At 59.5% G+C, this 56,303-nt stretch carries 55 protein-coding genes (1 of these 55 running past the window's edge); 20 read left to right on the top strand and 35 right to left on the bottom strand.

From position 1 onward, the window contains the following. Positions 1-225 precede the first annotated feature (225 nt). Genes VNV36_RS04875 through VNV36_RS04850 form a run of 6 tightly spaced genes read left to right on the top strand, consistent with a single transcriptional unit; the run spans position 226 to position 6,178 of the window. Complete coding sequence (locus VNV36_RS04875; RefSeq protein WP_325716752.1) at positions 226-1,320, top strand: ABC transporter ATP-binding protein; 1,095 nt, start codon at positions 226-228, stop codon at positions 1,318-1,320. Beyond that, a complete protein-coding gene (locus VNV36_RS04870) occupies positions 1,320-2,432 on the top strand; it encodes an ABC transporter ATP-binding protein (RefSeq protein WP_325716751.1) in 1,113 nt (370 codons plus the stop codon). Before VNV36_RS04875 ends, VNV36_RS04870 begins: the two co-directional genes overlap by 1 nt. Beyond that, complete coding sequence (locus tag VNV36_RS04865) at positions 2,429-3,295, top strand: carbohydrate ABC transporter permease (protein ID WP_325716750.1); 867 nt, start codon at positions 2,429-2,431, stop codon at positions 3,293-3,295. The genes VNV36_RS04870 and VNV36_RS04865 overlap by 4 nt, the downstream gene beginning before the upstream one ends. 9 nt (positions 3,296-3,304) lie before the next feature. Continuing rightward, positions 3,305-4,105, top strand: coding sequence for a carbohydrate ABC transporter permease (locus VNV36_RS04860; protein WP_024013421.1), 801 nt, complete (start codon positions 3,305-3,307; stop codon positions 4,103-4,105). Positions 4,106-4,115: 10 nt separating this feature from the next. Then, complete coding sequence (locus tag VNV36_RS04855) at positions 4,116-4,388, top strand: DUF2160 domain-containing protein (RefSeq protein ID WP_325716749.1); 273 nt, start codon at positions 4,116-4,118, stop codon at positions 4,386-4,388. A gap of 47 nt (positions 4,389-4,435) precedes the next feature. Next, positions 4,436-6,178 (top strand): ABC transporter substrate-binding protein, encoded by a 1,743-nt coding sequence (locus VNV36_RS04850; RefSeq protein WP_325716748.1) that lies wholly within the window; start codon positions 4,436-4,438, stop codon positions 6,176-6,178. A 366-nt stretch (positions 6,179-6,544) separates the two neighbouring features. Here the strand turns inward: VNV36_RS04850 and nuoN are convergent, their stop codons facing one another. The 22 genes from nuoN to VNV36_RS04740 all read right to left on the bottom strand — a co-directional run bounded on the left by nuoN (position 6,545) and on the right by VNV36_RS04740 (position 32,759). Further along, positions 6,545-8,008, bottom strand: a complete 1,464-nt coding sequence (gene nuoN, locus VNV36_RS04845) for an NADH-quinone oxidoreductase subunit NuoN (RefSeq protein WP_024013420.1) — start codon at positions 8,006-8,008, stop codon at positions 6,545-6,547. Between the two features lie 7 nt (positions 8,009-8,015). Next, the gene (nuoM, locus tag VNV36_RS04840) at positions 8,016-9,548 is read right to left on the bottom strand and encodes an NADH-quinone oxidoreductase subunit M (protein ID WP_325716747.1); all 1,533 of its coding nucleotides are present in this window, start codon (positions 9,546-9,548) and stop codon (positions 8,016-8,018) included. A 39-nt stretch (positions 9,549-9,587) separates the two neighbouring features. Next, entirely contained in the window at positions 9,588-11,441 is a 1,854-nt protein-coding gene (gene nuoL / locus VNV36_RS04835; RefSeq protein ID WP_024013419.1) for an NADH-quinone oxidoreductase subunit L, read from the bottom strand. Beyond that, the gene (gene nuoK, locus VNV36_RS04830; RefSeq protein ID WP_003180046.1) at positions 11,438-11,746 is read right to left on the bottom strand and encodes an NADH-quinone oxidoreductase subunit NuoK; all 309 of its coding nucleotides are present in this window, start codon (positions 11,744-11,746) and stop codon (positions 11,438-11,440) included. Before nuoK ends, nuoL begins: the two co-directional genes overlap by 4 nt. A gap of 3 nt (positions 11,747-11,749) precedes the next feature. Further along, positions 11,750-12,250 carry an NADH-quinone oxidoreductase subunit J gene (nuoJ, locus tag VNV36_RS04825; RefSeq protein ID WP_007951462.1) on the bottom strand — a complete coding sequence of 167 codons (501 nt, stop codon included), beginning with the start codon at positions 12,248-12,250 and terminating at the stop codon, positions 11,750-11,752. A gap of 9 nt (positions 12,251-12,259) precedes the next feature. Further along, positions 12,260-12,808 (bottom strand): NADH-quinone oxidoreductase subunit NuoI, encoded by a 549-nt coding sequence (gene nuoI, locus VNV36_RS04820; RefSeq protein WP_016775283.1) that lies wholly within the window; start codon positions 12,806-12,808, stop codon positions 12,260-12,262. 11 nt (positions 12,809-12,819) lie between these two features. Further along, the gene (gene nuoH / locus VNV36_RS04815; RefSeq protein ID WP_039763316.1) at positions 12,820-13,827 is read right to left on the bottom strand and encodes an NADH-quinone oxidoreductase subunit NuoH; all 1,008 of its coding nucleotides are present in this window, start codon (positions 13,825-13,827) and stop codon (positions 12,820-12,822) included. After that, entirely contained in the window at positions 13,824-16,538 is a 2,715-nt protein-coding gene (gene nuoG, locus VNV36_RS04810) for an NADH-quinone oxidoreductase subunit NuoG (protein WP_325716746.1), read from the bottom strand. Before nuoG ends, nuoH begins: the two co-directional genes overlap by 4 nt. A 135-nt stretch (positions 16,539-16,673) precedes the next feature. Next, positions 16,674-18,029, bottom strand: a complete 1,356-nt coding sequence (nuoF, locus tag VNV36_RS04805) for an NADH-quinone oxidoreductase subunit NuoF (protein ID WP_064363636.1) — start codon at positions 18,027-18,029, stop codon at positions 16,674-16,676. Beyond that, positions 18,026-18,523 (bottom strand): NADH-quinone oxidoreductase subunit NuoE, encoded by a 498-nt coding sequence (nuoE, locus tag VNV36_RS04800; protein WP_003223804.1) that lies wholly within the window; start codon positions 18,521-18,523, stop codon positions 18,026-18,028. The genes nuoF and nuoE overlap by 4 nt, the downstream gene beginning before the upstream one ends. A 2-nt stretch (positions 18,524-18,525) precedes the next feature. Continuing rightward, the gene (nuoC, locus tag VNV36_RS04795; protein WP_325716745.1) at positions 18,526-20,310 is read right to left on the bottom strand and encodes an NADH-quinone oxidoreductase subunit C/D; all 1,785 of its coding nucleotides are present in this window, start codon (positions 20,308-20,310) and stop codon (positions 18,526-18,528) included. A gap of 69 nt (positions 20,311-20,379) precedes the next feature. Further along, a complete protein-coding gene (locus VNV36_RS04790) occupies positions 20,380-21,054 on the bottom strand; it encodes a NuoB/complex I 20 kDa subunit family protein (RefSeq protein ID WP_325716744.1) in 675 nt (224 codons plus the stop codon). Positions 21,055-21,064: 10 nt separating this feature from the next. Further along, a complete protein-coding gene (locus VNV36_RS04785) occupies positions 21,065-21,478 on the bottom strand; it encodes an NADH-quinone oxidoreductase subunit A (RefSeq protein WP_325716743.1) in 414 nt (137 codons plus the stop codon). 627 nt (positions 21,479-22,105) lie between these two features. Beyond that, complete coding sequence (gene aceA / locus VNV36_RS04780; RefSeq protein ID WP_325716742.1) at positions 22,106-23,431, bottom strand: isocitrate lyase; 1,326 nt, start codon at positions 23,429-23,431, stop codon at positions 22,106-22,108. A 474-nt stretch (positions 23,432-23,905) separates the two neighbouring features. Next, positions 23,906-24,667, bottom strand: coding sequence for a secretin N-terminal domain-containing protein (locus tag VNV36_RS04775; protein ID WP_325716741.1), 762 nt, complete (start codon positions 24,665-24,667; stop codon positions 23,906-23,908). Between the two features lie 243 nt (positions 24,668-24,910). Next, complete coding sequence (locus VNV36_RS04770) at positions 24,911-25,336, bottom strand: GNAT family N-acetyltransferase (RefSeq protein ID WP_325716740.1); 426 nt, start codon at positions 25,334-25,336, stop codon at positions 24,911-24,913. Beyond that, positions 25,329-26,498 carry a ribosomal protein uL16 3-hydroxylase gene (locus VNV36_RS04765; RefSeq protein ID WP_325716739.1) on the bottom strand — a complete coding sequence of 390 codons (1,170 nt, stop codon included), beginning with the start codon at positions 26,496-26,498 and terminating at the stop codon, positions 25,329-25,331. The genes VNV36_RS04770 and VNV36_RS04765 overlap by 8 nt, the downstream gene beginning before the upstream one ends. 86 nt (positions 26,499-26,584) lie before the next feature. Beyond that, positions 26,585-27,955 carry an adenylosuccinate lyase gene (gene purB, locus VNV36_RS04760; RefSeq protein ID WP_325716738.1) on the bottom strand — a complete coding sequence of 457 codons (1,371 nt, stop codon included), beginning with the start codon at positions 27,953-27,955 and terminating at the stop codon, positions 26,585-26,587. Between the two features lie 126 nt (positions 27,956-28,081). Then, positions 28,082-28,705 (bottom strand): high frequency lysogenization protein HflD, encoded by a 624-nt coding sequence (gene hflD / locus VNV36_RS04755; protein ID WP_325716737.1) that lies wholly within the window; start codon positions 28,703-28,705, stop codon positions 28,082-28,084. Further along, on the bottom strand, positions 28,702-29,826 hold the full coding sequence (gene mnmA, locus VNV36_RS04750; protein ID WP_325716736.1) for a tRNA 2-thiouridine(34) synthase MnmA: 1,125 nt from the start codon (positions 29,824-29,826) through the stop codon (positions 28,702-28,704). Before mnmA ends, hflD begins: the two co-directional genes overlap by 4 nt. A 59-nt stretch (positions 29,827-29,885) precedes the next feature. Continuing rightward, entirely contained in the window at positions 29,886-30,332 is a 447-nt protein-coding gene (locus VNV36_RS04745; protein ID WP_325716735.1) for an NUDIX hydrolase, read from the bottom strand. Between the two features lie 201 nt (positions 30,333-30,533). Beyond that, positions 30,534-32,759, bottom strand: a complete 2,226-nt coding sequence (locus VNV36_RS04740) for an NADP-dependent isocitrate dehydrogenase (protein WP_325716734.1) — start codon at positions 32,757-32,759, stop codon at positions 30,534-30,536. A gap of 481 nt (positions 32,760-33,240) precedes the next feature. Between VNV36_RS04740 and icd the strand changes: the two genes are divergently transcribed. After that, positions 33,241-34,497: an NADP-dependent isocitrate dehydrogenase gene (gene icd, locus VNV36_RS04735; protein WP_024013414.1), complete on the top strand. Its 1,257-nt coding sequence runs from the start codon at positions 33,241-33,243 to the stop codon at positions 34,495-34,497. An 84-nt stretch (positions 34,498-34,581) separates the two neighbouring features. On the opposite strand, the gene VNV36_RS04730 is transcribed toward icd, so the two are convergent. Continuing rightward, a complete protein-coding gene (locus tag VNV36_RS04730; protein ID WP_325716733.1) occupies positions 34,582-34,908 on the bottom strand; it encodes a cold shock domain-containing protein in 327 nt (108 codons plus the stop codon). Between the two features lie 224 nt (positions 34,909-35,132). Between VNV36_RS04730 and clpS the strand changes: the two genes are divergently transcribed. Continuing rightward, positions 35,133-35,516, top strand: coding sequence for an ATP-dependent Clp protease adapter ClpS (gene clpS / locus VNV36_RS04725; protein ID WP_011334948.1), 384 nt, complete (start codon positions 35,133-35,135; stop codon positions 35,514-35,516). Positions 35,517-35,546: 30 nt separating this feature from the next. Next, positions 35,547-37,817 (top strand): ATP-dependent Clp protease ATP-binding subunit ClpA, encoded by a 2,271-nt coding sequence (gene clpA, locus VNV36_RS04720; protein WP_325716731.1) that lies wholly within the window; start codon positions 35,547-35,549, stop codon positions 37,815-37,817. Positions 37,818-38,407: 590 nt separating this feature from the next. Here the strand turns inward: clpA and infA are convergent. The 3 genes from infA to aat form a co-directional block, all read right to left on the bottom strand. Further along, positions 38,408-38,626, bottom strand: coding sequence for a translation initiation factor IF-1 (gene infA / locus VNV36_RS04715; protein ID WP_002553999.1), 219 nt, complete (start codon positions 38,624-38,626; stop codon positions 38,408-38,410). 112 nt (positions 38,627-38,738) lie between these two features. Beyond that, positions 38,739-39,446 carry an arginyltransferase gene (locus tag VNV36_RS04710; RefSeq protein ID WP_325716729.1) on the bottom strand — a complete coding sequence of 236 codons (708 nt, stop codon included), beginning with the start codon at positions 39,444-39,446 and terminating at the stop codon, positions 38,739-38,741. 58 nt (positions 39,447-39,504) lie between these two features. Continuing rightward, complete coding sequence (aat, locus tag VNV36_RS04705; RefSeq protein ID WP_325716727.1) at positions 39,505-40,185, bottom strand: leucyl/phenylalanyl-tRNA--protein transferase; 681 nt, start codon at positions 40,183-40,185, stop codon at positions 39,505-39,507. Positions 40,186-40,644: 459 nt separating this feature from the next. Here aat and VNV36_RS04700 point away from each other — a divergent pair, with 459 nt between their 5' ends. The 6 genes from VNV36_RS04700 to cysG all read left to right on the top strand — a co-directional run bounded on the left by VNV36_RS04700 (position 40,645) and on the right by cysG (position 48,329). After that, on the top strand, positions 40,645-43,116 hold the full coding sequence (locus VNV36_RS04700) for a DNA translocase FtsK (protein WP_414705494.1): 2,472 nt from the start codon (positions 40,645-40,647) through the stop codon (positions 43,114-43,116). 68 nt (positions 43,117-43,184) lie between these two features. Beyond that, positions 43,185-43,805 (top strand): outer membrane lipoprotein periplasmic chaperone LolA, encoded by a 621-nt coding sequence (lolA, locus tag VNV36_RS04695; RefSeq protein ID WP_056788905.1) that lies wholly within the window; start codon positions 43,185-43,187, stop codon positions 43,803-43,805. 136 nt (positions 43,806-43,941) lie between these two features. Beyond that, positions 43,942-45,264 carry a replication-associated recombination protein A gene (locus VNV36_RS04690; RefSeq protein WP_325716722.1) on the top strand — a complete coding sequence of 441 codons (1,323 nt, stop codon included), beginning with the start codon at positions 43,942-43,944 and terminating at the stop codon, positions 45,262-45,264. Next, on the top strand, positions 45,264-45,638 hold the full coding sequence (crcB, locus tag VNV36_RS04685; protein ID WP_016775261.1) for a fluoride efflux transporter CrcB: 375 nt from the start codon (positions 45,264-45,266) through the stop codon (positions 45,636-45,638). Before VNV36_RS04690 ends, crcB begins: the two co-directional genes overlap by 1 nt. Before the next feature lie 15 nt (positions 45,639-45,653). Further along, positions 45,654-46,934 (top strand): serine--tRNA ligase, encoded by a 1,281-nt coding sequence (gene serS, locus VNV36_RS04680; protein WP_325716719.1) that lies wholly within the window; start codon positions 45,654-45,656, stop codon positions 46,932-46,934. After that, positions 46,935-48,329 (top strand): siroheme synthase CysG, encoded by a 1,395-nt coding sequence (gene cysG / locus VNV36_RS04675; RefSeq protein ID WP_325716717.1) that lies wholly within the window; start codon positions 46,935-46,937, stop codon positions 48,327-48,329. It begins immediately after the preceding gene. A 95-nt stretch (positions 48,330-48,424) separates the two neighbouring features. On the opposite strand, the gene VNV36_RS04670 is transcribed toward cysG, so the two are convergent. The 7 genes from VNV36_RS04670 to VNV36_RS04640 all read right to left on the bottom strand — a co-directional run bounded on the left by VNV36_RS04670 (position 48,425) and on the right by VNV36_RS04640 (position 52,398). Further along, positions 48,425-49,426: a glutathione S-transferase family protein gene (locus VNV36_RS04670; protein ID WP_325716715.1), complete on the bottom strand. Its 1,002-nt coding sequence runs from the start codon at positions 49,424-49,426 to the stop codon at positions 48,425-48,427. A gap of 91 nt (positions 49,427-49,517) precedes the next feature. Beyond that, a complete protein-coding gene (locus tag VNV36_RS04665) occupies positions 49,518-50,519 on the bottom strand; it encodes a glycosyl transferase family protein (RefSeq protein WP_325716713.1) in 1,002 nt (333 codons plus the stop codon). Next, positions 50,516-50,851, bottom strand: coding sequence for a TusE/DsrC/DsvC family sulfur relay protein (locus VNV36_RS04660; protein ID WP_325716711.1), 336 nt, complete (start codon positions 50,849-50,851; stop codon positions 50,516-50,518). The genes VNV36_RS04665 and VNV36_RS04660 overlap by 4 nt, the downstream gene beginning before the upstream one ends. Continuing rightward, positions 50,848-51,141: a sulfurtransferase complex subunit TusB gene (tusB, locus tag VNV36_RS04655; protein WP_325716709.1), complete on the bottom strand. Its 294-nt coding sequence runs from the start codon at positions 51,139-51,141 to the stop codon at positions 50,848-50,850. The genes VNV36_RS04660 and tusB overlap by 4 nt, the downstream gene beginning before the upstream one ends. Further along, complete coding sequence (gene tusC / locus VNV36_RS04650) at positions 51,141-51,497, bottom strand: sulfurtransferase complex subunit TusC (RefSeq protein WP_325716707.1); 357 nt, start codon at positions 51,495-51,497, stop codon at positions 51,141-51,143. The genes tusB and tusC overlap by 1 nt, the downstream gene beginning before the upstream one ends. 1 nt (position 51,498) lies before the next feature. Continuing rightward, on the bottom strand, positions 51,499-51,891 hold the full coding sequence (tusD, locus tag VNV36_RS04645) for a sulfurtransferase complex subunit TusD (protein ID WP_325716705.1): 393 nt from the start codon (positions 51,889-51,891) through the stop codon (positions 51,499-51,501). A 177-nt stretch (positions 51,892-52,068) separates the two neighbouring features. Then, a complete protein-coding gene (locus VNV36_RS04640) occupies positions 52,069-52,398 on the bottom strand; it encodes a DUF6388 family protein (RefSeq protein WP_325716703.1) in 330 nt (109 codons plus the stop codon). A 134-nt stretch (positions 52,399-52,532) separates the two neighbouring features. On the opposite strand from VNV36_RS04640, the gene VNV36_RS04635 reads away from it, so the two are divergent. After that, positions 52,533-52,883 (top strand): hypothetical protein, encoded by a 351-nt coding sequence (locus VNV36_RS04635; RefSeq protein WP_325716701.1) that lies wholly within the window; start codon positions 52,533-52,535, stop codon positions 52,881-52,883. Positions 52,884-52,985: 102 nt separating this feature from the next. On the opposite strand, the gene VNV36_RS04630 is transcribed toward VNV36_RS04635, so the two are convergent. Continuing rightward, on the bottom strand, positions 52,986-53,411 hold the full coding sequence (locus VNV36_RS04630; RefSeq protein WP_325716699.1) for a GNAT family N-acetyltransferase: 426 nt from the start codon (positions 53,409-53,411) through the stop codon (positions 52,986-52,988). A gap of 153 nt (positions 53,412-53,564) precedes the next feature. Between VNV36_RS04630 and VNV36_RS04625 the strand changes: the two genes are divergently transcribed. From VNV36_RS04625 to VNV36_RS04615, 3 genes are all read left to right on the top strand, one after another. Next, a complete protein-coding gene (locus VNV36_RS04625; RefSeq protein ID WP_325716697.1) occupies positions 53,565-54,002 on the top strand; it encodes a hemerythrin domain-containing protein in 438 nt (145 codons plus the stop codon). 221 nt (positions 54,003-54,223) lie between these two features. Continuing rightward, on the top strand, positions 54,224-54,859 hold the full coding sequence (locus VNV36_RS04620) for a lytic polysaccharide monooxygenase auxiliary activity family 9 protein (RefSeq protein ID WP_325716696.1): 636 nt from the start codon (positions 54,224-54,226) through the stop codon (positions 54,857-54,859). A gap of 100 nt (positions 54,860-54,959) precedes the next feature. Beyond that, positions 54,960-55,550 (top strand): NUDIX domain-containing protein, encoded by a 591-nt coding sequence (locus VNV36_RS04615; protein WP_325716694.1) that lies wholly within the window; start codon positions 54,960-54,962, stop codon positions 55,548-55,550. 77 nt (positions 55,551-55,627) lie between these two features. Here the strand turns inward: VNV36_RS04615 and VNV36_RS04610 are convergent, their stop codons facing one another. Next, positions 55,628-56,143, bottom strand: coding sequence for a methylated-DNA--[protein]-cysteine S-methyltransferase (locus VNV36_RS04610; protein ID WP_325716693.1), 516 nt, complete (start codon positions 56,141-56,143; stop codon positions 55,628-55,630). A 150-nt stretch (positions 56,144-56,293) separates the two neighbouring features. On the opposite strand from VNV36_RS04610, the gene ggt reads away from it, so the two are divergent. Next, positions 56,294-56,303 carry the beginning of a gamma-glutamyltransferase gene (gene ggt / locus VNV36_RS04605; protein WP_325716691.1) on the top strand. It continues 1,718 nt past the right edge of the window, so the window shows 10 of its 1,728 coding nt (coding positions 1-10); the start codon lies at positions 56,294-56,296; its stop codon lies beyond the right edge, outside the window.

Raw genomic sequence — 56,303 nt, 5'->3', positions numbered from 1 at the left:
GATCGCAGCCTTCGGCAGCTCCTACACGGGTGTGAACAGTGCATAGAGTGTTGTTCACTATTGTTCATTGTCAATCACCCCGGCTGTTCAAAAGTGTTCAGCTGTGAACGCCGTTTTCCCTCGGTTTCAGCGATTTTCATGTCGAATCAAGCACTTGCCATTTCTGGCACGAATGTCGCTCTGTTGTTCCGGTCGCTTGACTCCAAAAATAAAAAAGGCCGAGCCATGTCACTCACCCTGGAGCACGTCAGCCGTACCGTCGAAGGCCAGATCTGGATCGACGATGCGTGCCTGAAATTCGAACCCGGATCCTTCAACGTTTTGCTCGGGCGCACCCTGTCCGGCAAGACCAGCCTCATGCGTCTGATGGCCGGCCTCGACAAGCCCGACAGCGGCCGCGTGCTGATGAACGGCGTCGATGTCACCCAACGCCCGGTGCGCCTGCGCAACGTGTCGATGGTCTATCAGCAATTCATCAATTATCCGACCATGACCGTGTTCGAGAACATCGCCTCGCCGCTGCGTCAGGCCGGTATCGCCAAAGAGATCATCCACAGCAAAGTGCAGGAAACCGCCCGCATGCTGCGCATCGAGAAGTTCCTGCAGCGCTATCCGCTGGAACTCTCCGGCGGTCAGCAGCAACGCACGGCCATGGCCCGTGCGCTGGTCAAGGATGCCGAACTGATCCTGTTCGACGAACCGCTGGTCAACCTCGACTACAAGCTGCGTGAAGAACTGCGTCAGGAAATGCGCGAGCTGTTCAAGCTGCGCCACACCATCGCCATCTACGCCACCACCGAACCCAACGAAGCGCTGGCCCTCGGCGGCACCACCACCATCCTGCATGAAGGCCGGGTGATTCAGAGCGGGCCGTCGACCGAGGTTTACCACCAGCCCCAATCGGTGCTCGCCGCTGAATTGTTCTCCGAACCACCGATCAACCTGATGCCTGGCCGTATCGCCGGCAACGAAGTCAGCTTCGCCAACTTCGTGCATTTCCCGTTGAACGTCGATCTGCGCCCGGTGGGCGAGGGCGAGTTTCGTTTTGGTGTGCGTCCCAGCCATATCTCGCTGGTGCCGAGCAACGACGACGATCTCGAATTGGCAGTGACTGTGGAGGTCGCCGAGATCAGCGGTTCGGAGACCTTCCTGCACGTGCGCAACGAGCATTTTCTGCTGGTGCTGCACTTGCCGGGTGTTCATGAATACGACGTCGATGCGCCGATCCGCATTTATATCCCGACCCACAAACTGTTCGTTTTCGATGCGCAGGGCCGTCTGGTGCAAGCACCGGGCCGGCGTGTCGCGAGGGTTGCCTGATGGCCGAAATCCGTTTGCAGCACCTCGCCCACAGCTACAGCAAAACCCCGAGCGGCGCGGAGGATTATGCGATCCGCGAGATGGATCACGTCTGGGAGCAGGGCGGTGCGTACGCCTTGCTCGGCCCGTCCGGTTGCGGCAAGTCGACCTTGCTCAACATCATTTCCGGCCTGCTCAGCCCTTCCCAGGGCCATGTGTTGTTCGACGGCAAAGCGGTGAATGACCTGACCCCGGAGAAGCGCAACATTGCCCAGGTTTTCCAGTTCCCGGTGGTCTACGACACCATGAGCGTGTTCGACAACCTGGCTTTCCCGCTGCGCAATCAGGGCATGGCCGAGGCGAAAGTGCACAGCAAGGTGCAGGAAATTGCCGAAGTGCTCGACTTGCAGAATCTGCTGAACAAGAAAGCGCGCAATCTCACCGCCGACGAAAAACAGAAAGTCTCCATGGGCCGAGGCCTGGTACGCGATGACGTATCGGCGATCCTCTTCGACGAACCGTTGACGGTGATCGACCCGCACCTGAAGTGGAAGCTGCGGCGCAAGCTCAAGCAGATCCACGAGCAGTTCAACATCACCATGGTCTACGTCACCCACGACCAACTGGAAGCCTCGACCTTTGCCGACAAGATCGCGGTGATGTACGGCGGCCAGATCGTCCAGTTCGGTACGCCACGGGAATTGTTCGAGCGGCCGAGCCACACCTTTGTCGGTTATTTCATCGGCAGCCCGGGGATGAATCTGATCGAGGTACAGCCGCAGCCTGGCGGTGTCGGGTTCGCCTCGACGCACCTGCCGTTGTCCGACGCCTTGCAGCGGCATATCGAGCACGGCCAGTGGAAAAATCTCAAGGTCGGTATCCGTCCCGAGTTCATTCATGTCTGGGACGAGCCGTTTGACGACGCCATGCAGGCCAAAGTCGTACATGTCGAAGACCTCGGCACCTACAAGATCATGACTCTCAGCCTCGACGGCGCGCCGTTGAAGGTGCGGCTGGCCGAAGACAAACCGGTGCCCCAGGGCACGGCGTACATCAGTTTCCCGGCGCAGTGGCTGATGGTCTATGCCGATGAATTTCTTCTGGAAGTCAGCGACGAGGAAGCGCAGCTATGAACAAGGTGCAGAACAACAAGGCCTGGTGGCTGGTGTTGCCAGTGTTTTTGCTGGTGGCCTTCAGTGCGGTGATCCCGATGATGACTGTGGTCAACTATTCGGTGCAGGACATCTTCGACCAGTCCAGCCGCTACTTCGTCGGCGCCGACTGGTACAGGCAAGTGCTGCTCGACCCACGGCTGCACGACTCGCTGCTGCGCCAGTTCATCTATTCGGCCTGCGTGTTGCTGATCGAAATCCCGCTGGGCATCGCCGTCGCGCTGACCATGCCGACCAAGGGCCGCTGGTCGTCGGTGGTGCTGATTATTCTGGCGATTCCGCTACTGATCCCGTGGAACGTGGTCGGCACGATCTGGCAAATCTTCGGCCGCGCCGACATCGGTCTGCTTGGTTCCAGCCTCAACGCCATGGGCATCAGCTACAACTACGCGGCCAACACCATGGACGCCTGGGTGACGGTGCTGGTGATGGACGTCTGGCACTGGACTTCGCTGGTGGCGCTGCTGTGTTTCTCCGGTTTGCGCGCAATTCCCGATGTGTATTACCAGGCCGCGCGGATCGATCGGGCTTCGGGCTGGGCGGTGTTCCGTCACATTCAGTTACCGAAGCTGAAAAGCGTGTTGTTGATCGCGGTGATGCTGCGCTTCATGGACAGTTTCATGATCTACACCGAGCCGTTCGTGCTCACCGGCGGCGGCCCGGGTAATGCGACGACCTTCCTCAGTCAGACGTTGACGCAGATGGCCGTAGGGCAATTCGACCTCGGTCCGGCAGCGGCGTTTTCGCTGGTGTACTTCCTGATCATCCTGTTGGTGTCCTGGCTGTTCTATACCGCCATGACGCACTCCGACGCCAACCGCTGAGGCCCGGCCATGAGCAAAAAGAAGCTGATCCCGTTGCTGGTGTACATCCTGTTCCTGCTGGTGCCGATCTACTGGCTGCTGAACATGTCGTTCAAGAGCAACACCGAAATCCTCGGCGGCCTGACGCTTTTCCCACAGGACTTCACGCTGGCGAACTACAAGGTGATTTTCACTGATCCGAGCTGGTACACCGGCTATCTCAACTCGCTGTATTACGTCAGCCTCAACACCGTTATTTCCCTGAGCGTCGCGTTACCGGCGGCTTACGCGTTTTCACGCTATCGTTTCCTCGGCGACAAGCACCTGTTCTTCTGGCTGCTGACCAATCGTATGGCACCGCCGGCGGTGTTTCTGCTGCCGTTCTTCCAGTTGTATTCGTCGATCGGCCTGTTCGACACGCACATCGCCGTGGCTCTGGCGCACTGCCTGTTCAACGTGCCGCTGGCGGTGTGGATTCTCGAGGGCTTCATGTCCGGCGTACCCAAGGAGATCGACGAAACGGCCTACATTGACGGCTACAGTTTCCCCAAGTTCTTCGTGAAGATTTTCATCCCGCTGATCGGCTCCGGCATCGGTGTCACGGCGTTTTTCTGCTTCATGTTTTCCTGGGTCGAACTGCTGCTGGCGCGCACGCTGACTTCGGTAAACGCCAAGCCGATTGCGGCGGTGATGACCCGCACCGTGTCGGCATCGGGGATCGATTGGGGCGTGCTGGCGGCGGCGGGGGTGTTGACCATTCTGCCGGGCATGCTGGTGATCTGGTTTGTGCGCAACCATGTGGCCAAGGGCTTTGCCCTCGGTCGGGTCTGAGGAGCAGATGATGGAATGGATGAGCTGGACGACACCGACCGCCGCGTTCTTCATCGGCATCGGTCTGATTCTGGTGGCTATGACCACTTGGGAATTGCGCTCGCCGAGCATTCTGCGACGCGGGTTTCTGCCGATTGCCACCACCCGTGGCGATCGCTTGTTTATCGGTCTTCTCGGCAGCGCCTACCTGCACTTGCTGGTAATCGGCGTCACCGACTGGAGCATCTGGGTCGCGTCCGCGTTGTCCTTGGTGTGGCTGTTGGCTGTGATGCGTTGGGGCTAGTCGAATCGTTCGGCAACGCGGCTCCACAACTTAAACAGGAGGTCTCTATGTTCGATAAAAACAATAAGCTGCGACATAGCATTTCATTGGCAGCCATGCTGGCACTCAGCGGTTTGAGCGCATCTGCCTGGGCTGACGCCTATGAAGATGCGGCGAAAAAATGGATCGGCAGCGAGTTCAAGCCCTCGACCCTGACGGCCGAACAGCAGCTCGAGGAATTGAAGTGGTTCATCAAGGCCGCCGAGCCTTTTCGCGGCATGGACATCAAGGTGGTTTCGGAAACCCTGACCACCCACGAATACGAGTCCAAGGTGCTGGCCAAGGCCTTCAGTGAAATCACCGGGATCAAGCTCACCCACGACTTGCTGCAGGAAGGCGACGTGGTCGAGAAAATGCAGACGGTGATGCAGTCGGACAAGAACATCTATGACGGCTGGGTCAACGACTCCGATCTGATCGGCACGCACTTTCGCTACGGCAAGACCGAGTCGATCACCGACCTGATGGCCAACGAAGGAAAGAACTTCACCTCGCCGACCCTCGACATCAAGGACTTCATCGGCATCTCCTTCACCACAGCGCCGGACGGCAAGATCTATCAGCTGCCCGACCAGCAATTCGCCAACCTGTACTGGTTCCGCGCCGACTGGTTCGAACGCGCCGACCTGAAAGCCAAATTCAAGGAAAAGTACGGCTACGAGCTGGGCGTGCCGGTGAACTGGTCGGCCTATGAAGACATCGCCAAATTCTTCAGCGAAGACGTCAAGGAAATCGACGGCAAGCGCGTCTACGGTCACATGGACTACGGCAAGAAAGACCCGTCGCTGGGCTGGCGCTTCACCGACGCCTGGTTCTCCATGGCCGGCGGCGGCGACAAGGGCATTCCCAACGGATTGCCGGTGGACGAGTGGGGTATCCGCGTCGAGGACTGCCACCCGGTCGGCTCCAGCGTGACCCGCGGCGGCGACACCAACGGCCCGGCGGCGGTGTTCGCCACCACCAAATACGTCGACTGGCTGAAAAAGTACGCGCCACCGGAAGCGGCCGGCATGACCTTCTCCGAGTCCGGGCCGGTGCCGTCGCAAGGCAACATCGCCCAGCAGATCTTCTGGTACACCGCGTTCACCGCCGACATGACCAAGCCGGGCCTGCCAGTGGTCAACGCCGACGGCACACCGAAATGGCGCATGGCGCCATCGCCGCGCGGGCCGTATTGGGAAGAAGGCATGAAGCTCGGTTATCAAGACGTGGGGTCGTGGACGTTCATGAAATCCACGCCCGAGAAACAGAAACTCGCGGCGTGGCTGTACGCGCAGTTCGTCACTTCGAAAACCGTGTCGCTGAAGAAAACCATCGTCGGCCTGACGCCGATTCGCGAGTCGGACATCAACTCGCAGGCGATGACCGATCTGGCACCGAAACTCGGTGGTCTGGTCGAGTTCTACCGTAGCCCGGCCCGCGTGCAATGGACCCCGACGGGGACCAACGTGCCGGACTATCCGCGTCTGGCGCAATTGTGGTGGAGCCACATCGCCGAAGCGGCCAGCGGCGAGAAGACCCCGCAGCAGGCGCTCGACGGCCTGGCCAAGGATCAGGACCGCATCATGGAACGCCTCGAACGATCCAAGGCCCAAGCCACTTGCGCACCGAAAATGAACCCGGAACGCGACGCGCAATACTGGTTTGACCAGCCAGGTGCACCGAAACCGAAACTGGCCAACGAGAAGCCGAAGGGCGAAACCGTGAGCTATAGCGAACTGCTGAAATCGTGGGCGGATGCGCGTAAGTGATGTTGGAAATGTGAGAAGCGAACGGCACCGGAAGGTGCCGTTTTTTTTCTGCCTGATTAGCCGCTTTCGCGAGCAGGCTCGCTCCCACAGGGATCTTGGGTGCCACCGACCCAATGTGGGAGCGAGCCTGCTCGCGATATCGGTGGGCCAGCCGACGCATTTTCAACTGACATGACGCCATCGCGAGCAGGCTCACTCCTGCAAGGGTTTGCGATGCACCCGGGTTCTATGAGAGACATACAAACCTGTAGGAGCGCGCTGCCCGCGATGAGGGCAGCACAAACGCCCGCGATTTCGACTTCTGCTACAAACAAAAAACGGCACCCGAAGGTGCCGTTTTCATTTCCAGCCAGATCAGCCGAGCAATCAGCCCGCCAGACCCGCCTGCTGTACCAGCACCAGCAACGGCTGCGGGTACACGCCGAGGAAAAACGCGACTAGGGCGATGGCCAGCAGCATCACGCCGCCTGCCTTCTGTTCCCAGTGCAATTGCGCATCGTGGCGACGCAGGTTTGGCTCGATCAGGTACAGAGTGACCATCACGCGCAGGTAGTAGAACACGCCGATGGCGCTGCCCAGTACCAGCGCACCCACCAACCACCACTGACGCGTTTCGACGCCGCTGGCGATGATGTAGAACTTGCCGATGAAGCCGGCGGTCAGCGGGATGCCGGCCAGAGACAGCATCATCACGGTGAGCACGGCGGTCAGGTACGGACGGCGCCAGAACAGGCCGCGGTACTCGTACAGGGCGTCGGCGTCGCGGCCGTTGTACGGCGACGACATCAGGGTGATTACACCGAACGCGCCCAGGCTGGTGATCACGTAGGTAACCAGATAGACGCCGATGGCCTCCACCGCCAGACCCTTGCTCGCCACCAGCGCGATCAGCAGATAGCCGAAGTGCGCGATGGACGAGTAACCGAGCAGACGCTTGAGGTTGCTCTGGGTCAGGGCCAGCAGGTTACCGAACAGGATAGAGGCGACCGCGATAACGCTGAGCACATCGCTCAGCACACCACTGCTGGCAGCAGGGGAGAGCTGGAACAGGCGCACCATCACCGCAAACACTGCGACCTTCGAAGCGGTAGCGAGGAACGCCGCCACCGGTGCCGGAGCACCTTCGTAGACGTCCGGCGTCCACAGGTGGAACGGTACCAGCGACAGCTTGAACGCCAGACCGATCAGCATCATGCCCAGACCCAATTGCGCCAGCGGGCTTGGCAGACCGGTCGCAGCCAGGGCCTGACCAATGCCGACGAAGCTCAGCGAACCGGCGTCTGCGTACAGCAGCGCCATACCGAACAGCAGGAACGCGGAACCGGCGGCCGACAGCACCATGTACTTGATACCGGCTTCCAGCGAACGCTTGTTGAAGAAGGCGTAAGCCACCAGACCGTAGACCGGTACCGAAAGCAGTTCCAGGCCGATGAACAAACCGGCCAGGTGCTGCGCGCTGACCAGCACCAGACCACCGGCGGCGGCCATCAGGATCAGCAGGTACAGTTCTTCGCGGTTGCCCGGGTAGCCGGAACCGCCATCACCCAGGTACGCGTGGGCGAGGGTGACGCAGGCGAGGGTGGCGACCAGGATCATTGCCATGTACAGGCAGGCGAAGGCGTCGATCTGCAGCAATGGTGTCACGGCCAGAGGCGCGACTTTCAATGCCGGCAGGATCGACAGCAGGGCCAGGTTCAGACCCGCCACCGAAATCAGGAAGGTCTGCGAGTGGTTGCGGCGCCAGGCGATTGCCAGCATCACCACGATAATGGTGAGGCTGGTGATCAACAGTGGCGCAAGCGCAATAAAGTGTTGAATCGTGAATTCCATAGCGCTCTTACCGGGCCGAAGCGAGTTGAGTGAAGGCGGTGCCGAGCCACTGCTGCACGCCATGCATGGTGGCGGCAGAGGTGTCGAGGAACGGTTGCGGGTAGACGCCGAGGTAAATCAGCAACACCGCCAGACCGAGCACCATGATCAGTTCGCGCGCGTCCATGCCATGCAGCACCGCGTCGGATTTCGACGGGCCGAAGTAGGCACGGTGGATCATGATCAGCGAGTACACCGAACCGAACACCAGACCGGAAGTGGCAATCGCTGTGACCCATGGAGCGCTGGCGAAGGAACCGATCAGGATCAGGAACTCGCCGACAAAGTTACCGGTGCCCGGCAAGCCCAGCGACGCCGCCGCGAAGAACAGGCTGATCGCCGGCAGGTAAGCGATACGCGACCACAGACCGCCCATCTCACGCATGTCGCGAGTGTGCAGACGTTCGTACAACTGACCGCTGAGGATAAACAGTGCCGCTGCCGACAGACCGTGCGCCAGCATCTGGATCACTGCGCCTTGCAGCGCCAGTTGGCTGCCGGAGTAGATGCCGATCAACACGAAGCCCATGTGGGAAACGGAAGAGAAGGCAATCAGACGCTTGATGTCGGTCTGGGCGAACGCCAAAAACGCACCGTAGAAGATCCCGATCAGACCGAGAGTCATGGCGATCGGCGCAAACTCCGCCGAAGCGTTCGGGAACAGCGGCAGGGCGAAACGCAGCAGACCGTAGGCCGCGGTTTTCAGCAGGATACCGGCGAGGTCGACGGAACCGGCAGTCGGTGCCTGGGCGTGCGCGTCAGGCAGCCAGGAGTGAAACGGTACGACGGGCAGCTTGACCGCGAAGGCGATGAAGAAGCCGAGCATCAGAATGTACTCGGTGGTCATCGACATCTTGGTCTTCAACAGGTCGGCGTAGTTGAAGGTAATCACGCCGGTGTTGTTGAAGTTGACCAGCACCAGACCGAGGATCGCCACCAGCATGATCAGGCCGGAAGCCTGGGTGAAGATGAAGAACTTGGTCGCTGCGTAGATCCGGGTTTTCTTGCCGTCCGAAGAACTGTGACCCCAGAGCGCGATGAGGAAGTACATCGGCACCAGCATCATTTCCCAGAAGAAGAAGAACATGAACAGGTCGAGGGCGAGGAACACGCCGACCACACCGCCCAGGATCCACATCAGGTTGAGGTGGAAGAAGCCAACGTGACGCTGGATTTCTTTCCACGAGCAGAGCACCGAGAGGATACCCAGCAGACCGGTCAGCAGGATCATCAACAGCGACAGACCGTCGAGGGCCAGGTGCACGTTGATGCCGAAACGCTGGATCCAGACGTGCTTGAATTCAAGCGCCCAGGTCGGATCGGCGCCCGGCGCCGGTGCGAATGAATAGTCACCGTGGGCCCACAGCCAGAGGCCGAGCGCGAGTTCCAGGGTCATGGTCAACAGCGCAATCCAGCGCGGGAGGGTGGCGCCGAAGCGCTCAGCCATCCAGCACAGCAGGCCGCCGATGAAGGGGATCAGGATTAGCCAGGGCAGAATCATGACGGGCTCGTTTCCTTTCGCAAATTCGCAAGGTTCATATCAGACCGCTACCAGCACGATGGCGCCAATAACCAGCACGGCACCAGCAGCCATCGAAGCAGCGTACCAACGCAGTTGACCGGTCTCGGTGCGGCTCAGGGCGGTGTGACCACCCTTGGCCATACGCGGGATCAGACCGATGGTCTGATCGAGCGGGTCTTTGCGCAGTACATGGCTGATCGCAAGGTACGGCTTGACGAACAGTTTGTCGTAGATCCAGTCGAAGCCCCAGGCAGCGAACCACCAGGCCGAAAGGAAACGGCCGATGCCGCTGTTGGCGATCGCCGTGACGAAGCGACGCTTGCCGAGGAACAGCAGAGCCGCCAGCAGGATACCGGCCAGGGCGATGGCGCCCGAAGCGATTTCCAGGCTGTGCTTGGCTTCGCCACCGGCATGGCCAACGCTTTGCGGCAGGACGCCGTGCAGCGGCGGCACGATCATGGCGCCGACGAAGGTCGACAGCACGATCAGCACCGACAGTGGCAGCCAGTGCGCGATGCCGTGACCGGCGTGGGCTTCGGTCTTGGCTTCACCGTGGAACGCGATGAAGATCAGGCGGAAGGTGTACAGCGACGTCATGAACGCACCGACCAGACCTGCGTAGAGCAGACCCTGGTTGCCGCTGGCGAACGCTTCCCAGAGAATTTCGTCCTTGGAGTAGAAGCCTGCGGTGACCAGTGGCAGAGCGGCCAGCGCAGCACCGCCGACGATGAAGCTGGCATAGGCCAGCGGCAGTTTCTTCCACAGACCGCCCATCTTGAAGATGTTCTGCTCGTGGTGGCAGGCAACAATCACCGCACCGGAAGCAAGGAACAGCAGGGCCTTGAAGAAGGCGTGGGTCATCAGGTGGAAGATCGCGCCTTCCCAGGCGCCAACGCCCAGCGCCAGGAACATGTAGCCGATCTGGCTCATGGTCGAATAGGCGAGGATACGCTTGATGTCGGTCTGCACCAGCGCGGCAAAACCGGCCAGTACCAGGGTCACACCACCGACGATGCCGACCAGATGCAGAATGTCCGGCGCGAGGGCGAACAGACCGTGGGTACGGGCGATCAGATAGACACCGGCGGTCACCATGGTGGCGGCGTGGATCAGTGCCGACACCGGGGTAGGGCCGGCCATCGCGTCCGCAAGCCAGGTTTGCAGCGGCAGCTGTGCCGACTTACCGACAGCACCACCCAGCAGCATCAGGGTCGCCAGAACGATCCAGAAGTCGCCGACCTTGAAGTGTTCAGGCGCACGCACCAGCAGTTCCTGGACGTTCAGCGTGCCCAGTTGCTGGAAGAGGATGAACAGGCCGATCGCCATGAACACGTCGCCGATGCGGGTGACGATAAAGGCTTTGAGTGCGGCGTTACCGTTGTTGCGGTTGCTGTAGTAGAAACCGATCAACAGGTACGAGCACAGGCCCACGCCTTCCCAACCGAAGTAGATGAACAGCAGGTTATCGCCGAGGATCAGGAACAGCATGCTGGCGATAAACAGGTTGGTGTAGGAGAAGAAGCGCGAGTAACCGTCTTCGCCACGCATGTACCAGGACGCGAACAGGTGGATCAGGAAACCGACGCCGACGACCACACCGAGCATGGTCACCGACAGGCCATCCAGATACAGCGCGAAGTTCGGCTGGAAGCCTTCCACCGACATCCAGCGCCACAGCACCTGGGTGTAGACGCCACCCTCCGGTGGTGCAACGTTGAATTGCCAGATCACGTAAGCGGTGACGATGGCCGACAGGCCGATCGAACCGACACCGATCAGCGCCGAGAGGTTTTCCGAGAAGCGCCCGCGCGAGAACGACAGCAACAGGAACCCGATCAGAGGGAATACGAAAGTCAGAAAGAGTAGGTTCATCCGCGCATCTCACTGGCAGCGTCGATATCGAGCGTGTGGAAGCGGCGATACAGTTGCAGCAGGATCGCCAGGCCAATACTGGCCTCGGCCGCTGCAAGGCTGATCACCAGGATGAACATGATCTGTCCATCCGGCTGCGCCCAGCGGGCGCCCGCAACGATGAAGGCCAGGGCAGAGGCGTTCATCATCACTTCCAGACTCATCAACACGAACAAAATGTTGCGGCGGACCATCAGGCCGACCAGACCAAGGCAGAACAGGATGCCGGCAACGGCCAGTCCATGCTCGAGAGGGATAGCAGGCATGTCTTACTCCTTCGCCTCGTTACGGCCCAAATGGAACGCCGTGACGGCTGCGGCGAGCAGCAGCATCGAGGCGAGTTCGACCACCAGCAGGTACGGGCCGAACAGGCTGATGCCCACGGCTTTCGCGTCTACGGTGGTGTGGCCGATGGCCTGACCGCTCTGGTGAGCGAACAGCACATACAGCAGTTCGGCCAGCAGCAGCGCGGCGAGAATCACCGGCCCTGCCCAGATGCCGGGCTTGAGCCAGGTGCGTTCCTGCTGCACCGAGGCAGGGCCCAGGTTCAGCATCATCACCACGAATACGAACAGCACCATGATGGCGCCAGCGTAGGCGATCACTTCCAGCACACCGGCAAACGGCGCGCCGAGGGCGAAGAAGGTCATGGCCACGGCGATCAACGAGATGATCAGGTAGAGCAGGGCGTGCACAGGGTTGGTGTTGGTGACCACACGCAGCGTGGACACCACAGCAATACCCGATGCGAAATAGAAAGCGAATTCCATCGTTCTTCCTTAAGGCAGCAAGCTCTTCACGTTGATCGGTTCGGCTTCGTTCTGTGCAGCGCCTTTCGGCTTGCCAGCGATTGCCATACCTGCAACACGATAGAAGTTGTAATCAGGGTTTTTGCCGGGGCCGGAGATCAAAAGATCTTCTTTCTCGTACACCAGGTCCTGACGTTTGAACTCGGCCATCTCGAAATCCGGGGTCAGCTGGATCGCGGTGGTCGGACAGGCTTCCTCGCAGAGACCGCAGAAAATGCAGCGCGAGAAGTTGATCCGGAAGAAGTCCGGGTACCAGCGACCGTCTTCGGTTTCAGCTTTCTGCAGCGAGATGCAACCCACCGGGCAGGCCACGGCGCACAGGTTGCAGGCTACGCAGCGTTCTTCGCCATCGGGGTCGCGGGTCAGGACGATGCGGCCACGGTAACGCGGCGGCAGATAGACCTGCTCCTCGGGGTATTGCAGGGTGTCGCGCTTGCGAAAGCCATGGCCGAAGACCATGACCAGGCTGCGCAACTGGGTACCGGTACCCTTAACGATGTCGCCAATATATTTGAACATGGGTCAAATCCTCACTGAACCGCAACCGCAGGCGTGTTCAACAACACAACCGCAGCGGTCACCAGCAAATTGATCAGGGTCAGTGGCAGGCAGAATTTCCAGCTGAAATCCATCACCTGGTCATAACGCGGACGCGGGATGGAGGCGCGCAGCAGGATGAACAGCATGATGAAGAACGCGGTCTTCAGTGCGAACCAGACGAAGGACAGTTGCGGCAGGATGCCGAACGGACCGTGCCAGCCACCGAAGAACAGGGTGACCAGCAGCGCCGAGATCAGGATGATGCCGATGTATTCACCGACGAAGAACATGCCCCATTTCATACCGGCGTATTCAATGTGGTAACCGTCGGCCAGTTCCTGTTCCGCTTCCGGCTGGTCGAACGGGTGACGGTGAGTCACGGCCACGCCAGCGATAAAGAAGGTACAGAAGCCGAAGAACTGCGGAATGATGAACCACAGGTTCTGCGCCTGGTACTCGACGATGTCGCGCATGTTGAACGAGCCGACCTGCACCACGATGCCCATCAGGGCCAGGCCCATGAACACTTCGTAGGACACGGTCTGCGCCGAGGCACGCAAGCTGCCGAGCAGGGCGAACTTGTTGTTGCTCGACCAGCCGGCGAACAGCACCGCGTAGACCGAAAGACCAGCCATGGCGAAGAAGAACAGCAGGCCGATGTTCAGATCCGCCACGCCCCAGGTCGGGGTGATCGGGATGATCGCAAACGCGATCAGCAGGGCCGACATCGCCACCACCGGTGCCAGGGTGAAAATCACCTTGTCGGCAAACGGCGGGGTCCAGTCTTCCTTGAAGAACATCTTCAGCATGTCGGCGGCGATCTGGAACATGCCGAACGGGCCGACGCGGTTCGGACCGTAACGATCCTGCCACCAGCCCAGCAGGCGACGTTCGACAAAGCTGAGCAAGGCGCCTGCGACCACCACGGCCAGCAGAATCACGATGGCTTTGATGACCGTCAGGATCACATCGATCACTTCAGGGGTGAACCAGGTCATTGCGCTGCCTCCTGCAGACCGTCGACGGACAGACCGGCGAATGCCGGTGGAATGCCGGCGATGCCCGCAGGCAATGCCACCAGACCGGCGCCCAGTTCTTCATTGATGCGCAGCGGCAGACGCAGGGTCTGGCCGGCGACGTTCAGGCTCAGCAGGGCACCGTCATTGACACCCAGGCGATCGGCTTCGGATTTCGCCAGTGCGACGTAAGGGGCTGGAATGCGCTCTTGCACCGGAGCGGCTTTCGAAGAGTTTTCTTCGCTGCCGAACAGGTGGAAGAACGGCACGGCTTGCCAGGTACCCGGAGCCGGGTTGAACGCACGCGGCGCAGCAGCGAACCAGTTCAGCGAATCGCCAGTGCTTTCGATCAGGCGGGTGCCCGGATCGCCAGCGCGCAGGTGACCACCGACTTCGTCCTGGAACTTGTTCCACGCTTGTGGCGAGTTCCAGCCCGGCGACCATGCAAAAGGCACCTGCTGACGCGGTTCGGCAGAGCCCGAGTAACCTTCCATGGAGAAGGCGAACGCGGTGTCTTTGTCCTGCGGAGTGCGCGGTTCGTGAACGCTGATATCGGCGCGCATCGCGGTACGACCGGAATAACGCAGCGGCTCACGCGCCAGTTTCAGACCCTTGATGCGGAACGCAGCGGAAGGTGCAGCATCGACGATACGGGCCAGTTGCGCGGTGCTCGAGGCAACGGCAGCGGTGACGTGGTCGAGTTGCGTCCAGTCGATCGGCTGGTTCAGCAGGGTCGCGCGTAGGGCGTGCAGCCAGCGCCAGCCTTCGTGCACCAGAATGCTCGCGTCGAGGTATTGCGGATCGAACACCTGGAAGAAGCGCTGGGCGCGGCCTTCCTGGCTGACCAGCGTACCGTCGCCTTCGGCGAAGCTTGCCGCTGGCAGAACCAGATGCGCGCGATCGGTGGTGGCGGTTTTCTGATGGTCGGCGACGATCAGCACTTTAGCGGCGTTCAGTGCGGCATCGACCTTGGCTTTGGCGGTGCGGGTGTACAGATCGTTTTCCAGCACGACGATGGCGTCGGCCTTGCCATCAATGACGGCTTGCAGCGCGTCGTCGACCGATTCGCCACCGAGCATGGCCAGGCCGAGGCTGTTGGCCTCCGGCACGATCAGGCTGATCGAACCGTTCTTCTCGCGCAGCTTCAGGGCCTTGGCGATGTTCGCGGCGGCTTCGATCAGGGCTTTGGAGCCCAGCGAAGTGCCGGCGATGATCAGCGGACGCTTGGCGGCGAGCAGGGCGTCGGCAATGCGCCGCGCCAGTTCCAGGGCTTCAGCGTCCAGACCTTCAACTGCTGGGGCGCTGGCATCCAGCGCGTGAGCCACGGCGAAACCGAGGCGTGCCAGATCGTCGGGAGCAGCGTGTACGCATTCTTCAGCGACGTCGTCGAGTTTGGTTTCCGCCAGGCTGGCGATGAACAGCGGGTTCAGCGCGTGCTGACCGATGTTCTTCACAGCGGCGTCGAGCCAAGGCTGCACGCGCATGGCTTCGGCCATGTCTTCAGCCTTGCCCTTGACCGATTGACGCAGGGCCAGCGCCATGCGCGCGGCGGTCTGGGTCAGGTCTTCGCCGAGGACGAAGATTGCGTCATGGTCTTCGATGTCGCGCATGTTCGGCACTGGCAGCGGGCTGTCGTTCAGCACCTGCAGTACCAGACGGATGCGCTCCAGTTCGGAGGCTTCGATACCCGAGTAGAAGTGCTCGGCGCCGACCAGCTCGCGCAATGCGTAGTTGCCTTCAAGGCTGGCACGGGGCGAGCCGATACCGACGATGTTGCGCCCGCGCAGCAGATCAGCGGCTTTATCCAGCGCAGCGTCGAGGCTCAGCTTGCTGCCGTCGGCCAGCAGCGGCTGACGTGGGCGGTCGGTGCGGTTGACGTAGCCGTAACCGAAACGGCCACGGTCGCAGAGGAAGTACTGGTTCACCGAACCGTTGAAACGGTTTTCGATGCGACGCAGTTCACCGTAACGCTCGCCCGGCGAGATGTTGCAACCGCTCGAGCAGCCATGGCAGATGCTTGGCGCGAACTGCATGTCCCATTTGCGGTTGTAGCGCTCGGAGTGAGTCTTGTCGGTGAACACCCCGGTCGGGCAGACCTCGGTGAGGTTGCCGGAGAACTCGCTTTCGAGGGTGCCGTCCTCAACGCGACCGAAGTACACGTTGTCGTGGGCGCCGAATACACCGAGGTCGGTGCCGCCAGCGTAATCCTTGTAGAAACGCACGCAGCGGTAGCAAGCGATGCAGCGGTTCATTTCGTGGGAAATGAACGGGCCGAGTTGCTGGTTCTGGTGGGTGCGTTTGCTGAAGCGATAACGGCGCTCGTTGTGGCCGGTCATTACCGTCATGTCTTGCAGGTGGCAGTGACCGCCTTCCTCGCACACCGGGCAGTCGTGCGGGTGGTTGGTCATCAGCCATTCGACAACACTGGCGCGGAACGCCTTGGATTCTTCATCGTCGATGGAGATCCAGGTGTTGTCGGTGGCCGGGGTCATGCAGGACATGACGATGCGACCACGGGTGTCGTTCTCGTCGGTGTACTGCTTGACCGCGCACTGGCGGCAGGCCCCGACGCTACCAAGCGCGGGGTGCCAGCAGAAATATGGAATGTCGAGGCCCAGCGACAGACATGCCTGTAACAGGTTGTCTGCCCCGTCGACTTCGAGCGCTTTGCCGTCTACGTGGATAGTGGCCATGGTTCAAAGGTCTTCGTTGGCCCGGTGTCGGCGGGCGTGGCTAATGGAATCTTGTTATGCGTCCGAATCCAAACAGCCCCTAAAGGCGTCATCGGACGAAAGGCGAAGGGCACGGACCCTTCGCCTTTTAAGCGTTTACGCGCCGACTACGATCGGCCTTGCCAGAGGCGGGACGGCGGCGCTGACAGGCGCGATACCGGCTTCGAACTCTGGGCGGAAGTATTTGATCGCGCTGCCCAACGGCTCCACGGCACCCGGTGCGTGAGCACAGAAGGTCTTGCCCGGGCCGAGGAAACCGACCAGACCCAGCAGGGTCTCGATGTCGCCTGGCTGGCCCTTGCCCTGTTCGATGGCCATCAGGAGCTTGACGCTCCATGGCAGACCATCACGGCACGGGGTGCAGAAACCGCAGGATTCACGGGCGAAGAACTGCTCCATGTTGCGCAGCAGCGAGACCATGTTGACGCTGTCGTCCACCGCCATGGCCAGACCGGTACCCATACGGGTGCCCACCTTGGCGATGCCGCCGGCGTACATTTGCGCATCGAGGTGTTCCGGCAGGAGGAAACCGGTACCGGCGCCCCCTGGCTGCCAGGCCTTGAGCTTGAAGCCGTCGCGCATGCCGCCGGCATAGTCTTCGAACAGCTCGCGACCAGTGACGCCGAATGGCAGTTCCCACAGGCCCGGATTCTTGACCTTGCCGGAGAAGCCCATGAGCTTGGTGCCCATGTCTTCGGAACCTTCGCGTGCCAGTGATTTGTACCAGTCAACGCCGTCGGCAATGATTGCCGGCACGTTGCACAGGGTTTCGACGTTGTTCACGCAGGTCGGCTTGCCCCACACACCGACGGCGGCAGGGAAGGGCGGCTTGGAGCGCGGGTTGGCGCGGCGGCCTTCGAGGGAGTTGATCAGTGCGGTTTCTTCACCGCAGATGTAACGCCCGGCGCCGGTGTGGACGAACAGCTCGAAATCAAAACCCGAACCGAGGATGTTCTTGCCCAGCAGGCCGGCAGCCTTGGCTTCTTCCACGGCACGGTTGAGGTGCTTGGCGGCGGTGGTGTATTCGCCACGCAGGAAGATGTAGCCACGGTAGGTTTTCAGCGCGCGGGCACTGATCAGCATGCCTTCGATCAGCAGGTGGGGCAGTTGCTCCATCAGCATGCGGTCTTTCCAGGTGTTCGGCTCCATTTCATCCGCGTTGCACAGCAGGTAGCGGATGTTGATGGACTCGTCCTTGGGCATCAGGCCCCACTTCACACCAGTGGGGAAGCCGGCACCGCCGCGACCCTTGAGGCCGGCGTCTTTCACGGTCTGGACGATAGCGTCCTGATCCATGTCGGCGAAGGCTTTGCGCGCAGCGGCGTAGCCGTTCTTGGCCTGATACTCGTCGAGCCACACGGCCTCGCCGTCATCGCGCAGACGCCAGGTCAGCGGGTGAGTCTCGGCCGAACGCTGAATGCGGTTGGCAGGACCGAAAGATGTCAGGGTCATACGTAGCCCTCGAGCAGTTTGGCCACGCCAGCAGGCTGGACGTCGCCAAAGGTGTCGTCGTCGATCATCAGCGCCGGTGCCTTGTCGCAGTTGCCGAGGCAGCAGACAGGCAGCAGGGTGAAACGACCGTCGGCGGTGGTCTGACCCAGGCCGATGCCCAGATTGTTCTGGATTTCGCTGACCACTGACTCATGGCCGCCGATGTAGCAGACCATGCTGTCGCAGACGCGAATGATGTGGCGGCCGACCGGCTGACGGAAAATCTGGCTATAGAACGTCGCCACGCCTTCAACGTCGCTGGCCGGGATGCCGAGGATCTCGCCGATCGCGTACAGGGCGCCATCCGGCACCCAGCCGCGTTCTTTCTGAACGATCTTCAGGGCTTCGATCGACGCCGCGCGCGGGTCTTCGTAGTGATGCAGCTCGTGCTCGATGGCCGAGCGCTCGGTTTCACTCAAGGTGAAACGGTCTGTCTGGATAAGCGTGCTGTTCATGCTTAGCGGTCCACGTCGGCCATAACGAAGTCGATACTACCCAGGTACGCAATCAAGTCCGCGACCATGCTGCCTTTGATCACCGAAGGGATCTGCTGCAGGTGCGGGAAGCTCGGAGTACGGATCCGGGTACGGTAGCTCATGGTGCCGCCGTCGCTCGTCAGGTAATAACTGTTGATGCCCTTGGTCGCTTCGATCATCTGGAAGGATTCGTTGGCCGGCATCACCGGGCCCCACGAAACCTGCAGGAAGTGCGTGATCAGGGTTTCGATGTGCTGCAGCGTGCGCTCTTTCGGTGGCGGCGTGGTCAGCGGGTGATCCGCCTTGTACGGGCCTTCCGGCATGTTGCGCATGCATTGATCGATGATCTTGATGCTCTGGCGCATCTCTTCGACGCGGACCATGCAGCGGTCGTAGGCATCGCCATTGACGGCCAGCGGTACTTCGAATTCGAAGTTCTCGTAGCCCGAGTACGGACGCGCCTTGCGCAGGTCGAAATCGCACCCGGTCGAACGCAGGCCGGCACCGGTGACGCCCCATTCCAGGGCCTCTTTGGTGTTGTACTGGGCAACGCCGATGGTACGACCCTTGAGGATGCTGTTCTGCAGGGCGGCCTTGGTGTATTCGTCCAGACGCTTGGGCATCCACTCGACGAAATCCTTGACCAGTTTTTCCCAGCCGCGCGGCAGGTCGTGTGCAACGCCACCGATGCGGTACCAGGCCGGGTGCAGACGGAAACCGGTAATCGCTTCGATCACCGTGTACGCCTTCTGCCGGTCGGTGAAGGTGAAGAACACCGGGGTCATGGCGCCGACGTCCTGGATGTAGGTACCCAGGAACAACAGGTGACTGGTGATTCGGAAGAACTCGGCCATCATGATGCGGATGACATCGACCTTCTCGGGCACCTTGATACCGGCCAGCTTCTCGACCGAGAGCACGTACGGCAGATTGTTCATCACGCCGCCGAGGTAGTCGATACGGTCGGTGTACGGAATGTAGCTGTGCCAGGACTGACGCTCGCCCATCTTCTCGGCGCCACGGTGGTGGTAACCGATGTCCGGGACGCAGTCGACGATTTCTTCGCCGTCCAGCTGCAGGATGATGCGGAACGCACCGTGCGCCGAGGGGTGGTTCGGGCCGAGGTTGAGGAACATGTAGTCCTCGTTGGCACCGGAACGCTTCATGCCCCAGTCTTCCGGACGGAAGCGCGCGGCTTCTTCCTCGAGCTGTTGCTTGGCGAGGTTGAGGCTGAACGGATCGAATTCGGTGGCGCGCGCCGGGAAGTCCTTGCGCAGCGGGTGACCTTCCCAGGTCGGCGGCATCATGATGCGCGACAGGTGCGGGTGACCTTTGAAGTCGATGCCGAACATGTCCCAGACTTCACGCTCGTACCAGTTGGCGTTTGGCCAGATGCTGGTGACGGAAGGCATGCTGAGGTCGCCTTCGGACAAGGCCACCTTGATCATCACGTCACTATTACGCTCCAGCGACATGAGGTGATAGAACACGGTGAAATCGGCGCCGGTCGGCAGCCCTTGACGCTTGGTGCGCAGACGCTCGTCCACGCCGTGCAGGTCATAGAGCATGACGTACGGCTTGGGCAGATTGCGCAGGAAAGTCAGGACTTCAACCACTCTGGCGCGAGCCACCCACAGCACCGGCATGCCGGTGCGGGTCGCTTGCGCGGTGAACGCTTCGGCGCCAAAACGGTTGTTCAGTTCGACGACCACATCCTGGTCGTCTGCCTTGTAAGGCGGGATGTACAGAGCACTGCCTGTAGTCATGGTTATTTTTTCGCTTTCGGTCAACGTAAAGAATGAAGCCAGCTTCTCGTTACTAAGAACAGATCTGGATCAGACTTCGTCAGGGCTGCGCAGATTGGTGACTGCGATTCGCTGTTCGCGGCGCGCATCCTTCTGCGATGGCATGTCGGCGCGGTACACGCCTTGATCACCAACGACCCAGGAAAGCGGGCGACGCTCCTGTCCAATCGATTCCTGCAACAGCATCAAGCCTTGCAGAAATGCTTCCGGACGGGGCGGGCAGCCAGGTACGTAGACGTCCACGGGCAGGAACTTGTCCACGCCTTGAACCACGGAGTAGATGTCGTACATGCCACCGGAGTTGGCGCACGAACCCATGGAGATAACCCATTTCGGTTCGAGCATTTGCTCGTAGAGACGCTGAATGATCGGCGCCATCTTGATGAAGCAGGTACCGGCGATAACCATGAAGTCGGCCTGACGCGGCGAAGCCCGAATCACTTCGGCGCCAAAGCGTGCGATGTCATGGGGCGCCGTGAAGGCAGTGGTCATTTCCACGTAGCAGCACGACAGGCCGAAGTTGTACGGCCACAGGGAGTTCTTGCGTCCCCAGTTGACCGCGCCACTCAGCACGTCTTCCAGCTTGCCCATGAAAATGTTTTTGTGAACTTGATCTTCTAACGGATCGGCAACGGTTTCCCGCTGGCCAATCGGATACTGCTCGTTAGGAGCATCGGGGTCGATCCTGGTGAGATTGTATTGCATTGCCAAAGCCTCATTGTTTCAGCTTCGCCTGCCGCTTGCGACGAGCTTCCGGAGCCCAGTCAAGGGCGCCCACTCGGAACAGGTAGACAAGACCTGCCAACAGAATTGCTATGAAAACGAGAGCTTCGACGAATCCGGTCCAGCCGCTTTCGCGGACGGACACAGACCATGCAAAGAGAAAGAGGGCTTCGATATCGAAGATCACGAAGAGCATCGCGACCAGATAGAATTTGGCTGAGAGCCGCAAGCGGGCGCCACCGGTAGGCAGCATGCCCGACTCGAACGGTTCGTTTTTGCTGCGACCCCAGGCTTTTGACCCGAGGAGGCTGGAGACGCCAAGCATGAAGGCACACAGGCCGACGACACCCAGAAGGAAAATGGCAAAGCCCCAGTTGTGGGCCATGAGTCCTGTCGCTTCGCGCATGCTGGTAATCCTTAACAGAGAGCAAAGGTCTCTGAGCTTGATAAAGAAATAAGGCAGTGACGATATGTCGCAGCAATCAATCGGGCTGATTTTATGGCTAAACACCCGGCAAGTAAAATTCCAAAGGCGAAATTATTTACCGGATTAAGGACATAGCGCTTGCTCACAGCCCTGCGGCCCATGCGTTGCGGGCATTAGCCGGGTTTCCATCAATTATGTTTTGTGAGAGATGTAACGAACATAGTTGGCGCTAAATGATAATTGATATCGTTTGGAGTGGTTTTGTAAGTGATTAACGAGTGAGCGGTCGGGAAGTTGTCTTACTTGCACGTTACTGCAAGTAGCGAAGCCTACCGTTTTAGCGGAAATTTCTGACGTTTGTACCGCTTCAGATCAATGTTTCGCGCTGACGCCGCAGATCACCTGTAGGAGCTGCCGAAGGCTGCGATCTTTTGATTTTGCTTTGAAAGACAAGATCAAAAGATCGCAGCCTTCGGCAGCTCCTACAGGGGAGGGTATGTTTTCCGGGCCAAAAAAACGCCCCGAACCAGTCGGGGCGTCAGTCTTGCGGCTCTGCGGTCAGCTTTTTGTTCGATCCGCAAAGGCCGTTTGCTCAGCGAAGCAGTATCAGTGGAACTGTTCTTCTTCGGTCGAACCGGTCAGCGCGGTCACCGAGGACGAGCCGCCCTGGATCACGGTGGTCATGTCGTCGAAGTAGCCAGTGCCCACTTCCTGCTGGTGAGCCACGAAGGTGTAACCCTTGGCAGCGTCAGCGAATTCCTGCTCTTGCAGCTTCACGTAGGCGGTCATGTCGTTGCGGGCGTAGTCGTGCGCCAGGTTGAACATGCTGTGCCACATGTTGTGAATGCCGGCCAGGGTGATGAACTGGTGCTTGTAGCCCATGGCGGACAGTTCGCGCTGGAACTTGGCGATGGTCGCGTCGTCCAGGTTTTTCTTCCAGTTGAAGGAAGGTGAGCAGTTGTATGACAGCAGCTGGTCCGGGTATTCCTTCTTGATCGCTTCAGCGAAGCGACGGGCTTCTTCCAGATCCGGTTTGGCGGTTTCGCACCAGATCAGGTCGGCGTACGGCGCGTAAGCCAGGCCACGGGCGATCGCTTGATCCAGACCGGCACGTACCTTGTAGAAACCTTCCTGAGTACGCTCGCCGGTCACGAATGGCTGGTCGTACGGGTCGCAGTCGGAGGTCAGCAGGTCAGCCGCGTTAGCGTCGGTACGGGCCAGAATGATGGTTGGCGTGCCGGCAACGTCAGCCGCCAGACGGGCAGCGGTGAGCTTCTGTACGGCTTCCTGGGTTGGCACCAGAACCTTGCCGCCCATGTGGCCGCATTTCTTCACCGAGGCCAGTTGGTCTTCGAAGTGAACGCCGGCGGCGCCTGCTTCGATCATGCTCTTCATCAGCTCGTAGGCGTTGAGCACGCCGCCGAAACCGGCTTCAGCGTCGGCGACGATTGGCGCGAAGTAGTCGATGTAGCCTTCATCGCCCGGATTCTTGCCGGCTTTCCACTGGATCTGGTCAGCACGACGGAACGAGTTGTTGATGCGCTTGACCACGGTCGGCACCGAGTCAACCGGGTACAGCGACTGATCCGGGTACATCGATTCGGCAGAGTTGTTGTCCGCAGCCACTTGCCAGCCCGACAGATAGATCGCCTGGATACCGGCCTTGACCTGCTGAACAGCCTGGCCGCCGGTCAGGGCGCCCATGCAGTTGACGAAATCTTTCTCTGGACGGAAGGACGGCTTGGCCCCCTGGGTCACCAGGCTCCACAGCTTCTCGGCGCCCATCTTCGCAAAAGTGTGCTCAGGCTGAACCGAGCCACGCAGGCGGACGACGTCAGCAGCGGAGTAAGTGCGAGTCACGCCTTTCCAGCGCGGGTTTTCAGCCCAGTCTTTTTCGAGGGCTGCAATTTGCTGTTCGCGTGTCAGTGCCATGGAGATAAACCTCGTCGCGTCTTTTATGAAAAGTTGTTCTGCGGTGGAAAATTCCTGCGCTCGCTGACCAGAAGCTGAGTGGTCAAGTCGGATTCGGCGGGGTAGGCGACGGGATGAACGATGGGCTCGAGGGGAAGTGAGCAGGTAGTGGCGGACTGCGGGGCGCATGCGGGCGTCGTGGGCCTTTATACGAACAACAGCGTGAAGCCGGGTTACCTAAATACGCTTCCGTCCCTCGGGACAACTTCGTTCCAGTCGGCAACCTCGTCAAACACACCTTGTGGGCGGTACAGACACGAAACGGTTCGCGGGGTAGGTGCGAACGGCGCTTCGAAGGCCCTTGCCAGGGCCTCTGATTAGCGGGAGCGAGGCCATCATGCCCTCGCTTTTTCGCCTCGTCAAACGTTTTGTAGTGCTTTTTTTCAAGCACTACATCTTTAGTCTGATACGACTAATCAGTCAGTTTTCGGTGCTTTAGTCCAGCGTGTCGACTTTGACCCGCAAGGTCATGTCATCGCGACCTTGAGTCGAGTAGCTGCGGGTCAGGCCCTGTTTGTCGGCCTGAGTCTGGCTGTTGACACCGGCAAGGGTGATCCACTCACCGAGGCGCCCGGTAACGTTTGTGTCGGTACTCTGAACGTTCACTACATCGGGACGTTCCTGGCTCATGCGGTCACGGTTGGTACTGATCGCCAGATGAACGGTCTCGCCGGTGACGCTGGCGGTGACGTAGAAACCCTGGGTGACGTTGCGATATTGGGTTTCGCTGCTGTAACCGCCGTAGGAATCGCTCTGGGTGTTGGTGATCGGCACACTCTGACCGACCTGAATCAGCGCCGGCGTGCCTTCACTGGTCTGCACTTGCTGAACGCCGCCGTTACGGCTGGTGGTGCTGCGGCTGATGATCCGGGTCTGGTTCGGCTGGGCACCATTGACCGCATAGCCTTCGTCGCCACGGCCGTTGTTTTCGTTGGTATCGACGGTGATCAGCAAGCGCTTGGGCGCGGTGTCGAGTTGCGCCAGCAGATCCTTCAATTCCTGAATCTTGCCAGGTTCGGCTTTGACGATCAGCTGATTGCCGTAAGCGCTGACCTGACCGTCCTGGCCGATGAAGTCCTGCGCCACCGGCAGCATGTCGGCACTGGTGTGGTATTTGAGAGGGACGATTTCTGTGGCTGCCAGCACCGAAAAACTGCAGCCGAGCAGCAGGGTGGTGAGCAGGGTGCGTAGGGACATGTCCGTTATCTCCGCGTTCAAAAGACTTGATATTGCCAGTTTGTCGGCCCGGGGTGGGGCAAGTTGAATCGTAGACAGCAAAACGCCCCGGCATCGGTGGATGGCGGGGCGTTTTGTGGTGTTCTCAAAGGCCTCTTCGCGAGCAGGCTCGCTCCCACAGTAGATCTCCAGTGGACACATATTTTGTGTCAGGCAGAGATCCAGTGTGGGAGCGAGCCTGCTCGCGAAAGCCGCGCTGCGGTATCAGGTCGAATGGCGAACCATGTCGACGTGCGGTATCCCGGCTTCGAGAAACTCTTCGCTGACCACGCTGAACCCCAGCCGCTCATAGAACGCCGTGGCTTGCACCTGAGCGCTGAGCATCTGCTGCTTCAAACCGCGCGCCTCGGCTTCGGCGATGACTGCTTGCATCAGCGCATCACCGACCTTCATTCCACGCCAGTCTTTGAGTACCGAGACCCGGCCGATCTGGCCGTCGGGCAGCAACCGCGCAGTACCGATCGGGAAGTCGCCCTCGAAAGCCAGAAAATGTACGGCGGTCGCGTCGTCCGCGTCCCACTCAAGCTCAGGTGGCACCGATTGTTCGGCGATGAACACCGTTTCACGAATGCGCCGGATCTCGGCGTTATCCTTCTGCCAGTCTGCGACACGAACGCGAATTTTATTCATCGGCGAACCCCAGGCTCCCTTGCTTGACCAGTTCGCAGAGCAGGCTGCGACTGTCTTCGTCGCTCAGCCACTGGTCGAGGTTGTCAGCGTGCAGGGCGTCGGCGGCGCAGATCAGCTTGAGCAGTTCGCGCAGCTTGCCCGGCAGGTAACGGCTCTGACCGCTGGCGAACAACAGCAGATCGTCGTCGACTTCCGACCAGGCCAGGCGCGCGCTCGGGTTGCGAATCAGCACGGCGCCGTCTTGCAGGGCGGCGAGGAAGTCTTCTTCTTCGACGTCTTCCGGGCCGACCACCAGTTCCGGGTAGCGTGGCTCGGTCATGTACTGGCCAAACCAGGTCAGCAGCAGGCGCTCGTCGCTCATGTGCTCGGCGAGCAGGCTTTTCAGGCGATCCAGCGCGTCATGTTGAATCTGGTGCGGATCGACCGCCGGCTTGGCGTCGGCATCGGTGTAGCGTTCTTCGTCAGTCAGGAACTGGCTGAGGAAGTCGGTGAAGTGGGTCAGCACTTCTGCGGCGCTTGGCGCGCGGAAGCCGACCGAGTAGGTCATGCAGTTGTCGACCGCGACACCGCAATGGACCAGGCGCGGCGGCAGGTAGAGCATGTCGCCCGGTTCCAGCACCCATTCTTCGGTCTCGTGGAATTCGGCGAGGATGCGCAGGTCGGCGTGTTGTAGCAGCGGGCTCTCGGAGTCGCACATCTGGCCGATTTTCCAGTTGCGCTTGCCGTGGCCCTGCAACAGGAACACATCGTAGTTATCGAAGTGCGGGCCGACGCTGCCGCCTGGGGCGGCGAAGCTGATCATCACGTCATCGACGCGCCAGCTCGGCAGGAAGCGGAAGTTTTCCAGCAACTCGCTGACTTCCGGAACGAATTGGTCGACTGCTTGCACCAGCAGGGTCCACTCTTTTTCCGGCAGTTTGCTGAATTCGTCTTCAGCGAACGGGCCGCGGCGCAGTTCCCATGGGCGCTCGCCATGTTCGATCACCAGGCGCGATTCGACTTCTTCTTCCAGGGCCAGGCCGGCCAGTTCGTCGGCGTCGATCGGGCTTTCGAAGTCAGGAATCGCCTGACGGATCAGCAGTGGCTTTTTCTGCCAGTAGTCACGCAGGAATTCGCGTGCTGTGAGGCCGCCCAGAAGTTGAAGAGGAATATCGGAATTCATATGTAACCTATTGAAAAAAAGCACTTTTCAGACGGGAATAAAAACGCCCGGCGCGGCCGGGCGTCTTAAACGGGGCGAACGGTCGATCAGATTCGTTTGGCTTGTGCCACAGCGTTGCCGATGTAGTTGGCCGGGGTCAGTTGCTTGAGTTCGGCTTTCGCTTCGGCTGGCATGTCCAGGCCGTCGATGAAAGTCTGCAACGCTTCAGGGCTGATGCCCTTGCCACGGGTGAGTTCTTTCAGTTTTTCGTACGGGTTTTCGATGTTGTAGCGGCGCATCACGGTCTGGATCGGCTCGGCCAGAACTTCCCAGCATGCGTCCAGATCGGCAGCAATTCTGTCGGCGTTGAGCTCGAGCTTGCTGATGCCTTTGAGGCTGGCCTCGTAAGCGATCACGCTGTGGGCGAAGCCGACACCGAGGTTACGCAGCACGGTGGAGTCGGTCAGGTCGCGCTGCCAGCGGGAGATCGGCAGTTTGCTCGCCAGGTGCTGGAACAGCGCGTTGGCGATACCCAGGTTGCCTTCGGAGTTTTCGAAGTCGATCGGGTTGACCTTGTGCGGCATGGTCGACGAACCGATTTCGCCAGCGATGGTGCGCTGTTTGAAATAACCCAGGGAAATGTAGCCCCAGATGTCGCGGTCGAAGTCGATCAGAATCGTGTTGAAGCGGGCAATCGCGTCGAACAGCTCGGCGATGTAGTCGTGCGGTTCGATCTGCGTGGTGTACGGGTTGAAGCCCAGGCCCAGCTCGTCTTCGATGAAGGCGCGAGCGTTGGCTTCCCAGTCGATCTGCGGGTAGGCCGACAGGTGTGCGTTGTAGTTGCCGACAGCGCCGTTGATCTTGCCCAAAAGAGGCACGGCAGCGACCTGAGCGATCTGCCGCTCAAGACGGTAAACCACGTTGGCCAGTTCTTTACCCAGGGTGGTTGGCGACGCCGGCTGACCATGGGTGCGCGACAGCATCGGCACGTCGGCGAAACGGATGGCCAGTTCGCGGATGGCGTTGGCGGTCTGGCGCATCAGCGGCAGCATCACGTCGTCACGGCCTTCGCGCAGCATCAGGGCGTGAGACAGGTTGTTGATGTCTTCACTGGTGCAGGCAAAGTGGATGAACTCGCTGACCTTGGCCAGCTCCGGCAGCTTGGCCGCCTGCTCCTTGAGCAGGTATTCGATCGCTTTGACGTCGTGGTTGGTGGTGCGCTCGATCTCTTTGACGCGCTCGGCGTGCTCCAGCGAGAAGTTTTCAGCCAGTTCGTTGAGAACGGCGTTGGCCTCGGCGGAGAAGGCCGGTACTTCCGGGATGCCGGCGTGGGCGGCCAGGCGCTGGAGCCAGCGCACTTCAACCAGAACGCGGGCACGGATCAGGCCGTACTCGCTGAAAATCGGGCGCAGGGCCTGGGTTTTGCCGGCGTAGCGGCCGTCAACAGGGGAAACCGCAGTGAGCGAAGAGAGCTGCATGGGGTGTTCTCGGACAGTCGGGCAACGAAATGGGGCGCGTATCATACATGAAAAAATCCGCCGATCCGTTGCCAACTGACCGGCGTATTACGCGTTACAGGCTACAAAGCTTTTAGGGCGCGATGTTTACTCGCTGCGCATCAACGGATACAGCTCTTTAAGCAGCTTGCGGCGGCTGATTACCAGCTGCCAGCGATGGCCGCCAAGCTGGCGCCACAGGCGCGCCGAACGGATGCCGGCGAGCAGCAGGGCGCGAATCTTCGAGGCGTTGCTCGGCTGCTGCAGGTTGCGCATGTCGCCGTGCACCTGAATCCGCTGGCGCAGGGTGCTCAAAGTGTCCTGGTACAGCGCACCGCAGGCGGCGATCACGTTTTCGTGGGCCGGGCCGAAATGTTCGACCTGCGACTGAATCTGCGGCAGACGTTTGCCGATGGTGTCGAGCATGTCGTCACGTTTGGCCAGTTGTCGCTCCAGACCGAGCATCGACAGGGCGTAGCGCAGCGGCTCGCGCTGCAAGGTGCTCGGGTCGCGCTCGAGGGCGCCGATCAATGCGCGGTAACCTTCGCGCAGGTTGATATCGTCGCCGCCGTACACATCCAGAGTGTCCTTCGGATCACGCACCAGCAGGCTGCCGAGCATGCAGCTCAGGCCGGCCTCGTTGGTCTGGCCGGTCTTGGCGATGCGGTCGACCAGCACGGCGGCGAGAAACACACCGCCCAGCGCCGTCAGTTGCTCCTGAGTCGGGCTCATGCCTGGCCGCTCCACGGTTCGGCGACTTCGATCACGCCGCCACCCAGGCAGATTTCACCGTCATAGAACACCACGGACTGGCCCGGCGTGACTGCGCGTTGCGGTTCGTCGAACACGGCGCGGTAGCCGCTCGCGGTTTTTTCCAGAGTGCAGGCCTGATCGCTCTGGCGATAACGCACTTTCGCCGTCAGGCGCAGCGGCTGGCTCAGATCGATCGGGTTGACCCAATAGATTTCCGAGGCGAGCAGGGCGCTGGAGAACAGCCATGGATGGTTGTTGCCCTGGCCGACGATCAGCTCGTTGGTGTCCAGGTCCTTGCGCAGCACGTACCACGGCTCGTCGCCGGCATCTTTCAGGCCGCCGATGCCCAGACCCTGACGCTGGCCGATGGTGTGGTACATCAAGCCGTGGTGGCGACCGATGACTTCGCCTTCGGTGGTCTTGATCTCGCCCGGTTGCGCCGGCAGGTATTGCTTGAGGAAATCGCTGAAACGCCGCTCGCCGATAAAGCAGATCCCGGTGGAATCCTTCTTCTTGGCAGTGGCCAGTTCGTATTTCTCGGCAATCGCGCGAACTGCGGGCTTTTCCAGCTCGCCGACCGGGAACAGGGTTTTGGCAATCTGCTCACCGCCGACGGCGTGCAGGAAGTAGCTTTGATCCTTGTTCGGATCGAGGCCCTTGAGCAGTTCGGTGCGGCCATCGATATCGCGGCGGCGCACGTAATGACCGGTGGCGATCAGGTCTGCGCCCAGCATCATCGCGTAGTCGAGGAACGCCTTGAACTTGATCTCGCGATTACACAGGATGTCCGGGTTCGGCGTGCGCCCGGCCTTGTATTCGGCGAGGAAGTGCTCGAACACATTGTCCCAGTACTCGGCGGCGAAGTTGGCGGTGTGCAGCTTGATGCCGATCTTGTCGCAGACAGCCTGAGCATCCGCCAGGTCGTCCATGGCGGTGCAGTATTCCGTTCCGTCGTCTTCTTCCCAGTTCTTCATGAACAGGCCTTCCACTTCATAACCCTGCTCGATCAGCAGAAGTGCGGAAACGGAAGAGTCCACGCCGCCGGACATGCCGACAATGACGCGCTTCTTGGATGTGTCAGAAGTGGCTGGATCACGCATAGGGATTCAATGAGTGTCTTGGAAAAGGGCGCGATTCTATCAGGCTCGCGGCCGCAAGGCTAAAGAGAAGGGCGGATCAGTTCGAGGCTGAAGTGATGACCGGCCAGATAATCATCGATGCAGCGGATGACCAACTCGCTGCGCCAGTTGTCGCGCTGGGCGATTAATTCGTCGCGGGTCAGCCACTTGGCGCCAAGGATGCCGTCGTCGATTTGATAATCGGGGTGGTGTTTGACGGCTTTGGCGCTGAAGCACACGCGCTGGTAAGTCACGCCGTTGCTCGGTGCGGTGTACAGATAAATGCCGATCACACCGGTGGGTTCGACGTCCCAGCCGGTTTCTTCGAGAGTTTCGCGAATGGCAGCGTCGATCAGGGTTTCATCCGGATCGAGATGCCCGGCAGGCTGGTTGAGCACGTTGCGCCCGCCTTTGTACTCCTCGACCATCAGGAAACGACCGTTGTCCTCGACGATAGTGGCGACGGTGATGTGGGGGAGCCATTCCATAAGTCATCCTCAATTCTGAAAATGTAATGAGAACACTGTGGGAGCGAGCCTGCTCGCGAATGCGGTGGGTCAGTCAACGAAAGTGGTGAATGATAAACCGCATTCGCGAGCAGGCTCGCTCCCACAGGGTTTGTGGCGATCATAAAACCTGAAAACACAAACCCCGGCACAAGGCCGGGGTCTGTTTAGCGCATTACAACCTTAAACCAGCGCAGCAATCGCCGCGTTGAAGGTTGCGCTTGGGCGCATGGCTTTGCTGATCAGCTCGGCGTCGGCGTGGTAGTAACCGCCGATGTCGACTGGCTTGCCCTGAACGGCGTTGAGTTCGGCAACGATGGTTGCTTCGTTCTCGGTCAGAGTCTTGGCCAGGGTCGCGAACTGCGCTTGCAGTGCAGCGTCTTCAGTCTGGGCGGCCAGGGCCTGAGCCCAGTACATCGCCAGGTAGAAGTGACTGCCGCGGTTGTCGATGTTGCCGACCTTGCGCGATGGCGACTTGTTGTTGTCGAGGAACTGGCCGGTGGCCTGGTCCAGGGTTTTCGACAGCACCAGTGCTTTCGGGTTGTTGTAGTTCACGCCCAGATGCTCGAGAGATGCGGCCAGGGCGAGGAACTCACCCAGCGAATCCCAGCGCAGGAAGTTCTCTTCAACCAGTTGCTGCACGTGCTTGGGTGCCGAACCGCCAGCGCCGGTTTCGAACAGGCCGCCACCGTTCATCAGCGGCACGATCGACAGCATCTTGGCGCTGGTGCCCAGTTCCATGATCGGGAACAGGTCGGTCAGGTAGTCGCGCAGTACGTTGCCGGTCACCGAAATGGTGTCCTTGCCTTCGCGAGTGCGCTGCAGGGTGTACTTCATTGCATCGACCGGGGCCATGATCTGGATGTCCAGACCGCTGGTGTCGTGATCCTTCAGGTAAGCCTGAACCTTCTCGATCACTACGCCATCGTGAGCGCGCATCGGGTCCAGCCAGAAGATCGCCGGCGTGCTGCTTGCGCGAGCACGGTTGACGGCCAGTTTGACCCAGTCCTGGATCGGCGCGTCTTTGGTCTGGCACATGCGGAAGATGTCGCCGGCTTCAACAGCCTGTTCCATCAGCAGGTTGCCTTTGCCGTCGGTCACGCGAACCACGCCGTCAGCCTTGATCTGGAAGGTCTTGTCGTGGGAGCCGTACTCTTCGGCTTTCTTCGCCATCAGACCAACGTTCGGCACGCTGCCCATGGTGGTTGGATCGAACGCGCCATTGGCTTTGCAGTCTTCGATCACGGCCTGGTAGATGGTCGCGTAGCAACGATCCGGGATCACTGCCTTGGTGTCGTGCAGCTGGCCGTCGGTGCCCCACATCTTGCCGGAGTCACGGATCATGGCCGGCATCGAAGCGTCGACGATGACGTCGCTCGGCACGTGCAGGTTGGTGATGCCTTTGTCGGAGTTGACCATCGCCAGCGCAGGGCGAACGGCGTAGACCGCTGCGATATCCGCTTCGATCTGCGCTTGCTGCTCGGCCGGCAGGGCCTTGATGCGTGCGTACAGATCGCCGATGCCGTTGTTCAGGTTGAAGCCGATCTCGGCCAGCACGTCAGCGTGCTTGGTCAGGGCATCTTTATAGAACTCGGCAACGATCTGGCCGAACATGATCGGGTCGGAGACCTTCATCATGGTCGCTTTCAGGTGCACCGAGAGCAGCACGCCCTGCGCCTTGGCGCTTTCGATTTCAGCAGCGATGAACGCGCGCAGGGCGTTTTTGCTCATCACGGCGCAGTCGAGGATCTCGCCAGCCTGAACGGTGGTTTTTTCTTTCAGGACGGTCGCGGTACCGTCCTTGGCGATCAGCTCGATCTTCACAGCGTCAGCGGCGTCGATCAGGACAGCTTTTTCGCTGCCGTAGAAATCGCCGGTGCTCATGTGAGCGACGTGGGACTTGGAGTCTTTGGCCCAGGCGCCCATCTTGTGCGGGTGCTTGCGCGCGTAGTTCTTCACCGACAGTGGCGCGCGGCGGTCGGAGTTGCCTTCACGCAGAACCGGGTTCACGGCGCTGCCCTTGACCTTGTCGTAACGCGCCTTGGCGTCTTTGTCAGCATCGCTGGTCACTGTTTCCGGGTAGTCCGGCAGGTTGTAGCCCTGCGCCTGCAACTCTTTGATCGCGGCTTGCAGCTGTGGCACCGAAGCACTGATGTTCGGCAGCTTGATGATGTTGGCTTCAGGCGTTACGGCCAGGTCGCCCAGTTCGGCGAGGTGGTCGGCTACGGCTTTGTCGCCCAGTTGCTCGGGGAAGCTTGCCAGGATGCGCGCTGCAAGAGAGATATCGCGGGTTTCCACGGCGATATCGGCCGAGGCGGTGTAAGCCTCGATGATCGGCAGCAGGGAATAGGTGGCGAGGGCAGGAGCTTCGTCGGTGAAGGTATAGATGATCTTCGAGCGGGTGGGCATATTCGGATTAACTCTCTCTTCTTTGCTAAAGCGTGCGCAGAAACTCGAGGGGCGCCGGGTAAGCGCGTTCGTTCAAAGTCATCCATGAACCGAATGTCGAGAATCTTCGCGGTGATGTTGGGTGCATCAGTAGAGCGTCAAGCAGTCAGGCTGCGGTAACAACCCGACCAATCAGGCGGAAAGTCTCGTGCTAGAGAGGCCAGCCGTCGTGACCCTGTGGTCAGCGGGCGGCATTATACATAGGTAGCTGGCAATCTGCCGATGGTTCATATGCAACGATTCTCGTCCATTGGTCTAAAGGTCGCAGGGCGGGGCTGGGCAAAGAGTCGTTACGAATGCTGGAGTTTGGCGCTTTTCCCTTTGCTTTCAGGCTTGTACGAAACGAGACGTGCGCGGGGGCGGAACATAGGGTTTGCGTGTTGATTCAACTGGGTTACGCTCGAAGCAAGCCAGGTGTTCAATCCAAACAATGGAGTTCAGCATGGGTTACAAGAAGATTCAGGTTCCAGCCGTCGGCGACAAAATCACCGTCAATGCAGACCATTCTCTCAATGTTCCTGATAACCCGATCATCCCCTTCATCGAAGGTGACGGTATTGGTGTCGACATCAGTCCGGTGATGATCAAGGTTGTCGATGCTGCTGTTGAAAAGGCCTACGGCGGCAAACGCAAGATTTCCTGGATGGAAGTCTACGCCGGGGAAAAAGCCACGCAGGTCTACGATCAGGACACCTGGCTGCCGCAGGAAACCCTAGATGCCGTCAAGGATTACGTGGTTTCCATCAAGGGCCCGCTGACCACTCCGGTCGGAGGCGGCATCCGCTCGCTGAACGTCGCGCTGCGTCAGCAACTCGACCTTTACGTCTGCCTGCGCCCGGTGCGCTGGTTCGAAGGCGTGCCGAGCCCGGTGAAAAAGCCTGGCGATGTCGACATGACCATCTTCCGCGAAAACTCCGAAGACATTTACGCCGGTATCGAGTGGAAGGCCGGTTCGCCGGAAGCCACCAAAGTCATCAAATTCCTTAAAGAAGAAATGGGCGTCACCAAGATCCGTTTCGACGAAAACTGTGGCATCGGCGTCAAACCGGTATCGCGTGAAGGCACCAAGCGTCTGGCCCGCAAGGCCCTGCAGTATGTGGTCGACAATGACCGCGATTCGCTGACCATCGTGCACAAAGGCAACATCATGAAGTTCACCGAGGGTGCCTTCAAGGAATGGGCCTACGAGGTGGCGGCTGAAGAATTCGGCGCGACCCTGCTTGACGGCGGCCCGTGGATGCAGTTCAAGAACCCGAAAACCGGCAAGAACGTTGTGGTCAAGGATGCCATTGCCGACGCCATGCTCCAGCAGATCCTGCTGCGCCCGGCCGAATACGATGTGATCGCGACCCTGAATCTCAACGGTGACTACCTGTCCGACGCGCTGGCCGCGGAAGTGGGTGGTATCGGCATTGCGCCGGGCGCCAACCTGTCCGACACGGTGGCGATGTTCGAGGCGACCCACGGTACCGCGCCAAAGTATGCCGGCAAGGATCAGGTCAATCCGGGTTCGTTGATTCTGTCCGCCGAAATGATGTTGCGCCACATGGGCTGGACCGAAGCGGCGGACCTGATCATCAAGGGCACCAACGGTGCGATCGGGGCGAAGACTGTTACTTATGATTTCGAGCGTTTAATGGATGGCGCGAAGCTGGTTTCGTCTTCCGGGTTTGGAGATGCGTTGATTTCACATATGTAACCAAAGCGCAGGCATTTGAAAAACGCCGAGCTCAATCCGTTGAGCTCGGCGGTTTTTTTATAACCGGATGTCTTGAATAGTGTTTCAGCTCATTACTTTGGCGTGAGGGCTGGTAGCAGCCGCCGCGGCAGCTGCGGCGTCTACAGCTTCTTTGTCGGCAATATTGTGAGCGTGCAGTCCCTTGGGGCCCTGAACGATATCGAAATATACGGCTTGTCCTGCCTTGAGAGTTCTGTAACCGTCCATTTCGATGGCTGAGTAGTGCGCAAAGAAGTCAATGTCCTTGCCATCCTCATCACGGCCTTGATGGGCATCGGTATTGATAAAGCCGAATCCCTTGGCATTGTTGAACCATTTCACCCTGCCGCTGACCTTGCCTCTAACCTTGTCTTTGACCTTGACGCCTGACATACCCAAATCCCTCTGCAACAGACTCCATCGCTGGAGTATCATCCACGACATCCGCAATCGAATTCGATAAAAGAATTGACTCCGCGGATCTTTTTTACCCACTGTGGGCTCTATTGGTTGTAACACCGTTTTCCCGATAGTCAAGGTGACCGGGCAGTCGTAGTTGAAAACGTGTGCAACCGCCCCCACCACTGTATTTGCACAACTGACGAACCTTTTTTTCCATGCATGCAATCAGCCAGATTCGACTAACATTCAATCAGGATCGCCCGCTTCTCCAAAAGGATCTTCCACAGGAGCACGACGACGATTCGGCAGGCGTTGCTGTTCAGGAAGCAAAGCCCGCGTTACAGGCGCCGCCGATGTACAAGGTGGTTTTGTTCAACGATGACTACACACCGATGGATTTCGTCGTCGAAGTGCTCGAGGTGTTTTTTAACCTGAATCGCGAGCTGGCGACCAAGGTCATGCTGGCCGTCCATACAGAAGGCCGGGCAGTATGTGGAGTGTTTACCCGCGACATCGCCGAGACAAAGGCCATGCAGGTCAACCAGTACGCCAGGGAAAGCCAGCATCCGCTACTCTGTGAAATCGAGAAGGACGGTTAATCGCCGACCACTTGGGTATGAGGTGAAGCTATGTTAAACCGCGAGCTCGAAGTCACCCTCAATCTTGCCTTCAAGGAGGCTCGATCGAAGCGTCATGAATTCATGACCGTCGAACACCTCCTGCTGGCCCTATTGGATAATGAGGCTGCCGCCACCGTTTTGCGTGCCTGCGGCGCAAACCTCGACAAACTCAAGCATGATCTGCAGGAGTTCATCGACTCCACCACGCCATTGATCCCTGTGCATGATGAGGATCGTGAGACCCAGCCAACCCTGGGCTTCCAGCGTGTACTGCAGCGTGCTGTGTTCCACGTACAGAGCTCGGGCAAGCGTGAAGTGACCGGCGCCAATGTGCTGGTCGCCATCTTCAGTGAGCAAGAGAGCCAGGCCGTGTTTCTGCTGAAACAGCAGAGCGTTGCGCGCATCGATGTCGTCAACTACATCGCCCACGGCATTTCGAAAGTGCCGGGGCATGGCGATCACTCTGAAGGTGAACAAGATATGCAGGACGACGAGGGCGGTGAGTCTTCTTCTTCAGGCAATCCTCTGGATGCTTATGCCAGCAACCTCAACGAACTCGCGCGCCAGGGTCGCATCGATCCGTTGGTCGGCCGCGAATCGGAAGTCGAGCGTGTCGCGCAGATTCTAGCGCGCCGGCGCAAGAACAATCCGCTGCTGGTCGGCGAAGCAGGCGTGGGTAAAACCGCGATTGCCGAAGGCCTGGCCAAGCGCATCGTCGACAATCAAGTGCCGGATCTGCTGGCCAATGCGGTTGTTTATTCGCTCGATCTTGGCGCTCTGCTCGCGGGCACCAAGTATCGCGGTGATTTCGAGAAGCGCTTCAAGGCGCTGCTCAACGAACTGAAAAAACGTCCGCAGGCGATCCTGTTCATCGACGAGATCCACACCATTATTGGTGCGGGTGCTGCGTCGGGTGGCGTCATGGATGCTTCCAACCTGCTCAAGCCGCTGCTGTCGTCTGGCGACATTCGTTGCATTGGCTCGACCACGTTCCAGGAGTTTCGTGGCATCTTCGAGAAGGATCGTGCCTTGGCGCGTCGCTTCCAGAAGGTCGATGTCGTTGAGCCGTCGGTGGAAGACACCATCGGTATTCTGCGTGGCCTGAGAGGGCGTTTCGAGCAGCATCACAACATCGAATACAGCGATGAGTCGTTGCGTGCTGCTGCCGAGCTGGCATCGCGCTACATCAATGATCGGCATATGCCGGACAAGGCCATCGACGTGATTGACGAGGCAGGCGCCTACCAGCGTCTGCAGCCGGTGGAGATGCGCGTCAAGCGTATTGAAGTGCCACAGGTTGAAGACATCGTGGCGAAAATCGCGCGGATACCGCCGAAACACGTCACCAGCTCCGACAAAGAGCTGCTGCGTAACCTCGAGCGAGATCTGAAGTTGACGGTGTTTGGTCAGGACGCAGCGATCGATTCGTTGTCGACCGCGATCAAACTGTCCCGTGCCGGGCTCAAATCGCCGGACAAGCCTGTCGGTTCGTTCCTGTTCGCAGGGCCTACCGGTGTCGGTAAAACCGAGGCCGCGCGGCAGCTGGCCAAGGCGCTGGGGATCGAGCTGGTGCGTTTCGACATGTCCGAGTACATGGAGCGTCACACCGTATCGCGTCTGATCGGTGCGCCTCCGGGCTATGTCGGTTTCGACCAAGGCGGTCTGTTGACCGAAGCGATCACCAAGCAGCCACATTGCGTATTGCTGCTCGATGAAATCGAGAAGGCGCATCCGGAAGTCTTCAACCTGCTGTTGCAGGTAATGGATCACGGGACGCTGACCGACAACAACGGGCGCAAGGCGGACTTCCGCAATGTCATCGTGATCATGACCACCAACGCCGGCGCCGAAACGGCCGCGCGGGCTTCGATCGGTTTCACCCATCAGGATCACTCGTCCGATGCGATGGAAGTGATCAAGAAGAGCTTCACGCCGGAATTCCGTAACCGTCTGGACACCATTATCCAGTTTGGTCGCCTCAGTCATGAGGTTATCAAGAGTGTGGTGGACAAGTTCCTCACCGAGCTGCAGGCACAGTTGGAAGACAAGCGTGTGTTGCTGGAGGTTACTGATGCTGCGCGTAGTTGGCTGGCGGCGGGTGGTTATGACTCGGCGATGGGCGCACGTCCAATGGCGCGTCTGATCCAGGACAAAATCAAGCGTCCGCTGGCGGAGGAGATTCTGTTTGGCGAACTGGCCGAGCATGGCGGTGTGGTGCACATCGATATCAAGGACGGGGAGTTGACGTTCGACTTCGAAACTACGGCGGAAATGGCCTGACGGCTGTTGTCTGTTGATAAAGCTAAGGGCGCCTTCGGGCGCCTTTTTGCTGTTTGGCGTTGCAGGTTTTGAGGTGAATATCCGTTGCTGCGGGTGTTGCGGCTGGTGGTTTCGCCCTTACGGCGAGTCACCTTTTTCAAACGCCAAAAAGGTAACCCAAAAGGCTTGCTCCTGCGTTAGGCCCTCGCAGGCTCGGGTTCCTTCGCTGCGGGATCGATCCGCTCAGCCTTCCGAAGTCGCCCGTGGATCAAAAGCACTCGAGCTAACGCTCATTGTGTAGGAGCTGCCGAAGGCTGCGATCTTTTGATCTGGCTTCTGCTTTTGCTCTTGCTTTGGCTTTTGATCTTTCGCCCCATCGGCAGGCTTCGTTACGGGATCGATCCCGTAACGAAGGAACCCCGAGCCCCAGCGAGCGGGCCGAACGCCGGGGCAAAGCCTTTTGGGTTACCTTTTTGGCGTCTGAAAAAGGTGACTCGCTGTAAGAGCGAAACCGCCAGCGGCCGCACCCGAAAAAACGGATATACACACAAACCAATAAAGCGCAGACACAAAAACGCCCGGCATGACCCGGGCGTTCTGTATTGACTTGGTTAACGAGCGCGGTAAGTGATCCGCCCTTTGCTCAAGTCATAGGGCGTCAGCTCGACGCGCACTTTGTCACCGGTAAGAATACGAATGTAGTTCTTGCGCATCTTGCCGGAAATATGCGCGGTTACGACGTGCCCATTTTCCAACTCCACACGAAACATGGTGTTGGGCAGGGTGTCGACGACAGTGCCTTCCATTTCGAAGCTGTCTTCTTTCGACATGCAGTAAAGCCCTCGGTATCCAATGAATGGCCCGGTGCAACTGCGCCAGGCAAAAGCGGCGTGCATTGTGCCCGAAAAATGGGGTTTACGCCAAGGGGTTTAGGCCACGGGTTTAGTTCAGGACGACCCAGCGCTGGTTGATCAGCAATTCGATGGGTCGATATTGCGTCTTGTAGTTCATCTTTTTGCAGTTCTTGATCCAGTAACCCAGGTACACCGCTTCAAGGCCAAGACGCTGGCTCTCGGCGATCTGCCAGAGGATCGCGTAACGCCCAAGGCTGCGGCGTACTTCGTTCGGTTCGTAGAAGGTGTATACCGCCGACAAGCCGTTAGGCAGCAGATCAGTCACCGCCACTGCGAGCAGCCGTCCGTCGAGTCGGAACTCGTAGAAGCGTGAGAATGGCAGGTCGCGAACCAGAAAAGTCGAGAATTGATCACGGCTTGGCGGGTACATGTCGCCGTCGGCGTGGCGCTGTTCAATGTAGCGCTGGTACAGATCGAAATATTCTTCGCTGAATTGCGGTTTGACCGGTTGCACTTGCAGGTCGGCATTGCGCTTGTAAATACGCTTTTGCTGACGATTGGCAATGAACTGTGCGCCAGGGATGCGCGCAGGCACGCACGCGTTGCAGTTCTGGCAATGCGGTCGGTACAGGTGATCGCCGCTGCGCCGAAAGCCCATTTCCGACAGGTCTGCGTAAACGTGCACATCCATGGGCTGACTCGGATCGAGAAACAGCGTCGTGGCCTGCTCCTCGGGCAGATAACTGCAAGAGTGGGGCTGAGTGGCATAAAACTTCAAACGCGCCAACTCGGTCATGAATCAACCCTCGGGGTAAGCTGGTGAATTAAGTGTAAGCCACTCGCGCAAAAGTCGCTCAGCAAACCCAGGTCGCTTTATTGGGTTGATCGAGGTGGCGCGCCAGACAGTCGGCAAATTCGCTGCGCGGGATCGACCGCGCACCGAGGCTGTGCAAGTGATCGGTGGGCATCTGGCAGTCGATCAGCACAAATCCGGCGGCCTTCAAATGTTGCACCAGCGTGGCGAAACCGTATTTGGAGGCGTTGTCAGCGCGGCTGAACATCGACTCGCCAAAAAACAATTGACCCATCGCCAGGCCATACAGGCCGCCGACCAGTTGCCCATCGTCCCAGACCTCAACCGAATGAGCGAAGCCGCGCCGATGCAATTCCACATAAGCATCCTGCATGGCCTCGGTGATCCAGGTGCCGTCGGCGTAGGCGCGGGGCGCGGCGCAGGCGCGGATGACGGCGTCGAAATCCTGATCGAAGGTCACTTGGTAGCGTTGCTTGCGCAGCAACTTGGCGAGACTGCGCGAGATGTGCAGTTCGTCGGGAAACAGCACGGTGCGCGGATCCGGCGACCACCAGAGAATCGGTTGGCCCTCGGAAAACCAGGGAAAGCAACCATGGCGATACGCCTGGATCAGGCGATCGGCGGAAAGATCACCACCGGCGGCGAGCAATCCGTTCGGCTCGCGCATGGCTTTTTCCAGTGGCGGAAAGGTCAGGGAATTACGTTGTAACCAGGTCAGCATGGCATCCAGGCTTGCAGAAGGGGAGGGCGGTCAGGGGCAATGCAGGCCCCGCGAAGAGTTTGCCGCGAAACGGCGCCCATGTCCTGCACAGATGTCGAATGCAGTGAGCGTTGAGCTGCAACTTGATGTTTCGCCCGTGGTCGTAAACGTCACCGTGTCGATGCCAGTTGAGCATTTCTGTGCGGCCGATCTGACCAGTCTCGCTACGTTCATCAAATACAGCTCATAAGCCTTTGTCACAAAAGACAATGCATGCTCCAATTGAGAGGCGATCCATATACGTTTGGCTACGCTCAAGGCTGGGGCCTGAAGCATGGCGTCAGGCGTACAAACCCGTACAATGCCGGGTTGTGACTTGCTTTACACCGTGTTCAGTGTTTATGGCTGTGTTTATAAAACCAGTGGCACAGTGTTAAAAGTAGTCGCAGTTGAGCTTTTCACCTTTTTCACCTGCCTGGAATGGGCAGTTTCTTATCGTCATTCAATAGATGGACGCGCCTCGGGCGCAGGAAAAGAAGCGTTTTGAAGAAGACCACCGAAACACCCAAAACAGTCGTTCCGCTCTGGCGCCAGCAACTGCACTACCGCCTCAAGGAAGGTGCATTGATTGCCATTGGCGCCTTGTGCCTGTTCCTGATGATGGCTTTGCTGACTTACGGCAAGGACGATCCGGGCTGGAGCCATAACAGCAAGATTGACGATGTGCAGAATTTCGGCGGTCCCGCGGGCTCGTACAGCGCCGACATCCTGTTCATGGTGCTCGGTTACTTCGCTTACATTTTCCCGTTGCTGCTGGCGGTCAAGGCGTATCAGATCTTCCGTCAGCGTCACGAGCCATGGCAGTGGAGCGGCTGGCTGTTCTCCTGGCGTTTGATTGGCCTGGTATTTCTCGTCCTGTCTGGTGCTGCGCTGGCGCATATTCATTTCCATGCCGCGACCGGGCTTCCGGCCGGCGCGGGTGGCGCCTTGGGCGAAAGCCTGGGTGATCTGGCGAAGAATGCACTGAACATCCAAGGCAGCACGCTGTTGTTCATCGCCCTGTTCCTGTTCGGCCTGACCGTATTTACCGACCTTTCGTGGTTCAAGGTGATGGACGTCACCGGCAAGATCACCCTCGATCTGTTCGAACTGTTCCAGGGCGCACTCAATCGCTGGTGGTCGGCGCGCACCGAGCGCAAGCAACTGGTCGCGCAGCTGCGTGAGGTCGATGACCGCGTGCACGATGTGGTCGCACCGACTGTGACCGACAAGCGCGAACAGGCCAAGGTCAAGGAGCGCCTGATCGAGCGCGAGCAAGCGCTGAGCAAGCACATGTCCGATCGTGAGAAGCAGGTCCCGCCGGTCATCGCGCCCGCACCGGCCAAGGCGCCGGAGCCGAGTAAACGCGTGCAGAAAGAGAAGCAGGCGCCGTTGTTCGTCGACAGCGCGGTGGAAGGCACCTTGCCGCCGATTTCGATTCTTGATCCTGCGGAAAAGAAACAGCTCAACTATTCGCCCGAATCGCTGGCGGCGGTCGGCCACTTGCTGGAAATCAAGCTCAAGGAATTCGGTGTCGAGGTCACGGTGGATTCGATTCATCCTGGCCCGGTGATTACCCGTTACGAAATCCAGCCGGCTGCCGGCGTGAAAGTCAGCCGCATCGCCAACCTGGCCAAAGACCTCGCACGTTCGCTGGCGGTGACCAGCGTGCGGGTGGTCGAGGTGATTCCGGGCAAGACCACTGTCGGTATCGAAATTCCCAACGAAGACCGGCAGATCGTGCGCTTCTCCGAAGTGCTGTCGACGCCCGAGTACGACAACTTCAAATCGCCGGTCACCCTGGCGCTCGGTCACGACATCGGCGGCAAACCGGTCATCACCGACCTGGCGAAGATGCCGCACCTGCTGGTGGCCGGTACTACCGGTTCCGGTAAGTCCGTGGGTGTGAACGCGATGATCCTGTCGATCCTGTTCAAGTCTGGCCCGGACGACGCCAAACTGATCATGATCGACCCGAAAATGCTCGAACTGTCGATCTACGAAGGCATTCCGCACCTGCTGTGTCCGGTAGTGACCGACATGAAGGACGCCGCCAACGCGCTGCGCTGGAGCGTTGCCGAGATGGAGCGTCGCTACAAACTGATGGCGAAGATGGGCGTGCGTAACCTGTCCGGCTTCAACGCCAAGGTCAAGGAAGCCCAGGACGCCGGCGAGCCGTTGAGCGATCCGCTGTACAAGCGCGAAAGCATTCACGACGAAGCGCCATTGCTGCAGAAACTGCCAACCATCGTCGTGGTGGTCGACGAATTCGCCGACATGATGATGATCGTCGGCAAGAAGGTCGAAGAATTGATCGCCCGTATCGCGCAGAAGGCGCGTGCGGCGGGGATTCACTTGATCCTCGCGACCCAGCGCCCTTCGGTGGACGTGATTACCGGTCTGATCAAGGCCAACATCCCGACCCGCATGGCGTTCCAGGTATCGAGCAAGATCGACTCGCGGACCATCATCGATCAGGGTGGCGCCGAGCAACTGCTGGGCCACGGTGACATGCTCTACATGCCACCGGGCACCAGTCTGCCGATCCGGGTTCACGGCGCATTCGTTTCCGACGATGAAGTTCACCGCGTGGTCGAAGCGTGGAAACTGCGCGGCGCGCCGGAATACAACGACGATATCCTCAATGGTGTCGAAGAGGCAGGCAGCGGCTTTGAAGGCAGCAGCGGTGGCGGCGACGGCGATGATCCGGAAGCCGACGCCTTGTATGACGAAGCGGTACAGTTCGTCCTCGAAAGTCGTCGTGCCTCGATTTCCGCCGTGCAGCGCAAGCTGAAGATTGGCTACAACCGTGCCGCGCGGATGATCGAAGCCATGGAAATGGCCGGCGTCGTTACTTCAATGAACACCAACGGTTCGCGTGAAGTTCTGGCCCCCGGCCCGGTACGCGACTGAAACGCAACGATCCGGGTGGTGCAATGATGCGCCATCCGCTCTCCCACGAGTATTTCAAGAGGACTCTCATGCGCCTTATCCGCATGCTGTTGCCAGTATTGGCGCTGACCACGCTCACGGCCCACGCCGATGAAAAGGACGTGGCGCGTCTGACCCAATTGCTGGAAACATCCAAAACCCTGTCGGCGAATTTCTCGCAACTGACCCTTGATGGCAGCGGAACCCAACTGCAGGAAACCACCGGCAACATGACCTTGCAGCGCCCCGGCCTGTTCTACTGGCACACCAACGCGCCTGCCGAACAGACCATGGTCTCCGATGGCAAGAAAGTCACCCTGTGGGATCCGGATCTGGAACAGGCAACCATCAAAAAGCTCGACGAGCGTCTGACCCAAACCCCGGCCCTGCTGCTGTCCGGTGACGTGTCGAAGATCAGTCAGAGCTTCGATATCAGCGCGAAAGAGGCGGGCGGCGTGATCGACTTCACTCTCAAGCCGAAGACCAAGGACACGCTGTTCGATAACCTGCGTCTGTCGTTCCGTAACGGCCTGCTCAATGACATGCAACTGATTGACAGCGTCGGCCAGCGCACCAATATCCTGTTTACCGGGGTCAAAGCCAACGAAGCGGTGCCGGCATCGAAGTTCAAGTTCGACATTCCCAAGGGTGCCGACGTCATCCAGGAATAAACGCAATAACCTGTGGGAGCGAGCTTGCTCGCGAATGCGTCGGAGCAGTCACCCTATAGGGCGCCTGACACACCGCCTTCGCGAGCAAGCTCGCTCCCACAGGGATTGTTGTCCCCAATGAGGTTCATAGGTAGTGATGGATCTGTTTCGCAGTGCACCGGTTGCTCAACCCTTGGCCGCGCGTTTGCGTGCGACCAATCTGGATGAGTATGTCGGTCAGGAACACGTACTCGCTCGCGGCAAGCCTCTGCGTGAGGCGCTGGAGCAGGGTGCCCTGCATTCGATGATCTTCTGGGGGCCGCCGGGCGTGGGCAAGACCACCTTGGCGCGCTTGCTGGCGGACGTGTCGGACGCGCACTTCGAAACGGTTTCGGCGGTGCTCGCCGGGGTCAAGGAGATCCGTCAGGCCGTTGAAATCGCCAAGCAGCAGGCCGGCCAGTACGGCAAGCGCACGATTCTGTTCGTCGACGAAGTGCATCGCTTCAACAAGTCGCAGCAGGACGCGTTCCTGCCATACGTTGAAGACGGCACGCTGATCTTTATCGGTGCCACCACTGAAAACCCTTCATTCGAGCTCAACAACGCGCTGTTGTCCCGTGCCCGCGTGTACGTACTCAAGAGTCTCGACGAAGCTGCGCTGCGCAAACTGGTAAAACGCGCGCTGACCGAAGAGCGCGGCTTGGGCAAGCGTAATCTGACCCTGAGCGATGAAGGTTTTCAGATGCTGCTGTCCGCCGCCGATGGCGATGGCCGGCGTCTGCTCAATCTGCTGGAGAACGCCTCCGATCTGGCTGAAGACAACAGCGAGATCGGTACCGAGCTGCTGCAAAGTCTGCTCGGCGACACGCGCCGACGCTTCGACAAGGGCGGCGAAGCGTTCTATGACCAGATCTCAGCGCTGCACAAATCGGTGCGCGGTTCCAATCCTGACGGTGCGCTGTACTGGTTCGCGCGAATGATCGACGGCGGCTGCGATCCGCTGTACCTGGCCCGCCGAGTGGTGCGCATGGCCAGCGAAGACATCGGCAACGCCGACCCGCGCGCGTTGAGCCTGTGCCTGGCAGCGTGGGAAGTCCAGGAGCGTCTGGGCAGCCCGGAGGGCGAATTGGCAGTCGCCCAGGCCATTACTTATCTGGCCTGCGCGCCGAAAAGCAACGCGGTGTACATGGGCTTCAAGACTGCCCTGCGCGCGGCCGCTGAAAACGGTTCGCTGGAAGTGCCGCTGCACCTGCGCAACGCCCCGACCAAGTTGATGAAGCAATTGGGTTATGGCGACGAATACCGCTACGCCCACGACGAGCCGGACGCTTACGCCGCCGGTGAAGACTATTTTCCGGAAGAACTCGAGCCGATTCCGTTTTATCAGCCAGTGCCCCGTGGCCTGGAGTTGAAGATCGGCGAGAAGCTCAACCACCTCGCTCAACTTGATCGTCTCAGCCCTCGACAGCGGAGAAAGTAGTGGTCCCATTGATCCTCGCAGTGTCGGTCGGCGGCGTGGCCGGCACCTTGTTGCGCTTCGCCACCGGCAATTGGGTCAGCGCCAATTGGCCGCGGCACTTCTATACCGCGACGCTGGCCGTTAATATCGTGGGCTGCCTGCTGATTGGCGTGTTGTACGGCCTGTTTTTGATACGCCCGGAGGTGCCGATCGAGGTGCGTGCCGGGTTGATGGTCGGCTTCCTCGGGGGGCTGACGACTTTTTCATCTTTTTCACTGGATACGGTGCGCCTGCTGGAAAGCGGGCAAGTGTTGCTGGCCTTGGGCTATGCGGCACTCAGCGTATTCGGCGGGCTGCTCGCGACGTGGGCCGGCCTGTCCCTGACCAAACTTTGATAACGAGAAACCGACATGCTCGATTCCAAACTGTTACGTAGCAACCTTCAGGACGTAGCGGACCGCCTGGCTTCCCGTGGCTTTGCCCTGGATACCGCGCGCATCGAAGCGCTGGAAGAACAGCGCAAGACCGTCCAGACCCGCACCGAAGCACTGCAGGCTGAGCGTAACGCGCGTTCCAAGTCCATCGGCCAGGCCAAGCAGCGCGGCGAAGACATCGCGCCGTTGATGGCGGACGTCGAGCGCATGGCGGGTGAACTGAGCGCTGGCAAGGTCGAGCTGGACGCGATCCAGACCGAACTGGATTCGATCCTGCTGGGTATCCCCAACCTGCCGCACGAATCGGTTCCGGTCGGCAAGGACGAAGACGACAACGTTGAAGTGCGCCGCTGGGGCACTCCGACCCGGTTCGATTTCGAAGTCAAAGACCACGTCGCCCTTGGCGAGAAGTTCGGCTGGCTGGACTTCGAAACCGCCGCCAAGCTGTCCGGCGCACGCTTCGCCCTGCTGCGCGGCCCGATTGCGCGACTGCACCGCGCCCTGGCGCAATTCATGATCAATCTGCACGTCAACGAGCATGGCTACGAAGAGGCTTACACACCTTATCTGGTGCAGGCCCCGGCATTGCAAGGCACTGGCCAGCTGCCGAAATTCGAGGAAGACCTGTTCAAGATCGCCCGCGAAGGCGAAGCCGATCTGTACTTGATCCCGACCGCCGAAGTGTCGCTGACCAACATCGTTGCCGGCGAAATCGTCGATTCGAAGCTGCTGCCAATCAAGTTCGTCGCCCACACCCCGTGCTTCCGTAGCGAGGCCGGTGCGTCGGGCCGCGACACGCGCGGGATGATCCGCCAACACCAGTTCGACAAAGTTGAAATGGTCCAGATCGTTGAGCCATCGCAATCGATGGAAGCGCTGGAAGGCCTGACCGCCAACGCTGAAAAAGTCCTGCAACTGCTGGGGCTGCCTTACCGCACACTTGCTTTGTGCACCGGCGACATGGGCTTTAGCGCGGTCAAGACCTACGACCTGGAAGTGTGGATTCCGAGCCAGGACAAGTATCGCGAAATCTCATCGTGCTCCAACTGCGGCGACTTCCAGGCCCGCCGCATGCAGGCGCGTTTCCGCAACCCGGAGACCGGCAAACCTGAGCTGGTGCACACTTTGAACGGCTCCGGTCTGGCGGTCGGTCGTACCCTCGTTGCTGTACTGGAAAACTACCAGCAGGCCGACGGTTCGATCCGCGTGCCGGATGTACTCAAGCCGTACATGGGTGGCCTTGAGGTCATCGGCTAAATGAAATATCTGCCGCTGTTTCACAACCTGCGCGGCAGTCGTGTGTTGGTTGTCGGTGGGGGGGAGATTGCCTTGCGCAAATCCCGCCTGCTGGCCGATGCCGGTGCGCTGCTGCGGGTGGTAGCACCTGAAATCGAAACGCAACTGGCTGAACTGATCGCTGGCAGCGGCGGAGAATGTCTGTTGCGCGGCTATGTCGAAGCGGATCTGGACGGCTGCGGGCTGATCATTGCTGCTACCGACGACGAAACCCTGAACGCGCAAGTGTCGGCGGATGCGCACCGACGTTGCGTGCCGGTCAACGTGGTCGACGCGCCTGCCTTGTGCAGCGTGATCTTCCCGGCGATCGTTGATCGCTCGCCGTTGATCATTGCCGTTTCCAGCGGCGGTGATGCGCCGGTACTCGCGCGTCTGATCCGCGCAAAGATTGAAACCTGGATTCCCTCGACCTATGGGCAACTTGCGGGGCTGGCCGCGCGTTTTCGCCATCAGGTGAAAACCCTGTTTCCCGATGTGCAGCAGCGCCGAGGCTTTTGGGAAGATGTTTTTCAAGGGCCGATTGCCGACCGGCAACTGGCCGGGCAGGGCGCTGAAGCCGAGCGCCTGTTGCAGGCCAAGGTGGATGGTGAGCCGATGGTCACCACTGGCGAGGTTTATCTGGTGGGTGCCGGCCCGGGCGATCCGGACCTGTTGACCTTCCGGGCCCTGCGGCTGATGCAGCAAGCCGATGTGGTGTTGTACGACCGTCTGGTGGCGCCGGCGATTCTGGAATTGTGCCGTCGCGATGCCGAGCGTGTGTATGTCGGCAAGCGTCGCTCCGAACATGCGGTGCCGCAGGATCAGATCAACCAGCAACTGGTCGATCTGGCCAAGGCCGGCAAGCGTGTGGTGCGGTTGAAGGGCGGTGATCCGTTCATCTTCGGGCGCGGTGGCGAAGAGATCGAAGAGCTGGCGGCCCACGGCATTCCGTTCCAGGTCGTGCCGGGCATCACGGCGGCCAGCGGTTGTGCGGCCTATGCCGGGATTCCGCTGACCCATCGCGACCACGCGCAATCCGTGCGGTTTGTCACCGGGCATCTGAAGGACGGTTCCACCGATCTGCCATGGGCCGACCTTGTCGCTCCGGCGCAGACGCTGGTGTTCTACATGGGCCTGGTGGGCTTGCCGATCATCTGCGAGCAGTTGATCAGGCATGGTCGTGCGGCGGATACCCCAGCGGCGTTGATTCAGCAGGGCACTACCGTTAATCAGCGTGTCTTCACCGGCACCTTGGCCGATCTGCCACAACTGGTGGCAGAGCATGAAGTCCATGCGCCGACCCTGGTGATTGTCGGAGAAGTGGTGCAGCTGCGCGAAAAACTGGCGTGGTTTGAAGGGGCTCAGGCGCAAATTTGAGTCAGATCAACAGATCGCAGCCTTCGGCAGCTCCTACAGAGGAACGCATTCTCATGTAGGAGCTGCCGAAGGCTGCGATCTTTTGCTTTTTGGGATCAGCCCCGGCGCCAAACCCCTCTCCCGCTCAACCGCGACCGATCATGCGCCAGGTTAAAGTCCTGCTCCGGCCCTTTCGGCACCACCCCGGTGGGGTTGATGGTCTTGTGGCTGCCGTAGTAGTGATGCTTGATGTGTTGAAAATCCACCGTTTCGGCAATCCCCGGCCACTGATACATCTCGCGCAACCAGTTCGACAGGTTCGGGTAATCGGCAATGCGCCGCAGGTTGCACTTGAAGTGCCCGTGATAAACCGCGTCGAAGCGAATCATCGTGGTGAACAGGCGCACATCGGCTTCGGTCAGGTATTCACCGCTCAGGTAGCGATTGGCGCCCAGCAGTTGCTCCAGATGATCGAGTTCGGCAAACACTTCATCGAATGCCTGTTCATAGGCTTGCTGCGAGGTGGCGAATCCGGCGCGGTATACACCGTTGTTCACTGCCGGATAGATTCGCTCGTTCAGCGCATCGATCTCATTGCGTAACGGTGCGGGGTAGAAGTCCAGTTCATTGCCGGTCAGCCCGTCGAACGCACTGTTGAACATGCGGATGATTTCCGCCGATTCATTGCTGACGATGCGCTTGAGCTTCTTGTCCCACAACACCGGCACGGTCACACGCCCGGTGTAATCAGGCGTATCAGCGATGTAGCGCTGGTGCATGAAATCGAAATCATCGAGTTGGTCGCCCGTCGAACCGAGCGTCTTGTCGAAGGTCCAGCCGTTTTCCAGCATCAACCAGCTGACCACTGAAACGTCGATCAGGCTTTCCAGGCCTTTGAGTTTACGCAGAATCAGGGTGCGATGTGCCCAGGGGCAGGCGAGGGAAACGTAGAGGTGATAGCGTCCGGCCTCGGCGGCGAAACCGCCTTCACCGCTGGGGCCGGCCTGGCCGTCGGCGGTTACCCAATGGCGGCGTTGCGCCTGTTCACGCTGGAATGCGCCGTCCTTGCTGCTTTCGTACCACTTGTCCTGCCAGTGGCCGTCGACGAGTAAACCCATGATCAAGACTCCCAAAACCAATAATCGTTGGAGTTGAGTCTATTCCCATGAGTTCGAACAAAAAGCGCAAAGATCGGGCGCTAATGATCGGTTAGATCGATGTGTTGCGTGCCGCCCAATATTGCTCGGCGGTGGCGAAGGCTTGTTCGCGATTCTGACCGAGGCCGCGCAAGGCCAGTGCCATGGTTGCAATCAGCGCCATCTGCGGATAGCTGTCGACCACATCGCCACGCCACACGGCTTTCAAGTGTTCGGTGTCCAGCGAGGCGGGTTTGACGTGGCGTTGCGCTGACAGCTGTGGCCATTCTTCGTCCCAGCTCTGGCCGCCGCTGGTGCCATAAAGGTGGCTGGTGGCGTCGGGGTTGATTTCGATTTCGCCGCCATCGCCCTTGACCACAATCGCCGTGTCGCCGAGCAAGCCGCTGGCATCGCGATGCACCGCTTGGTAGCCCGGATGGAAAATGCTCTGCAGGCCACAGCGTGCGCCCAGCGGATTGAGAATCCGCGCCAGCGAGTGGATCGGCGAGCGCAAGCCCAGGGTGTTGCGCAGGTCGATCATCTTTTGCAACTGCGGCGCCCAGTCCATCAGCGGCATGAACGCCAGGCCGCCGTTGTCCAGCGCTGTACCGGCCTGCTGCCAGTTGCGGCACAGGGGAATGTTCAGTTCGCCGAGCAGCTGTTCGCTGTACAGGCGCCCGGCAGTATGTGCGCCGCCGCCGTGCATGAAGATGCGCACACCGTTGTGCGCCAGGCACTTGGCCGCGAGCAGGTACCACGGCAGATGGCGTTTTTTCCCGGCGTAGGTCGGCCAGTCCAGATCGACGTTCATCGCCGGGGCCTGCAGCCGTTCGCGCAGGGCTTCGGTGAAACCGGCCATCTCTTCGGCGCTTTCTTCCTTGTGCCGCAGCAACATCAGAAAGGCGCCCAGTTGCGTATCCTCGACCTTGTCATCGAGCACCATGCCCATGGCTTGTCGGGCCTCCTCGCGCGTCAGATCGCGGGCGCCGCGCTTGCCTTTGCCGAGAATGCGCACGAATTGCGCGAACGGGTGTTCGGCGGGCGTTTCGAGGGTCAGAGCTGGAAAGTCGGTCATAGGCAATTCGTCGGTTTGGGCAGGCCCGCCAGTTTCGCGGCGAGTTTGGCAGGGGTGCCTTTGAACAGTCGGTTCAGGTGCAGGCTGTTGCCTTTGTCGGCGCCGAGCTTCAGCGCGGTGTACTTGATCAGCGGCCGCGTGGCCGGCGACAGCTGGAATTCTGTATAGAAACTGCGCAACAGTTCGAGAATTTCCCAGTGTTCAGGCGTCAACTCGATGTCTTCGGCGGCGGCGAGGGCAGTGGCGACTTCCGCCGACCAGTCGCTGAGGTCGACGAGAAAGCCGTCCTTGTCCAGCTCAATGGTGCGGGCGCCGACGGTCATGGAATTCATAGCCAGCTGTTGACCTTGTCGTGCTGGATCGACAACTCGACGAACGCCGGATAATCGATGGCTTCGGCCCAGTCCGGAATCTCGATCGCCCGTGCCTGCGCATCTTCTATCAATACATACAGTTTGATTTTCCGTTCTTGGAGGGCAAAGAACGGCGCGCTGTCCGGTTGCAGCGCGTACACCGCATCGCCGGCTAATAACAAGGCATCGGCACTGCCGATCAATCGCAGGCAACTGGTCAGGCGATCATCGCTGAACGGGGAATGAGACAACACATGCAAAGTCGACATCAGAGGGTGAGCACCTGGTCGTAGCGGTCAATAAGGGCGCTGATGTGTTCGGCAGAAAGCGGTTCTGCTTCATCCAGAGACAGTTTCCCGAGCCCGCGGGCGTGGGCGCTTTCGGCGCAATAGAACAGTTCCTCGACGCCGAACATCGGCAGCGCCTGCAGGTTGGCGCTGAGGTCTTTCTGCTGCAAGGCCCTGGCGTTCTGCCCTGCAGCGAGTTGCAGCACGCCGTCATCGAGGAACAGCAGGCCGATCGGCAGATCGAACGCGCCGCCGGCCAGCACAATATCCAGCGCTTCACGGGCTCCGGGGCCTGACCACGGCGATTGACGGCTGATGATCAAAAGCGATTTGGGCATTTTACGCACCTCCGAAACAGATGAGGCGGTCGGCGTCTTGTACTGCGTCGTGCAACTGCCCAAGCCCGGATAATTCCCACGGCGCGCTGAGCGAAATCGCTTCACGCTGGTAACGCCTGCCTTCTTCTTCGTTCAACACACCGCGACGCAGAGCGGCGGCGATACACACCACGCCGTCCAGCTTGTGTTCGCTGATAAAACTGCGCCATTGCTTGGGCAAGTCCAGTTCGTCCTGGGGCGTCACCACTGCATCAGAGGCATTGAACACGCCGTCCTGATAGAAGAACAGCCGCACAATTTCATGACCCCCGGCCAGAGCAGCCTGGGCAAATAGCAAGGCACGGCGCGAGGAGGGCGCATGGGCGGCGGAAAACAGCGCGATGGCGAACTTCATGATGGACTCGATCAGCGAAACTGCGGGCATGATAAAGCTTTATTGCCGCAGCCGCGAAACCCCCGTTGTACACAGATTCCTTTGTAGGAGCTGACGAAGGCTGCGATCTTTTGATTTTGCTCTTCAAGATCAAGATCAAGGTCAAAAGATCGCAGCCTTCGGCAGCTCCTACATGGGTTACGGGGTGATGCCGTACAAATCGCAATACTCGATCCAGTCCATCCCCGCCATCTCCGCCACTTCCCGATGCACCTCCAGGCGCCGCGCCTGGTATTCCTGCGCGGAAGCAGCAGTCAGTTGCAACGTCAGCTCCCAGGCAAACAACCCCTGGCTTTCAGCCTCAGCCTCAAAGGCCTCATGCAGACGTTCTTCGCGATACTGCGCCTGGGTTTCGCCTTTGGCCTGGGCCAGCAGCGGGTTGAGGTGGTCGAGGGTCTCACGCAGGTCGGGTCGCGCATCGAGAAACAGTTTCAAAGCCTGTTCATGCCGCTGGTCGGTAGGCGCCATGTGATTTCCTTGTGTGACGGATGCCCGCAGGGTGCCGCACCTGCTCACGCGTGTCGCGCATAAAAACAGTAAAGCAGAACGATTGGCCACGTTGCAGTGCTACAGTCCGCTTTTTTCTACAATGAGCGAAAGCAATGCGAATGCTGATGGTAGCGCTGGTGGCGGCCCTGTTGGCCGGTTGCGCCGGTTCGGTGATGAACGAGGCTCGCACCAAGAGCCCTTACAAGGTCCTGGCTTCGGACAAGTCCGAGAAAGACGTGGCCCGGTGCGTACAATTCGCCTGGCAGGACGAAGCGGTGTTCGGCGTCGACGCAGCGGCCTATCTGGAGCCGCGCGCGTCGGGCGGCACAACGGTTTATACCCGTTCGGCGGAGTCTTTTGTCGATGTGATTACCGAAGCGTCGGGGACGACCCTGAATTACTACGCACAGCAGGATGATTTTGTCGCGATGCGCAGGATGGCAGCGATGGCAACCTGCCTTTGATCATGTGATGAAGTGGCCTCCGCTTTCGCGAGCAGGCTCGCTCCCACAAGTTGAAATGCATTCCATGTGGGAGCGAGCTTGCTCGCGAAGGCTGCGGCACATTCAATCGATCAGCCGTTTGAGGAAGAAATGCCGCTTGTGCCCCGGTGGATAGTCCATGATCTCACCGAACTGGCTGAAGCCCAGCTTCTTGTAGAACTCCGGCGCCTGAAAATCGAAAGTGTCGAGCCAGATGCCCAGGCAATGCTTGTCTGTAGCCAACGCTTGCGCCTGAGCCATCAGTTTCGAACCAATTCCCTGTCCGCGACCTTGCTCCGGCACTGACAACAGTTCGATGAACATCCAGCGAAAAATCACGCGCCCATACAAGCCACCGACTATCGAGCCGTGGTCGTCTCGAACCATCAGGGCGAACGGCTCGGATTTCGACCCGCCGGTTTTCGCATCGTTGTAATCAATCAACGGTTGAAGAATGGCCTGGCGTTGTTCTTCGCTCGGGTTTTGCGTCAACTCGATTCGCAAATTCATGCGTGACTTCCTTGTGTAATTGAACGCCCAGCCTACCGCGTCCGTACAGGCGCCTCCAAGCCCTTCGATTCAACCAGCGGAACCGCCATTCAAACGTTGCGGTCTAGGCTTTATCGCGTCTTTCCCTGAGCGCGATTGATGAGGAGCCCCCCCTTGAATATTTTTGAAGCCCTGCGCGAAAGTCACGAGCGTCAGCGTACTTATGCCAAGGCGCTGATCGCGACCAGCGGCGACAGCCCTGAGCGGGTCGAGGCCTACAAACAGCTCAAAGCAGAACTGCAAGCGCATGAAACCGCAGAAGAGCGGCATTTCTACATTCCCTTGATGGAAATCGACGAAGGCGTGGATCTGAGTCGCCATGCCATCTCCGAGCACCATGAAATGGACGAGATGATGGAAGAACTCGACGAGACTGAGATGTCGAGTCCAGCCTGGCTGGCCACGGCGAAAAAGCTTTCGGAAAAGGTCCATCACCACCTTGAGGAAGAAGAGCACAAATTCTTCCAGATGGCCGGCAAACTGCTCGACGATAAACAGAAAGTGGCGCTCGCGGGGCAGTACGAAAAGGAGTACCAGGCCCAGTTGCCTTGAGTAGACGAAGCGCGATTTAGTGAACTCGGCGTGTACGTATTCGGCTACGCGTCGAGTGCGAGGTTTCTTCGGTAGCTGGATATCCATCCAGTATTTGCGAGGTTTTTTTGTTCACGGCCAGCAAGCTGCGACAAAAGCGCCGATAGACAAAAAAACCTTCTCCGTTAGCTTGAAGGCCTCTCCTCAGGAAGGAGAGTTCTCAAATCAACGGAGTGAACAACATGAATCAGGCAATTCCTCAGACTCAACTGAAGCACGGTCGCGTTATCTCGCCAGCGAGTCGCGGTGCAGTCGCCATCGATCTCGGTTTGCTGGGCGGCTGGCAAGTCAATGAAATGGAAGGCGGCAAGAACTTTCCCGCATTGGTCGCCGGGCCGTTCCCGCAGCCCTTCGAGACGGACTCGGACAGCGTCGCGCCGCCGGCCGACGGTTATATTCTCAGCGGCGGCAAGACGGATGCCCGCGATTGCGTGAACTACACCAATGACGAGATGAGCAAGAAGCTGGGTCGTCCGTTCACATGGCCGCTGCTCAATGTCGATCCAGGCCAGACCCTCAAGGTCACTTGGGCCTACACCGCGCCGCACACCACCCGTGGTTATCGCTGGTTGATCACCAAAGAGGGTTGGGACCCACAGCAGCGCATCAGCCGTGCGCAACTGGAAACCCAGCCCTTCTTCGAAGACTTTTACCCGCAAGTGCCGTATTACAGTCATGCCGGTGAATTGAAGGCCAAAGTCGATCACGAAGTGAAACTGCCGGCCAACAAGCAAGGCCATCACGTCATTGTGCTGATGTGGATCGTCGCCAACACCGGCAACGCCTTCTATCAGGCTTTCGACGTCGACTTCCGGTAAGAGCGGCTGATGAACCAGGCCCGGTAGCGCTGCCGGGCTTTTTTTGTCGGCGCAATTGTTCGACCATGGCAGGTCACCCATCAAGACAGGATCAGACGCGATGTCCAACACAGCCGAACGGGTCAATATCGTCGACACCCAGGTGTTGTCCCACGACTGGTATCTGCTGCAGAAAATCACCTTTGATTACCAGCGCAACAACGGCGAATGGCAACGCCAGACCCGCGAGGTTTACGACCGTGGCAACGGCGCGGCAATTCTGCTGTTCAACCGCGAAAAGCGCACGGTGGTGTTGACCCGCCAGTTCCGCCTGCCGGTGTTCGTCAATGGCCACGACGGTTTGTTGATCGAGGTCGCTGCGGGCTTGCTGGAAGGCGCCGCGCCCGAGCAACGCATCCGTGACGAAGCCGAGGAAGAAACCGGCTACCGCGTGCATGACGTGAAGAAGGTATTCGAGGCGTATATGAGCCCCGGTTCAGTGACCGAGAAACTGCACTTTTTCATCGCCGAATATGATGCGGCGTCCAAGGTCAGCGCCGGTGGTGGGCTGGAAGAAGAAACCGAAGAACTCGAAGTGCTGGAGTGGCGTTTCGATGAGGCGCTCGCAGCGTTTGCGCGCGGCGAGATCTGCGATGCCAAGACCATCATGCTGTTGCAGTACGCGGCGATGAATAACCTGTTCGCTCGGTAAAGCAAAAGATCGCAGCCTTCAACGCAATTCAATGCACGAGCCGCCGAAGGCTGTGATCTTTTGATCTTCTTGCATGCCTAAAACAGATCGCCGGTTTTATCGATCTCTGACCACTGGCCACCCTCAAGCGTCAGCAACCGCTCTTTAGCCTCAAGACCACCGGCGAACCCGGTCAGCTTTCCCGAAGCACCAATCACCCGGTGGCACGGCGCAACAATTGAAATCGGGTTGCGCCCGTTGGCGGCGCCGACCGCCCGAACCGCCGCCGGATGACCAATCTGTGTGGCGATCTGGCTGTAGGTGCGCGTCTCGCCGAATGGAATGGTCAGTAGCGCCGCCCAGACTTTTTTCTGGAATTCGCTGCCGACAAATTCCAGCTCCAGATCGAAGCGATTGCGCGTGCCGGCAAAATATTCTTCAAGCTGCCGCGCGGTCTGCAGGAGGATCGGACTGTCCGCCGCTTCGCTCATCGGCCCGATACGTACCCGGTTCGGTTTGTCGTTTTCCCAGAGGATGGCTGCGAGTCGACTGTCGTTTGCAACCAGCTTCAATTCGCCGACCGGCGAGGGCAGGGTGATGAACGTATAAGGCATGACAACGGCTCCGGATCCTGGCGATAACGCGGATCAGCATACTGCCTGAACGGGGAGGCGCAATACGCAAAGCCGACCATACTGCTTGTTGCTCCTCAAGCGCTGCCCTGCGTTTCGCGCAGTCCCCAAAAACAAAAAAGAGATCGACTCATGAAGTACG

Source organism: Pseudomonas sp., assembly GCF_035554175.1.
Taxonomy (GTDB): domain Bacteria; phylum Pseudomonadota; class Gammaproteobacteria; order Pseudomonadales; family Pseudomonadaceae; genus Aquipseudomonas.
Note: the sequence above shows the minus strand (reverse complement) of the source record. Positions and strands in the feature narration are given on the sequence as shown.

Coding starts and splice junctions, on each gene's coding strand:
- VNV36_RS04875 (WP_325716752.1), top strand. CDS start 226: ATGTCACTCACCCTGGAGCACGTCAGCCGTACCGTCGAAGGCCAGATC.
- VNV36_RS04870 (WP_325716751.1), top strand. CDS start 1,320: ATGGCCGAAATCCGTTTGCAGCACCTCGCCCACAGCTACAGCAAAACC.
- VNV36_RS04865 (WP_325716750.1), top strand. CDS start 2,429: ATGAACAAGGTGCAGAACAACAAGGCCTGGTGGCTGGTGTTGCCAGTG.
- VNV36_RS04860 (WP_024013421.1), top strand. CDS start 3,305: ATGAGCAAAAAGAAGCTGATCCCGTTGCTGGTGTACATCCTGTTCCTG.
- VNV36_RS04855 (WP_325716749.1), top strand. CDS start 4,116: ATGGAATGGATGAGCTGGACGACACCGACCGCCGCGTTCTTCATCGGC.
- VNV36_RS04850 (WP_325716748.1), top strand. CDS start 4,436: ATGTTCGATAAAAACAATAAGCTGCGACATAGCATTTCATTGGCAGCC.
- nuoN (WP_024013420.1), bottom strand. CDS start 8,008: ATGGAATTCACGATTCAACACTTTATTGCGCTTGCGCCACTGTTGATC.
- nuoM (WP_325716747.1), bottom strand. CDS start 9,548: ATGATTCTGCCCTGGCTAATCCTGATCCCCTTCATCGGCGGCCTGCTG.
- nuoL (WP_024013419.1), bottom strand. CDS start 11,441: ATGAACCTACTCTTTCTGACTTTCGTATTCCCTCTGATCGGGTTCCTG.
- nuoK (WP_003180046.1), bottom strand. CDS start 11,746: ATGCCTGCTATCCCTCTCGAGCATGGACTGGCCGTTGCCGGCATCCTG.
- nuoJ (WP_007951462.1), bottom strand. CDS start 12,250: ATGGAATTCGCTTTCTATTTCGCATCGGGTATTGCTGTGGTGTCCACG.
- nuoI (WP_016775283.1), bottom strand. CDS start 12,808: ATGTTCAAATATATTGGCGACATCGTTAAGGGTACCGGTACCCAGTTG.
- nuoH (WP_039763316.1), bottom strand. CDS start 13,827: ATGACCTGGTTCACCCCTGAAGTGATCGATGTGATCCTGACGGTCATC.
- nuoG (WP_325716746.1), bottom strand. CDS start 16,538: ATGGCCACTATCCACGTAGACGGCAAAGCGCTCGAAGTCGACGGGGCA.
- nuoF (WP_064363636.1), bottom strand. CDS start 18,029: ATGACCCTGACATCTTTCGGTCCTGCCAACCGCATTCAGCGTTCGGCC.
- nuoE (WP_003223804.1), bottom strand. CDS start 18,523: ATGAACAGCACGCTTATCCAGACAGACCGTTTCACCTTGAGTGAAACC.
- nuoC (WP_325716745.1), bottom strand. CDS start 20,310: ATGACTACAGGCAGTGCTCTGTACATCCCGCCTTACAAGGCAGACGAC.
- VNV36_RS04790 (WP_325716744.1), bottom strand. CDS start 21,054: ATGCAATACAATCTCACCAGGATCGACCCCGATGCTCCTAACGAGCAG.
- VNV36_RS04785 (WP_325716743.1), bottom strand. CDS start 21,478: ATGCGCGAAGCGACAGGACTCATGGCCCACAACTGGGGCTTTGCCATT.
- aceA (WP_325716742.1), bottom strand. CDS start 23,431: ATGGCACTGACACGCGAACAGCAAATTGCAGCCCTCGAAAAAGACTGG.
- VNV36_RS04775 (WP_325716741.1), bottom strand. CDS start 24,667: ATGTCCCTACGCACCCTGCTCACCACCCTGCTGCTCGGCTGCAGTTTT.
- VNV36_RS04770 (WP_325716740.1), bottom strand. CDS start 25,336: ATGAATAAAATTCGCGTTCGTGTCGCAGACTGGCAGAAGGATAACGCC.
- VNV36_RS04765 (WP_325716739.1), bottom strand. CDS start 26,498: ATGAATTCCGATATTCCTCTTCAACTTCTGGGCGGCCTCACAGCACGC.
- purB (WP_325716738.1), bottom strand. CDS start 27,955: ATGCAGCTCTCTTCGCTCACTGCGGTTTCCCCTGTTGACGGCCGCTAC.
- hflD (WP_325716737.1), bottom strand. CDS start 28,705: ATGAGCCCGACTCAGGAGCAACTGACGGCGCTGGGCGGTGTGTTTCTC.
- mnmA (WP_325716736.1), bottom strand. CDS start 29,826: ATGCGTGATCCAGCCACTTCTGACACATCCAAGAAGCGCGTCATTGTC.
- VNV36_RS04745 (WP_325716735.1), bottom strand. CDS start 30,332: ATGGAATGGCTCCCCCACATCACCGTCGCCACTATCGTCGAGGACAAC.
- VNV36_RS04740 (WP_325716734.1), bottom strand. CDS start 32,759: ATGCCCACCCGCTCGAAGATCATCTATACCTTCACCGACGAAGCTCCT.
- icd (WP_024013414.1), top strand. CDS start 33,241: ATGGGTTACAAGAAGATTCAGGTTCCAGCCGTCGGCGACAAAATCACC.
- VNV36_RS04730 (WP_325716733.1), bottom strand. CDS start 34,908: ATGTCAGGCGTCAAGGTCAAAGACAAGGTTAGAGGCAAGGTCAGCGGC.
- clpS (WP_011334948.1), top strand. CDS start 35,133: ATGCATGCAATCAGCCAGATTCGACTAACATTCAATCAGGATCGCCCG.
- clpA (WP_325716731.1), top strand. CDS start 35,547: ATGTTAAACCGCGAGCTCGAAGTCACCCTCAATCTTGCCTTCAAGGAG.
- infA (WP_002553999.1), bottom strand. CDS start 38,626: ATGTCGAAAGAAGACAGCTTCGAAATGGAAGGCACTGTCGTCGACACC.
- VNV36_RS04710 (WP_325716729.1), bottom strand. CDS start 39,446: ATGACCGAGTTGGCGCGTTTGAAGTTTTATGCCACTCAGCCCCACTCT.
- aat (WP_325716727.1), bottom strand. CDS start 40,185: ATGCTGACCTGGTTACAACGTAATTCCCTGACCTTTCCGCCACTGGAA.
- VNV36_RS04700 (WP_414705494.1), top strand. CDS start 40,645: ATGGGCAGTTTCTTATCGTCATTCAATAGATGGACGCGCCTCGGGCGC.
- lolA (WP_056788905.1), top strand. CDS start 43,185: ATGCGCCTTATCCGCATGCTGTTGCCAGTATTGGCGCTGACCACGCTC.
- VNV36_RS04690 (WP_325716722.1), top strand. CDS start 43,942: ATGGATCTGTTTCGCAGTGCACCGGTTGCTCAACCCTTGGCCGCGCGT.
- serS (WP_325716719.1), top strand. CDS start 45,654: ATGCTCGATTCCAAACTGTTACGTAGCAACCTTCAGGACGTAGCGGAC.
- cysG (WP_325716717.1), top strand. CDS start 46,935: ATGAAATATCTGCCGCTGTTTCACAACCTGCGCGGCAGTCGTGTGTTG.
- VNV36_RS04670 (WP_325716715.1), bottom strand. CDS start 49,426: ATGGGTTTACTCGTCGACGGCCACTGGCAGGACAAGTGGTACGAAAGC.
- VNV36_RS04665 (WP_325716713.1), bottom strand. CDS start 50,519: ATGACCGACTTTCCAGCTCTGACCCTCGAAACGCCCGCCGAACACCCG.
- VNV36_RS04660 (WP_325716711.1), bottom strand. CDS start 50,851: ATGAATTCCATGACCGTCGGCGCCCGCACCATTGAGCTGGACAAGGAC.
- tusB (WP_325716709.1), bottom strand. CDS start 51,141: ATGTCGACTTTGCATGTGTTGTCTCATTCCCCGTTCAGCGATGATCGC.
- tusC (WP_325716707.1), bottom strand. CDS start 51,497: ATGCCCAAATCGCTTTTGATCATCAGCCGTCAATCGCCGTGGTCAGGC.
- tusD (WP_325716705.1), bottom strand. CDS start 51,891: ATGAAGTTCGCCATCGCGCTGTTTTCCGCCGCCCATGCGCCCTCCTCG.
- VNV36_RS04640 (WP_325716703.1), bottom strand. CDS start 52,398: ATGGCGCCTACCGACCAGCGGCATGAACAGGCTTTGAAACTGTTTCTC.
- VNV36_RS04635 (WP_325716701.1), top strand. CDS start 52,533: ATGCGAATGCTGATGGTAGCGCTGGTGGCGGCCCTGTTGGCCGGTTGC.
- VNV36_RS04630 (WP_325716699.1), bottom strand. CDS start 53,411: ATGAATTTGCGAATCGAGTTGACGCAAAACCCGAGCGAAGAACAACGC.
- VNV36_RS04620 (WP_325716696.1), top strand. CDS start 54,224: ATGAATCAGGCAATTCCTCAGACTCAACTGAAGCACGGTCGCGTTATC.
- VNV36_RS04615 (WP_325716694.1), top strand. CDS start 54,960: ATGTCCAACACAGCCGAACGGGTCAATATCGTCGACACCCAGGTGTTG.
- VNV36_RS04610 (WP_325716693.1), bottom strand. CDS start 56,143: ATGCCTTATACGTTCATCACCCTGCCCTCGCCGGTCGGCGAATTGAAG.